The following is a 57,671-nucleotide window of genomic DNA, read 5'->3' as shown; positions in this document are numbered from 1 at the left end:
GGCACCCGCCTTGTTCACCTTGTCGGCGTACTCTTTGTAGAACCACTCCCCGCTCAGCGTGACGGCGAAAACAGGGCCGGTGTGATAGTGGGTGTTGACGCCAAAACCAGGCTTCATCCGATTTCTTGTGATCCACAGGTTCTGGTTCAGATCCACATGCAAGAGCTGGATCTTCGAGCCGTCCGGCAGGTTGATCCAGGGCAGATCAGACTCCAGAAGCAAAATCGCTTCACGGGCATGCTCACGAGGAACCAGAGGGGCTTCTGCCATGGCGGCAAAAATGCTCATGGCTGCAGCGGTAATCTCACTCATCGGATATCTCCTGCTTTTTGTTATTTGCTCGGTACGAGCGGAACCCAGGCGCAGCCTACGAAGGCGCTGCCCAGTGGAAACCGAGGCGGGTGCTTGAGAAGAGGCGTCGACCAGCTCTGTGCTGGTCCGCGTATTGAGCTGAGAGAAGTTGCCAGGACGATGCATGTCTTGACCCAACGCTATTTATTGGAATTGTTCTTTATTCCAATGTTGTAACCGACTCCACTGTTAGAGTAAATGCAAATTTTGTAGCGTTGGTGTAACCGGCGTGCCAGCTGACAGGCTATTGGCCAGCGAGATTCGGGGATATGAGAAGTCCAGACACAAGAACCCATCGTCCTAGAGCGCTTTTAGATGCTCGATGGCAGAGAAAGGATTCATGCTAGGAGGTGGCGGAGCCTGGGAGAGGATTGAGCCGCTTGTCGGCAACGCTGTCGCGTGAGTGGAAAGTCGAAGTTGTTAGGAAGAAAAGTAAGGCTCTACTCAGCGTTGCATCGTAAAAAAGGCTGGGTGCCTCCCACCATCGAGGCTCCCAGCAAAGAAACTCATGTCACTTGGCTGCGGCTTCTTGCTTCGCTGCCATGATCATCGCGGCCACCTCATGGTCTTTGTACTCCAGGCTCTCGACGACTTTCCGGAAGAAACGTGGAGCATGGGCTACCAAGGAATTGCTCTTGGGCACAAAGACCATGTCAGAGCGATTTTCAAGGCCGCCGATGATGCCGCTGACAACATCTTCCAGCGCCACCATCTTGAAGATGCCTGACTTGTTGCCCTTCCAGATTTTGTTCCCAGCGCCACTGTTGAAGGCCTGGTCCATCATCGGGGTATGGAAGAAGGTCGGGTGCACGCTACCCACGCCTACGTCCATATGCCGAAGCTCCAAGCGGATGCTGTTACAGATGGCCCATACAGCGGCCTTGCTGCCGGTGTATGACGCTTGAAGTGGTGACTGGCTGAAGGCTGCCATCGATGAGATCGCCATCAGGTAGCCCTTGCGTTTAACTACGTGTTCCACGCCTGCTCGGAAGGTGCGCCAGACCCCATTGACGTTGATGTCGATGACACGATCAAAAGTATTTGGATCACCACAAACGAGAGGCTCAAACGCGGTGATACCGGCACCGGCGATCACAATGTCGATGCCACCAAATAGCTTCGCGGCTTCGTCCATCGCGGTCTGAATGCTTTCCATGGAGCGGACGTTCACTTCCCAACCGTGGGCATTAGCACCCAGCTCCTTTGCCTGTTCCTGCACCGCGTTCAAATTCATATCGAACAGTGCAAGGTGAGCACCCTTAGCAATGAGCGCTCTGCAAACCGCAGATCCGAGCCCACCGGTAGATCCTGTGATAGCGACAACACGACCGTCGAGAGAGTAGCCAGACATTCAAAATTTCCTTAGTTCAACGGTACAACACGCTGGATGAATTCGATTTGGTCTTGAATGACCCGCTCGAAAGCAGAGCCCATGTAGATATCGAAGTGGCCTTCTGTGTAGATCTTGATCTCCCCGCGCGGAGCTTTTCGGGCGTGGTAGTAGCTGGCCTCATACGGGGCCACTGTGTCGGTCTCACAGAGACAGAAAAGGACGGGGCACGTAATCTTTGGAGTCTTTCGCCCTGGGGCGTAGGCCATGATCTTCAGAGCAATGCGAGCCGCCACGTAGTTGGGAAAACCCTTCGCGCTGTCGGTGGGCACCAGCTGGAGATAGCCACTCTCACAATCGTGTGCAGTCATCATTGCGACGGAGCCAGGCGGGCCGGCGGTAGGGATCATCACTGGGGCCAAGCCGAACCAGGAGCCGACCAAGTCCTTGATCGCTTTGCCGGAGATTTTGAGTGACGTTATCGGATCAACGCCCTTGCTGGAGGCCACACCATCGGTGAATGGGCATTGCGAAACCACCGCCGCGACTTGCATATCTTCCGCAGCAGTTGAAAGCACGTGTCCGCCGCTAAAGGACGTACCCCACAGGATCACCCGCCTACCATTCACCTCTTTCTGAGTCCGAACGAAGGCCACAGCAGCCTTCCAGTCCTGAAGCTGTTTTTTCACATCCAGGAGCTGGCGGGGCATACCCTCGCTATCGCCGAAATGCCGATAGTCGAATACCAGGCAGGCGTACCCTAGCTCGGAAAAGCGCTCGGCATAGGCATCAAGTCGCATCCTTCGGACGCTTCCCAAGCCGTGAGCCATGACGATAATCGGAGGTGGGTTTTCGGATTCCGGGAGATACAGCCAGGCGCTGCATTTGGAGTCCTCAGAAGGAAACTCGACGTCGAGACGTAGCATAGGATGTACCTAAATTCGTTTTTGTTATTTGATATCTTTTAAGTGACTCTAACGTTGGACTTAACTCTAATCGCAGGGCGTGTTACAGTCAACAAATGACGACGATTACCCTTACCCGTACCCAACGCCGCGCCGCAGATATGCGTCGAAACCTTATTGAAATCGCTGAAGAGCTCCTGATTGAAGGTGGAGCGGCGGCGGTTTCAGCTGACGAAGTCGCCAAGAGAGCGGATGTCTCTCTGCAGACGGTTTACAACCGCGTGGGTGGAAAACCTGCGCTGCTGGTAGCTATTGCAGAACGGGCAATGGAGGAAAATCGTCGGTATGTCGATCGCGCATACGACGGTAAGGGCACGCCCATGGAGCGCGCTTCGCGTATCTGTGAAGCATATGTGGGCTTCGCCTTCGAGCGCCCTTACCAGTTCCGGATCCTTGCCAATCCACCAGAAGAGCCTGAAGCAATCGCTCGCATCGGGGCTATGGCTCACGAGCAGGTCGCTCATCTGACCGCAATAATTCGGGATGGCATCGAGGGTGGTTGGGCCAACCCCAATCTGGAGCCCGAAAGTGCGGCCTACGCTACGTGGTCAATGATGAATGGCGTGCTGAGCCTGGCTCTGCGAGATGACGCACTGAAGCCCGCCAGCATTAGTCGAGAGTCTTTGGTCAAAGCCGCCTTGGTGATCATGGGTTCAGGAACCAACATTTCAGTCGCCTCGCCGGTCGGCTAATTCAAAGCAGAAGCTACGCATACCCCCTGACTTGGCGTATCAGCACTTTGAGTGCGCCGACACGCCAGTTCAGAAGCCCTCGATGAACTAGAAATTCACCCCAACACTCAGCGCGACGAAGTCTCGATCGCTGTTTATGTTGTAGTCCCCGCCGAAGAAGTTCGTGTAGCTAAGGCTCGCGGTGTACGCGTTCAGGTATTCCGCGTCGATACCCACACTAGCTGCCTTGGTTCCTTCCGTGAAGACCGGGCCGTTACCGTCCACATCATGAGACCAGGCCAAGTTCGGCTTGATGTTCACTCCTGCAATCACGTTGTTGAAGTCCCAGATAGCGCGTGCGCGATAGCCCCAGGAGTTGGTGGTATAGAAACCGTGGGAGCCATAGCGTTGAGCAGCCAGTGAGGTTTCTGGAACGCCATAGATAGAGTCCCGGCCGAATCGATTGTCGAAATCATCAGTCATGGCACCGATACGGGTAATGCCTACTTCGCCGATCAGAGTGAAGCGGTCAGCACCCATCGCTTGGTCGAAGAAGTGAATGAAGGTCGATTGAGCCTGCGTGACTTCCTTGCGCTGGTACCCGTGATAGTCCTTACCCGCTTGTGCCAGCGCCACAGCTGGATCGAAGCCGCTTGCTAGGAACGGGTTAACGACATCAGTTACCAGGTGAGCAGTCAGATCGACAGTGTTCACCTGCAGAGGCATGTTGGGGCGGTAGCTGATCTCACCACTCCAGGCGGTCCCGGTAGGGAGCGTGGTGTTGAAGCTCACTCCGTAGAGGCGGATGTCCTCCGGATACTCCAAGAAGTAATTCCCTCGCCCCAGCAACATGGGCTGGACAGCGTTCAGGCCCAAAGGACCTGCCGCCGCAGCTAGGGTATCCAGCACCCCCTGACGGTCTGCTGTCTGAGTGCTCACGATCGGCAAGCGGCTGTGATAGTTCATCACGTAGGCTGCGTACTCTGCTTCGTCACCCTGCCAGCGCAGCGAGACACCCCATTGGCCCGAGTCCCTGGCGTCTCGGTCCGAGCCGCGAGGAACGACAAGCCCTTCCTGCTCGACAGTAACGCCTGGAAGCAGCCCTGCTGCCGAAGCAGCTTGGATTTGCGCGATCGAGTCGGGATCGAGGATGTTGTAGTTGCCGTCACAGCCATCCTGTACCACGTCCGTGACGGAAAAGAACGTTCCACAGTTATCGAGAACGGTCTGGTCCCACTCCAGTTGCACGAAAGCTTCAGCGGAGAAGTTGTCGGTAATCCCTTGGGACATGAAGAACATGTTTACCGGGATCAGCCCCTCTTTGATCTCAGCGCCAGGGCGGCGAAAAGCAGATACGTCGATCGGGTTGATCGAGTTGATGGAGTTGCCGATGAACGTGCTCTCACCCCAGCTCACAACCTGCTTGCCCAGGCGTACGGTGCCTGGGTTACCGAACAGCAAATGGTTGTGATACACGAAGGCATCCAGCACTTCGGCCCCCGAAGACTTGGCGCCTTCCTTGCGGTTGTGATCGCTAATGTCTTTGAACTGGCGATCTTCATCTTTCAACTCGAAGTCGTACCAATATTTACCTCGCGCGAAGACACCAAAGTCGTTGTACTTCAGCTCCACATCGTGGATGCCTTTGAAGATTTTCGAGAAGGTTTCGCCCCGTTTGAAATTGAGCCGGCCATCATCGTTGGTCTGGGTAAAGCCGTTCCCACCGTTGGCCATGCCAATCAGGTCTTTATCAGGCTTGGCAGTTCCCCAGCTTGCGCCGATAGAGAGTGATGAGTCGAATTGCCCTTCGATTTCGCCAACATTGAAATTAACCGCTTTCGCGTCCAGGGAAATCATGATGCTGGCGGCAAAGCCGACTGGGACATAAATCAATTTAAAAGCGATGGGGCTGATTTTTTTTGTCATTATTAGCTCCGAATATGCTCTTCTGGTGCCTTACGACAACAGGTTTAAAGATCGGCAGAATATGGGTGCAGGCGTATTTAGCCTGCACCGTTTTATTTATCGGACGCCTGCGTTCCGCAGGGCATTTGGGGTGAATTCTTTGGCGGACATTTCGTCGCCAAATATCACACCATGCTTTTCCTCATTCTTCAGGCCGACGGCCACGTACCGTCCAGCAATGAGGTCGTTCAGCGTTTCGAACGCGTAAATGGGAACTTGGGCACGGTATTGCTGCGATAGCATTGCCTCACCGACACGCCACAGTTGGCCACGAGCGTCGTATTGCTCAGAAAGCGCAACTTGCCAGGAGTCCTCATCGATATAGAAACGTCTCTTCGCATAGACGTGACGTTCGGTGGGTTTAAGATCTGCTTCTACTTCCCACACTCGATGAAGTTCATATCGAGCCAAGTCTTGGTTTGGATGACCGGCCTTGATGATCTCGCTGTATTTGAGCGAAGGAGATTCAAGCTTGAAGTTGTTGTAAGGAATATAAAGCTCTTTCTTGCCAATGAGTTTCCAGTCGTAGCGATTAGGCGCCCCGTTATACATGTCGAAGTTATCGACGGTAGTGAGGCCATCAGTTGCCGTACCTGGACCGTCGTAGGCAACTTGTGGTGCACGACGTACGCGGCGCTGGCCCGCGTTGTACTGCCAAGCCATTCGGGGCTGACGAACTTGGTCAATGGACTCGTGAACCAGCAGAACGTTGCCGGCGAGCCGTGCCGGAGCTGTTACCTTCTGGGTGTAGTAAAGAAGCAGGTTATCCGCAGCATCCTTGTCGATGTCCTTGAGGCCATCAGGGAAGCCAACGGTGTCTTCAAAGCGAACGATTGAGAACTCACCGTTAGCCTGTGGCGCAACCTGCACTACGTTTCGGCGAATGGTGCCGCCGCGGTAGCGCGTAATGTGGTTCCAGATGACTTCGAGGCCGTTTTGCGGGATCGGGAACGCGTAGTAGCGCGTGTCGGAGAAGTTCTTCAACCCGTTGCCCCCCTCGATGGCTTCAGTTTTGGAGGCACTGGTCTTGATCAGGTCGTAGATGCGATCTGGCAGCGCGGTGGTTCGATGGCTGGTGTAAACCGGCATCCGGTACGTTTCGGGATAGCGCTGAAACATCGCTATCTGGCCGGCAGAGAGCTGTGCTTTGTACTGATCCAGATTCTGAGCGGTAATGGTGAACAGCGGCTTTTCGTTTTCGTACGGGTTATCCAGGAAGCCATCAGCGCTTTCCTTTCCCGCGTCCTTCGACAGGCCGCCTTGCCACTCGGGAATAGTGCCAGCCGCATTGCCGGCTCTCTCCGAACCCATTGGCGTCAGATCTTTTCCAAGCCTTGCAACCTGATCGGCGGGTACTGCCGCCCAACCTGTTTGTAGTGCTAGCCCCGCCGCTACACATAGCGTTGAGAGTATTACTTTATTCATCGATTTTGCCTTTTGTTGTTGTGTTATGAACAAGCGACTACTGGGCGCGTGGCAACTGGCACTGTTCCCTAGCTGTATTAATGTCGCGCCGCACTGGTAATTTTCTGGATTTAATTAATTCCGCAGAACGTAAGTCATGGCAGTAACTTATAGATTTTTGTGGCAGAGGTTTTAGAGGCCAGTGCTGTGTTCTGCTGCACTTGATAAAGAAGGTAAAAAGCTCGTACTGAATCGACGTTGTTCTTCATCGCCACGATCAATGATGGCTGCTCAACCGTCTGGGCACTCGATTGCTCAGCACCTGGTAGGTAGGTGGGTGATTTAGGGGGCAATGAGGTCAGGTTTTGAGCCGCAAGATGAATCGTTGCAGCCATCAAGAGGGCCCCGAACGGTAGCCACGTAGGGCCTGAAATGCCGGATACCTGAGCCGCGGCGATGCGGCCAGCCGTAGCTGATCCCATGAGGCATAGGCCTTTGGTACTCATTTGAAGATTCCAGCTAGACATGAGCTGACCCTCATTCTTGTTTTGTTGGAATCTATTACAACGTTGGAGTAAGGTCAAACGGTAGGGGGTACTCCAACGGATTTTGCCGCTAGCAAGGCCGGTTGGAAGCGGGCCTGATGCGTGGCTTCCTCCTGTGACCGAAGGGGCCAACCTATTGAAATGGATCGCCTTATGAGGGCGCGTCTCCCGCGCTCGGATCTGCATCGCGCAGGGCACTATTTTGAAGATGGTTAGTGGCTAATCACTTTTGATGATGGGATGAAGGAGGTGGTGAAACGTAAAAGCGGGGTATGCCGAGCAAGCAATTGCACGATCTCAACGGCCAAGGCCGGAAAACAATTCCAATCAGAGAAGAATGCGAGCTATGAGCAAGATAAAGTTGTTAGCGGACCAACCCGTGGTGATCCAGGTTATTGCCGTAGTAGTTATGCCAGTTATATTTGGTGTTATTACTGGTTATTCACTTTCATGGTCACTGTATTTGTACTTTGCCCTTATCTTGGCCAGTGTTGCGGGAGGGATCGCAGCAGGCTATGAGCACAAGAGGGCATTGAGCGGAATGCTTCGAGTTGTAGTCGGAGCCTCCCTGTTCGCATCGGGCATAGCCCTGGGTGATTGGCTGTCGGAAGCGCCGGCCTTGCTTCCCCTGCCAGAGTTGAGCGTGCTCCTCATCATCAACGTCATCGCCGGTGGCGTGCTTGGCTCGATCGGTGGCGCATTGCGTGGTCGTGCCCACCGAAAATCGCTTCTCCAAGTCCGATGAACCAAGCGCTGCTACCGACGCTGTGTCGGTAGCAGGAGCATGCTGCGGCCTGGTGGATGCGCCTGATTGAGCCGAGTACCAGGACTGCCTGGTTTAGGTGGTCTTCTGCATCGCTCCAACGAGCTCGCTGGTTTTGACGATCTCATGGGCATAAGTCGGCCCATTCAGCTCATGGGCCGCCGTCATCATTTCTCGTTTGAAGGCCGCGGTGGCATCGCGTACCAGGGTCACGTGATAACCCAGCTCCATGGCGTAACGTGCGGTCGACTCCACGCAAGTATTGGCAAGCAAGCCGACGACGATGACCTTGCTGATGCCTCGTTGCTTGAGCCGGAAATCGAGGTCGGTGTTGGCAAAACCACTCTGCGCCCAGTGTTCCTGGACCACGATGTCACCAGGTTTCGGAGCGAAGTCTGGATGCCACTCGCTACCCCATTCGCCGTTCACGAAAATGGGCCGCTTCATCATCATTTACTGAGTTGGGTTGGGGTGACACCAGCACTCGTAGTCCCCCGCCTGCCAGCGACGGTGTGGAACCACTACTACCTGGATCCCGACCTCACGGACGGCCGTGTCGATGGTGCGCAGGTTATTGAGCAGATCGACCTCTTCTGCGACCTCTCGAATGAAGGGCCAGACCTTCCCTTCCTCCGATAGAAAATCGTTGTAAGGATCGATCAGCAGCAATGCAGTCGTATGTTGATCGTAATACAAATTGGGCATGATTGGCTCCTTGGCGCTGTTGGCTAAGTTCGTTTGTATGTAGGGCGGTTGTAGCCTTTACCGCAGACACGGGCGATCCGGTCTGCGGCAAAAACTCGGTTTAAGAGGTGCTGAGCTTCAGGAAGTCTGGCGCTCGGCGCTCGGCAAATGCGCTGAATGCCTCACGCGCCTCGGCCGTTTGAAGGCGCCTGCTGAAGACTTCGTTCTCAACGAACATGCGCGCCGTGAGAGCAGCCGGATCACGCATCAGTCTTTTGGTTGCCATTAGCGATCCGGCTGGTTGTCTGGCGATCCGTTCGGCCACGGTGCGCGCCTCAGCATGCAGGCTGCTCAGTGCAACAACGCGGTTTGCCAGCCCCCATTCGACAGCCGTTCGAGCGTCCACTAATTCGCCCAGCGCAAACAGCTCGAAGGCCCGGACATAACCAACTCTGGCAGGCATCAGCAGGCTTGAGGCGGCCTCCGGTACGAGAGCGAGATTGACGAAGGGAGCAGAGAGCAGCGCGTTATCCGCGAGCAAGATAAAGTCGCAGTGCAGCAGCAAAGTAGTGCCCACCCCGACAGCCCTTCCTTGCACAGCAGCGACCAGGGGAAGACTGGAGTTGGCCAGCGCACGAAGGAAGCGCCCGACGTTCTGCTCATTCAGAGATGACCCCGGCTCCGCGGCAGCAAATTCACCGACATCGTTGCCGGCGGTGAACATGTCGCCCTCGCTTTGGAGGAGCACGACTCGAATACTCGGATCGTTCTCCGCTGCCTCAAGCGCATCCGCCATTGCCCCATACATGCTATCGATCAGCGCATTTTTCTTGTCGGAGCGTGCGAGCGTGACAGTTAAGATTCCGCCGCTCGAGTCGGTCTTAATAAGCTCATCAGGCATGATTGATTCCTTGGGTTTGTTGGGCTTTGCCTATCCCGGTTTCTTTGGCTAGTCGTTGTCTCTATCGCAGGCACAGGGTGTCCTGGCCTGCGGTGAGAGCTCGCCTGAAGTCGAGACGCCTGTGGTGATTAACCGAGCGTCACTTTGGTGGGTGCTCGTGATCACATGCGGTCAGCTGATCCACCAGGTTCTTCAGCTCCCCAAGGTGATGGTTGTAGAGATGCCGTGGAGTTGCCCCGTGCTGGTTGCATAGGTAGGCAGCTGCACCAACGGCAATGCCATGCTGAGAGCCGTTGCCCATGGTCTTGGTCGAAGATCCGGCGACGTGCGTGACGCTGATGTGCTTGCCGGCCATCAGCAGGTTGTCGATGTTGGCCGAGTACAGGCAACGGAATGGAATGCCATACGCCTGCTTGTCGCGCATGTCCCAGATCCAGTCTTTCAGGCGGAAATCGTATTTGCCCTCGCCTGGTCCCCACGCGCAGTGAATGCAGAAGGCTCCGTCATTAGGAACCAGTGCATCGGGGAAGCTGGTGTGGTTACGGATGTCATTTTCCGAGAGCACATAGTCGCCGCGGTAACGTCGGAACTCGCCTTGTGCTGCAACGAACGCCATCCATTCAAACTCAAGGTTGGCGTAGTTTTCCGGCTCGAGATTCTTGACGTTCGAGAACGTGCCGTAGAGTGCCCGCATCAGGTAATCGCGAATCAGCTCACCGTTGGTGTAGGGGTCAAGCCACTGGCCGTATTCCCAGAAGTGGGTGGCAGGGAAGACATCGGCTTTGCTACCGAAGCGGAACTCCGGTGTGCTCGGGTTCCCTCCGGCCTGGGGCCCCGGTGCATTCTCTACTCCGGCCTCCAACAGCTGGCCGCTCAAATTCGCGTAGTCCTTGGACACTTCGATTGCCCAAGGCACCTCGGGGAATGAAACCGGGTGATCAGCCATGCGCGTGCGGAAGAACAGCGTGTTGCCATGGTGCATCTCATCGCCGACTTCAGGCGCATAGGGCTCGTCGAATTCTGCGCGAGACTCCCGGCCAAACAGTGTCAGTGCGCCGGCCAGCACGCCGAGGATGGCTGTACCACTGGTATCGATGAAGACGGCGCCGGTGATTCTGCGCTCGTGGCCACCGCGAGCCTGGACGGCTTGCACGGCAGTGATGTTTGCGCCTTCCTTTTCCACACTGACGATCCGGTGACCGAGGAAGACTGTGGCCGTCGGCTCGGCTTCCAGGAGCGACAGCGCCGCGATGTCACCATTGGCCGAGCGTTGCGAAAGCTCCTTCAGCAGTGCGCCTTGTGAGCCTCGAGGCATCAGGCCGATTTCGTTACTGGCGTTACCTCCGAGCACAGGCCGATCATGGATCAGGGCAACGCGCTGACCGAGGCGAGCCGCAGTCAACGCGGCAGCACAGCCAGAGATCCCACCGCCCACCACGACGACATCGTAGTGGCCGACTTCCAGTGGCTGCTCCGGCAAGCCCCGAAGTACCTTGCGCCAGGCAAGACTGACAGCGTTGACCTCGTTGGGTGGAGCAATACCGTCGGCAGATAGGTAGATCGCATCACAGCGACCATCAAAACCAGTGAGGTCATGGAGCGCCAGTTTTGTCGGTCCCTTGCCCAATGCGACCTTGCCGGCTGATTGCCAAGACCAGTCCTGGTCATTGGCACCAAACTCGGTATCCAGCACTACATCGTTGATCGAGAGAGTGAAGCGGCCGGGGTGGTACGACGGCACCCAGTCTTTCGCTCGCACCCACACCTCGTATTCACCTTCGTGCTCGACGTTGATTGTCGTTGTGGCATCGCCGACAGGTCTGCCAAGGCCATGAGCCAGTAAATAGGGCGAGCCCATCACGGTCTCAAACTGGGAGTCGAGAACCCAGCCTCCATAGCTTTCGAAGTCCTCGGCTTCGATCAGGATGTTTATCGAGGCTTCGTTCGTGTTGGCTGTGTTGTTCACGTCTCTAACTCCCTACCGGTTTAGGACCAGGGCGGCCGCCTGCAGCCTTCCGCTCGATTGGGCGCAACCCTAGACTTCGCTCAACAACGCAACCGAATGCGGTTGCTGGCAGTGACTATATTTTTTATAGTCGAACAGGTAAAGCGCCGTGATAAAGGGCTATTCATGAAAAGAAGCACGTTGGCCGACCGGTATTGTTCGATAGCAAGATCCAGCTCCGAGCTCACAGACGCTTGGTCCTTTGTGATTATCAGAGAGCTATTCCTGGCAAACATGCGTTTCGACGGTCTGCAGGCGCAGACCGGGATGTCGCCGCGCTCGCTCACCTTGCGCCTAGCCGACCTGGCAGAGGCTGGAATTATCAAGCGCGTCGCTTATCAGCAATCACCCGCGCGTTACGAGTACCGGCTGACCAGCAAGGGCAAGGAGCTCTGGCCTGTAGTCATTGCTTTGAAGCAATGGGGAGATAAATGGAACGGACCTTGGAATGATGACCACCCACCACTCACCCTGCATCACAAAGACCATGGGCATGAGTTGGAGCTGGGGTTCATCTGCAAGGTCTGTGGTGAGCCGGTAGATGCTCACTCCACTGAAGGAACCATGTCTCCGGCAATGACGGCAGAACGTGAGCAACTCGCGTCCGACTATCAACAAGCCATACGTAATAAGCGCCAGGGCGTTTCCTAGATAGGATCCTAGTTGCCCTCCCAGTGCGGGAGGGCTCCAAATAAGCACACGAGATATCACCATGAAAGAAGCTGTAGTCCTCTCTACCGCCCGCACACCAATCGCTAAGGCGTTCCGCGGCGCCTTCAATAATCTCAAGTCGCCAAGTATGGCCAGCTACGCAATCCGTGCCGCCGTCGAGCGCGCCGGCATCGAAGCTGCCGAAATTGAGGATCTGGTGATTGGTACTGCCATGCCTGGCGGTACTGCTGGTTGGAACCTAGGGCGTATGGCCGCGCTGGCCTCTGGATTGCCACTATCAGTAAGCGGGCAAACCATGGATCGCCAATGTGCCTCCGGCCTGATGGCCATCGCCACCGCTGCAAAACAAATCATCGTCGATGGCATGGCTGTGACTATTGGTGCAGGTCAGGAGCAAATCAGCCTCGTGCAAAATCGCCACATGGAATGGTCTTTCGCGGAACGTGACGAACTGGTGACGCGCCATGCTGAGCACGCTTATATGCCGATGCTGCAGACGGCCGAGCTGGTCGCCAAGCGCTACAGCATCAGTCGTGAGGCCCAGGACGCTTATTCTCTGCAGTCCCAACAGCGAATCGCTGCAGCCCAGGCAGCCGGACTGTTTGCCAACGAAATTGTCCCGGTCACCGCGACCAAGCAGGTAGTAGACAAGACCTCCGGCGCAGTCAGCTACGAGGAGGTGGCGCTGCATCTCGACGAAGGCAACCGTCCGCAAACGGTACTAGAAGACCTGACAAGGCTCAAACCGGTCATCGAGGGCGGCTGCATCACCGCCGGTAACGCCAGCCAACTATCCGATGGAGCAAGCGCCTGTGTACTCATGGACGCTCGTTTGGCCGAGCAACGTAACCTAGAACCACTGGGAATCTACCGCGGAATCGCTGTGGCCGGCTTAGCCCCTGAGGAAATGGGCATTGGCCCTGTGTTAGCGGTACCGAAACTCCTCAAGCAGCACGGTCTCAGTGTTGATGACATCGGCCTGTGGGAACTCAACGAAGCCTTCGCCTGTCAGGTGCTCTACAGCGCAGAGAAACTCGGCATCGACCCGTGCAAGCTAAACGTCAATGGCGGCGCTATTGCTATCGGCCACCCCTATGGCATGAGCGGCGCTCGCATGGTCGGCCACGCCCTCCTGGAAGGTAAGCGGCGCGGTGTGAAGTACGTTGTCATCACCATGTGCGTCGGCGGCGGCATGGGCGCCGCTGGACTGTTCGAGGTGTTTCAATGAGCCCGTCGAATAAATTCTCTCTGGCTGGCAAGGTCGTTCTCGTTACAGGTGCTTCCAGCGGTATTGGTGCACATCTGGCGCGCGTAGCGGCACGTTCCGGCGCTCGTGTGGTCCTCGCTGCCAGGCGAATGGATCGACTTGCTGAGGTGCAAGCCGACATCGAATTTGATAACAACCAGGCGTTCAGCGTGGCGCTCGACGTCACCGACCGTTCTAGCGTCGAGGCAGCCTTCGATACCGCCGAAGCATCCTTCGGTGTGGTCGACGTAGTGCTCAATAACGCTGGTATCGGAAATGGCCAACGCGCTCTGGAAATCAGCGAAGAAGACTGGCGTTCGATGCTCTCGACCAACCTGGACGGAGTCTGGCGAGTGGCCCAATGTGCTGCTCAGCGCCTAGTTAAGGCAGGTAAGCCGGGCAGCATCATAAACATCGCCTCAATTCTCGGTTTGCGGGCCGGAAGTGGCTACAGCCACTACAGCGCAGCAAAGGCGGGGGTTGTGCAACTGACACAGTCGCTGGCTCTAGATCTTGCGCGTCACAATATTCGCGTTAATGCCATCGCCCCTGGCTATTTCAAGACCGAAATTAACGATGGCTACTTCGACAGCGAGAAAGGCCAGACCTACATCCGTCATGCGGTCCCCATGCGCCGCTTGGGCAATCTCACTGAGTTGGAAGGCCCATTCCTTCTATTGGCGAGCGAGGCGGGAGCATTTGTCACTGGCAGCACGATTGCGGTGGACGGAGGGCACCTGGTCAGCAGTCTGTAGGGGGTGGCGACGGCATCGTTTTCGCGTTGGGAAGCTTGCCAAGCTCATCAAATTGCCACGGCAGGTAATTGATTGAGCGTCTTCTATTGGCCGTTCTCTGCCGGTCGCCGCTTCGGCGTGACAGGTCAAGTCGGATGCAAACAGTGGTCAACACGGATGCAATTGACTGGTCAGCGGCAATGCAATTGGGTGGTCAAGTTAGATGCAGTTTCGCACCTGACAGCCAGCGTCTCCATGCCATCGGACCTATCTGTTCACACCGATGGCACGGGCCTCCCTTTTAGTCGTTTACGGCCAGTAATTCTTCCAGTTGATCAACGACCGCTTTGGCGTCGTCGTCGCTTCCGAGTTGGGCCACCCCGACGCCGTGCGCGAGCCAGAACTCCTTGCTTTGCAGCTTTTCTACGGCTCCTCCGCGTGGGATTAGCAGAAGAGCGCAAGCGGGTTGGTAATCGAACCAGCGCAAGCTGTCATGGTAGATATGGGCAGAAGCCATGCCGTCGAGAATCCCTTCGCGGCTGGTCCTGTACTTTGCATCGAGCATCACGAGCTTGCGTCGGTTCCCTGACTCCAGCGTAATCGCGATGTCAGGGAAGCGCCGTTTTGAAAGGCTGGAGAAGCCGGCATAGTTCTTTTTGTCGATCGCTGGGCATCGGACCTGAAGCCAGACTTCCAACGTGAAATCCGAACCCTTTCCGCTCCAGCAAATACAGTCGTCACTCTGTGTCGGATAGTGGCCATCCCACTTTAGAGTGGGATAGCGTGAACGCAGCTGCTCGACGATTTTGATATAGCACCAGCGCTCGTAGATCTCCCAGGATGGGCTGATCCACAGGCTCTCTTCGCCTGTCGTTCCCAAGACCCCGGGCCTTAGGCTATGCCAGCCGAAACGGTAAGCCCGCGCATAGATAGGGTGGGCGGAGATCGCATTGAGCCCGGCGGCAGTGATTCGCTGAGTACTCAGGTGGCAGAAGGGCTCCATTCGCTGCTGGCGCCGCAGTGCTCGGTACAGGCCATCGAGGAAGGTGATACGCCTCTTTAAGCGTGGTGCTAGCTCCGATCGGGTATCGGAGCGGCGCTCCGTTTCGGCAATACGTTCAAAGGCTCGAATCGTCTGGCGACAGCGAGACATTACCTTGACAAGTATCGCTCCAAGTACCTGATTTGCAGGATTGTCTTGATGCTCAAAAACCGCAGCGACTTCGAAGCTGGCTTGCGACGAGGGCAGTGTCACGCCCTCCGATCCCAGAGTTATCGTACGGCTCCTAAGAGATGCTCGGACCGCGGATGGCTCTAAGCGCCTCACCTGGTGCGCGCCTACTACAACGCGTTCTCGGCGAAGCCTGGTAAGGGGGCGCTCGGTCACCTGTCGGAGTGCGGCAACTAGTGACTCTCCATAGCGCCGAAGCCGCGCGTACTGTAGATGAGGGTTTGAATCCTCGCCGTCCGTGCCTATGGAGATCTGCGCGCTCTCTGTGCCGAACAGCAGTTTCGCGTCGAAGGCAACGATGTCTTCCAGCATCTTTGTAAAGATGTCTTTGCCGAGCTTATCGCTGCTGGGGGCGACATCCAGACGGTACTGGGCGATGATGTTGCCGCTCAGGTTCGTTAACTCAGCCGAGACCTCACCTGCAAAGAACCCCGGCTCCCAAAGCCAAACGACTTCACCTTCATGCAGCTGCTCGGGCAGCAGCGCATCGTCGATGTAAAGCCGATGCTCTGGCAGCGCTCGGAAACGGTACAAGCCCCGCTCATCAAATCCTGATGAGGGCTCGCCCGGGGTAACCGATATAGCTACGTTTTTTTCGTTGTAGCAGTGAAGGCTCGTCATGCTTAGCGCCAGAATCGGGCTGAGCCTAGGTGATGAAGGTCATCGAGCATCTCCGTCACCTTGGCTTTGGACGCTTCCAACTTGACGTTCGTCAGCACCTTAAGGACCTCTTGGAATACCTTCTGCAAACGCGGACTGTCTTCGCCGCGAAGCTTTGGAAGAACCTTCGCGTAAACAGCATGATCCAAAGCTTGGTTGAAGGAGATAACTTGTCCGTTGGCTGCCTCCTGGAGGTAGCCGATGACGTCGTGAAGAGTCCGCCAGCCGAAATGCAGGCGCATGGGCCTGAGTGCCTGGACGAGCTCTGTCAGTAGCGAGCGCACTATGGTGATCTGTTCTGTTGGTAGCGACGTTGTCGCCCAGCCTGGGAATGCTTCGACATCGATATCCCAGAATTCGATTACCGCCGCTCTGTCGAGCACTTTGTCACTCAAGCCATGAGTGGTCTCGTCCATGTTGACGGTGCCAATGATCAGCAGGTTGGCGGGGTAGGGGATGGATGTCGGTACGTCACTGATGCCGTCTCCCAGTGCATGGAGCTCGATGTGATCGCCTGTCTCCATCGCTGACAGAAGAGGAGCCAGATATTGCTCCGGATGCGACAGATTCATTTCGTCCAGGATCAGCGTGTAAGGGCTAGCGGGGTCAGCGCTGGCGCGTAGCAGGAAGTCCAGGCAGGCCGTACGCACATACGTGTCGGCCTCCAGTGGGTTCACATAGCCAAGTAGGGCCGAGGGATCGTGCCAGCCGGGCTGCACTGGCACGATGAGCAGTCCCTCATGAGGATCTTGGGTTTGCTGCCAGAGGCTCAGCGCGTATCCCCGAGCCAGTTGTGTTTTGCCCGCTCCACTGAGCCCAGTGAGGACGGCCAAATGGCGACGGAAATGGCTCCAAAGTCCCGCATCAAGCTGCGCGATGAGCTCCGGTGGAAATTGAATCTCTGGAGCAAAGCCCTTGATAATTTCCATCAGGGCCGGCCGGCTAGCTTTGACTGACGAAGCCGCACGGGGAGCCTCGAGATCACCGGGGCCTGCGGCAATTGGTATTGCTTTCAGGGCACCCGGAGTCCAGTGAATGCGTGCGACCCACTCTTCGCCCCTGTCAGTCAGACGAAGGAGCTTTGCCCCATCTAGTTCAACCAGGGCCAGGGAGCGAAGCCAACTTACCAGGGCGCTCGGCGCGAAATTGCTGGTCCAGCCGGGATTGACTTGGCGTAGCAGGTCATTCGCTTGCTGGGTGGATAGAGGTGTGTGTTTGAGCGTGAGCAGCAGATTGTCGAAGCCAAGGATGCGAGTGATCATCCAATCGATCACTTCATCTGGCTCGCCCGACTCCAGGAGGGCCTCGCCGCGGGGAGTAAGTTGTAGATCGGTTCCCTGTGCGCGCAGAACACCCCATTCGGCGATCAGTGCATTGAGCTGGGTACTCAACGAGGACTTCTTGAAGGCGGGGTTCAGTGATTGAAGGTGTTGCATGAAGTCTTCGCGCGTACATCCTTCTCGCGCAAATTCAATCATTGCCAGTATGGTGGCAATCCCTCCGCCAATCGAAAGCAGCCCACGGCGCCGACGTTCTGCAGGTAGAGGGTTGAGCAGCTCCTTGCCCGTTTCCGGGTCGGCCAGCTCTGTAGATTCTTGTTCCGGCCGTTGGACGTATGTCACGTACAGCAGCCAGGGCAGGGTCATGCGCTCCACGCCGGCGGTAGTGAAAATGTCGGCGGCGGGACCAAGCACGTCATCAAGACGGTCCAGCACCTTGCGATGAAGGAGCTGGCGTGACTCACCTCTTTGGGCGGCCCCCATTGCGCTCGCGAGCTCTCGAAGTTTTCGGGAGTGACCGATGGTGGTGAAAAATCCCGGGCAAAGCACTGCGAATACGCGGTACATCTTGAGCTTAGGAAAACGCTTCACCAGCGGTGTGATAGCGGTGATCAGAGCGTTCCAGGTTTCGGTGACAAGCAGCTCTTGTTGAGCTCTTTCAAGGCCCGGGAATCGGTTTTTAAGCCGCCACAGCTGCTCAATCACGCTGGTGTCTTGGGCGACCTTGGAGATATCGACCTGCCCCATCCCGGTAGACGTGACCTGCTCGCTATCCCACAGATTGCGTTGGAACCGCTCGCTGAAAAAGGTTGGCTCGTCGACGTCGCGAACTTCCTGCAGCAGTGTGAGCAGGCCTGCTACCCAATCTCGATTCCCTTTTTGCGTTAGGGTTTGCTGCAGGATTGTGTCGCATGCTTGTTTCAGTTGAGCGTCGTCTTTTAGATTCAGGACCATTGAGGAGCCATCTCCTTTGCTCAAAACGGCGGAGTCGTTACAGGTAATGGGTGGGGCTAGCCGACTGGGGGATCAGGCGAATTCCTGGAGCTTTTCGTGCTCCTCTAACACCTCGTCAGTCACGTGACGAGCTCGATTTCCGCGCCCGCTAGGTTGCATAACCACGCGAATGGACTCTTCCATTGTCATCGTGTTGTCATCGGTGTCTTCACCTATTACATAAGTACGCGAGAACGGGGCGAGGGCCTGGGCGAGTAGTTCGATCATGGTCGCGCGGTCTGAAAGCTCTTCTTCATCGAGCTCTAGCATTGAGGCCATGATCGAGCAGTCGATCATCGTGGCAGGGAGCCAATCGCAGCTGGACGAGTAGCCGACACACCACTTGACGTTCGTGCCCTGCATAAAGACCTCGATGGTATCGGTGTCCGTGCCGGCGAAGCAGGATCCCAGCATGATGCCGGTGATGTTCGTATTCTTGGAGTGATCTCCGATTGCGAACAGAATGTCCTCCAGCTTGACGCCGCCCACCTTGCCTTTGTTGCCATGCGCTGCGATGTAGATAACTGCGTTGTTGAAGCGAGCGCTGCAAAGAATTTCGAGGGCCCGGTCGAAGCTACGCTTGTCATAGAAGTTGGCGTGAAATACCTCGGTGTCGCCTGCTAGCTTGGCAATGCCTTCGACAAAGGGCAGTACGCTCGTGCGGTTGCAGTCACCGTCATCCAGCCCCCAAGGGTTTTCAAGAATCAGGATGGCTCGGTTGGAGTAGTGGTGTCTTGGCATCGTCTGGCTTCCTTGTCAGGGGCCTGAGGCATCAGGGAAATGTTCGATATGGGGAGGAGGTCAGGAAGAGGACCTGCCCTTTTCCTGACGGTGGCAGGGCGTGTTTGGGGCTCAGCCGAAGAGTGCTGCCTTGGTAAGGTCTGGGTCGGGATCGTTATCGTCGGCTAGGGAAACCAATTTCGTGAGGGTGCGAGCTAGCGCCTCGTACTTACCCCATAAGACGAGCATGTGTTCGAAAACCTGGCCGATGGCATCTTTCGCGTAGAGAGGAAGCCCTTCTACATCCACGTAGTCATAGATTTCGTGAAGATGCTGCCGCTCAAAATGCTCGTCAATATTCGACTGTTGCTCGAGGAGTAGGTTGTAGCCGTCGTAGCACTCGTCTCGTAGCTGATCCGCATACTCACGGAAGTCTTGGTCGTCTACACCGAAGTGCTCTCGCAAGTGCTCTGGGATCTCTTGCAGGCTACGAAAGCGCTTGCGTTGCCCATCGCGGCGGATTTGTGAGGTGAGCCAGTCTTGTTCGTCGAAGGTGTTACCTTCTGGGAGAAAGCCGCACAGAGTGTTGGCGCTTTCCGCCTCGTCTACGCACTCTGAAACCGCATCGATGATTTCGCCTATGAATGTGCCGGCGAAAAAGGGTTTGAGCTGGCTCTGAAGGTCGCAGAAGTCCCTGAGGTGCTTGTAGTAGCGAGCAGCAGTTTGGTTCGCGTGTTCTCGGTCCATGAAAAAAGCTCCCAGGGCTTTACAGGTGTTTGAGGGGAGTTGCGCATCCTTGGCTCAATACATTGGCACTGCGCCGCATTGAGCTCGATGCTACCCAAGTGGATGGCTCTGTGCCATCTCTCCTTGGGTCAAGCTCGACCAAAGATCAATGATGCCCGGAGTTCTTTAAGAACTGCTCTAGGCGTTCTTTGAGGATTTCCTTCCTGTTCGCGATGCGCACATCCAATGAAGGAGTCTGGCAGTTAGGGCAGCCAGTGAGCCACTCCGGGGGGCGTACCCTGCTGTCTCCGCTAGGAAGATAAGTCTTCTTCCAAGAGCAGTAACAGCAGGTAAGGGTGAAGGGGTGTGGCGGTGAAAACATGTCTGCATCCGTGGCCGTCAATCGATAACAGATTGGCTGCTTTGGGCGACAAGTTGTGTCGCTCACTGAAGGTGCTTCACAGCCAAAGCCCGTAATTGAGCTAGGGCGTTTGTTTGCGAGGACAAGGAGAGTGCAGGCGCTCTACTGAGAGAGCGCCTGATAACTGCAAGTATCGGTGCGGGTGGGATGCGGATTGTCAGCGGTACAACCAGGGCTGCAGCTCATCAAGGTTCGCCGCGACTATCTGCTGCGCAGTCGCTTTGGTGTGCAGCTTTGTAGGATCGATCTGATAGCGCTGGAGCACGTATTGAACCAGTGCGCCGCGGGCTTCAATCACCAGCTGGCCATCCTGCATGCCGTAGTCGGCCTCGATGATGCTTCGCTGCTCAGGCTTAAGTCGCGAATCGGGTTCGACGATGACCGGAACGAGCGTGTTCCATCCAAGGTCGTCTTCTCGGGCGTGTTCAGACGGGTCATCCATTAGCTCTGGGATACCACGGAAGCGGCTCAACACAAAGTCACGATAATCGCGGTTCTTCTCGCAGTAGGCCCGGACGTGCCAGCGTATGCCGGTGTAGATGAGTGTATGAGGTGCTATCAGCCTGGTTTCACCACTCGGGGTGGTAAAGGACACGTACTCGCACTCTAAACGTAAACCTTCCCGGCAGGCTCTGAGCAACGGGCGTAGCACTTCGGGGCGAACTGTACGATCGGGAACGCTCAGGACTTCTGTGTGGGCATAAGCGAGCGCTAACCCCTCGACGTGCGGGGCACGCTCGTGGTTTTGATTCAGCAGGTGTAGGTAGGCGCTGGCACTGTCGTCAATGAACAAGGGCCTGAACTGCTTACTCGGTACGTACCCTTTCAGATGCTTGTCGTATGTCAGATTTTTGGACGCATGCTCATTGATGTAGGTATTGATGTCCTTTGACGCCTGCTGTCGGCTGATGCCAAAGCTCTGCATCAGATGACCTGTGGTTAGCCGTCCCTCCCACCAGACCACGGTCTCTATTAGCTTATAGCGAAGGGCCAGATCCCAGCGGACTGACTCGATCGACTGCTTACGTTTCATTGGCTCTCCATGTGCTCGAATTGTTTACCTGTACATGTAAACATTCTAGATATAGCTTGGAAAGCTACATATCGTGAGGGTGTTATAGGCCGCTGCGGGAGACTGGCCCTCGATATGGATTTTCTTACCTTGCTCTGGGCTGTTGTGGCCACGTTGCTTTTCCTGGGCTTGCTGGGCACCGGCTTGGTCATGTCTTTCTGGGTGCGCTGTGACCAATTGGCGGAACAGAAAGCCAGCCTCCAGCGACAACTGGAGATTGAGCGCGCAGATAGAGCTGACTTGGTGAGCAACCTGATGGAGCTACAGGCCGCCCTGCGAGCGGAGAAGTTTCATGTCGAGCAGCTGCAGCGCAAGATCCAACTGTTGCAGTTGCCCTTTGGCCACGGTTGCTAACGTGTCGGAGGCGAGAGGGGCGCTGATGAACGTTGACGCGACTAGCAGTCACTTGAATAGAGAGCCGCGAGCCTTGAATCAATCGTGGCTTGAGGGCAAATTGACACTATTGGGATGTTGGGAGGGAGTTATGCAGCAACTGACTGCGGCGCAGGGAGCATTCGAGTTGACGTTGCTCAACGCCGAGTGCGCCAGAGATCAATTTGATGATCTGGTCATTGAGGGATTGAGCCTCGGTATTCCGGCAGAGATCATGACTCGCCTTGAGGCGATCTGGTCTACCACAAGGAAAATTGCTGGGGAGGTAATCACTGTCGGCAGGATCGTAGTGAGGCAGATTCTGGCATTTATCAAGGCTCATCCTGGAATTGCCATCGGCGTGGCCATAGGGGCTGCTATCGGAGGCATAACCGCAGCGATTCCTTTCATTGGTCCTCTGCTCGCGCCAATTACAACCAGCGCTGCAGTGCTGATGGGGGCAGCTGTTGGGGCGACCGTTGATTCGGGAAGTCCCTCTTCAGATCCTTTGGTAGCGGCGATCCAGCTCGCCCGCAAATTCTTTGAGTTCATCCAATCGGTCTTTCTGGCAGTCAGAGACCATTACTCCGAGGTTTGAAGCTCGTCATGGATGACTACATCAGGAAGGTTCATCGGCTACGGAAAGCTGTTAGGGAGTGGGTGCAAGTTGAAAGCGCCACTTCGGATCAAGATGCAACGGCCGTATCCGAAGAGCTAGCGGCCATTGCCTCTGAGGATCCTAAGGTTCGAGCGGCCCTCGATAAGCTTAAAGGTCGAGACCGAGTTGGCGTGATGGGAGAGGGGGCCGCACTTCTCGGCGGCGCTGGCGCGGGAGCAGCATTGGCCGGAAGTGCTGCTAGCATGGCAGGCGCGACCACATTGCTAGGCTCTACAAGCCTGGCGAGCCTGCTAGGAGGTGTGTTCGTTACGACCACTCCGATTGGCTGGGTGGTCGGGTCTGCTGCAGTGGCGGGAGCCGCTGGCTACGGCATTGCAAAACTCATTCGGTCAGGCAGTAAGCAGGATCAGCTAAGGGGTGAGCTGTCTGGTCGTCTAGCTACTAGGCTGATTGAGTCACCTCGGGATATTGCTGATAGCGAGCTTGAGGTGCTGCTAGCCAGCGCTCTCAGAGTAGGGGCGATCACGCCAGCTTCTGGTGAGAAGATGCGAGCTCTGATTCATGCCGGATCGCTAGCCCCTGATTTGGCATTGCAGCGTGTTAGGGACATTTTGAACTCCCACCACGAATGATCGAAGCTGCTAGTTGATTACCCCTCCAGAGCTCAACAAGGACGTATGCGAATGAATAAGCCGGCCACGGTTAAAGCGCTGGAAGATCTAGGGCGTATCAGGCTTTCCACCCACTTCTTTATGCGCGATTTCCTCTACTCGGAAATCAGTCAAATTGAGGGTATTCCAAACATCCCCGACTTTCCTGACCGTGCTATCGAAGCAGGTCGGGGGCTTTGTGAGCATCTGCTGGAGCCGTTGCAGAAAAAATTCGGCCGGATAGTCATTCGCTCGGCTTATCGATCGCCTTTGGTGAATGGCAAGGGGGCAGAGAATGGTAACCAATACAGCTGCGCCGCAAACGAGAAGAATTACGCCTCGCACATTTGGGATTATCCCGATACAGAGGGCTATCTAGGCGCCACGGCTTGCATTGTGGTGCCTGCCTTGCTGCCCTGGTACGAGCAAACAAGCGACTGGACTCCGCTGGCCTGGTGGATTCATGACAATCTGCCGTACGCCAGTCAATTTTGGTTTCCAAAGCTCGCTGCCTTCAATCTGCGCTGGAGCGCAAACCCGGCGACGCTCCCAAGCATCAATACCTATGTTCTCAATCCGCATACTGGGGACCGGACTGCGCTAGTCAAGGACGGTGTAGCTAGATGCAGCCTTGAAGAGCGCAAGCTCATCGTTGGTCCATGGTTGGCCAGCCTCAAATAAACGCGCTCTGGAAATTGACGGATATGTGGGGAAAGCATTAACAGACTGCGGCGGAGTGACTCCAAAACCATTCGAACCTGCCTGAATAGTTGACCTGTATGAACACCCAATATTGGTGTGTCTAGTAGGGCGACATATCCTGCTGCTGTACCCGCTGGATGCGGGTGAAGAAGCCCGCCGGTCAAGGATGACCAGCTCGACGGGCCTGAGATCGACTTCGGCAGAGGAGCTGGGCAATGGAGCTTACCGCACATGCCACGCAACGTTGCAGTCAGCGCGGAATCCGCATACAGCAGATTGATTGGTTAATTGCGTATGGACGCCACGTGTGGAATCGAGGCGCTCGTGTGTACTTCTTCGATAGGGCGCATTTCCGGCAGATGCTTTTCAGCCTGACGGCATCAGAACGTCAATTGGCGGAGAAAACGCGCAACAGCTATGTCGTGGTGAAGGGTGATCAGGTAATCACCGCGGGTCATCGTCAGCCGGTGTTTTGCGCCAACAAGCCAGGCAGTCATCATCATAGGCGTATTGACTGGCGGCATGGCGCATCTCGAGTGGCGTGAATCTGTATGCCGGCGACAGCGGGCTGGGTGAAAAGTTCTATTTAGGAGCTCCGCCGGTCTTTACCCACGAAAAGCAGGTGGATATTGTGAGCAGATTCATATTTTGCTCGGCCCTTAGCTATGTCGCGCGGTGAGAAAGCGAGCAAGCAGGATGCGCTGAAGGTCGCTGTGGTGAAGAGTTAGACCATCACAGGGAGCTTTGAGAGATGTGGTCGGAGCTTTATGCCTCGTGACAAAAATGGATTGCAGTTGAGAGGGCGTCATGGCGTTTAAGGACAAGGCGGAGCTGCGTGCGTTTCTGGAGATGGAGGCAGGATCAATATCTCACTTGCCGTCTTCGTCTCGGCGTGGGGAGCCCTCCGCCAGCGCTGAGGAGTACGCTCGAGCACTCAAAGAAATCGAGCCCCGCATCTCTGACGGCCAACGTCGCATGCTAACGGGCCACGCTATAGCCCCAGAGCAGACTCTGACCATGACGCAGCTGGCCGCACTGATGGGGCAGGTCAATTTTCAATCTGCCAATAGTCAGTACGGTCGCCTCGGTGGAATGCTAGTTGCGTCTCTTGGTGTTCCAAAACCTAAGTGGCTGGTCTATGCCATTGCGAGCTTCGATGACAATCCGGAGTCCGGGAAAAGGCGTGCGCGTATGCATCCTGAGCTGTCCCAAGCGCTTCTGCAGTTGGGGTGGATAACGCAGCAGGATTTCGGTGGCGCGATTACCGGCCAACCAGGCAAAGGGCAGGGGCCGGTTTCCGGAGTTCACCAAGTCTCGCTCAGGGCTCAGGATGTTATTGCAGCACTGGAGGGTGCAGGTTTTAGTCGGCCCGAACAGTCCGGTCTCAAGGTGGTGCGTCTGTCGCATCCAGCTCTGACTATGCCTGTGTTCGTCAAGCAGAGCGCCAGTGAGACGCCGCTCGTGCTACACCCGAAATATGAAGAGCATCTCTCTAGCTGGCTGAGCATCCAGGGTGTGGAGAAAGGCCAAGCGCCTTACTACCACAATAGCAATCTTCGCGGATTCCCTAAACGGAGAAATACGGGAGCCACGGATATCAGCTACGGCATTGATTTAGGGTTTCTGGGCTTAGGTGCGCTCGATGAGTTCATCAGGCAGCTTCTAGACCAGACGGGAGCTGTGGATGGCGCGCCAACAACGCCGAAGCCTTTATTGCCACAGTGCTTCTCAGAGGAATTGCCTCTGACCGACACTGAGCGGGAGGCTTTGATCAAGGCGCGAATTGGCCAAAACGGTTATCGCGAGGCGCTTTTGGCGTATTGGGGTGGCTGCGCGGTTACCGACTGTTGCGTACCTGAGCTACTACGCGCTTCGCATATAAAGCCTTGGCGTGCTGCCAGCTCTAGTGAGCGGCTGGATCCGTTCAACGGCCTTCTGCTGACTCCGAACCTCGACCTGGCATTCGATCAAGGCCTCATCAGTTTCGATGAGGACGGGCTCATCCTGCTTAGCAGCGATTTGGATCCTGCCAGCATTAAGGCACTTCACCTCACGCCCCAACTTTGCTTGCGCCAGCTCGAGACGCGTCATCGCGGCTATCTAGCTTGGCATCGTGAGCATTTATTCAGAGCCTGATGATGTTGCTCTCCCCTTCCGGCAGCGCCGCTCTCAGTTATCCGCGTTGGTTTGGGGGGGAGAAGGCGCTACCTGTTTTTGAGTATGGCAACGGGATGGAGCTCTGGGTATTACCTTTTGACTTGGAAAACGACTACCTGATGGGCGCAAGCTCTGCCTGTATCCCTCCTTGCTGCGCAAGCCTAGGTCGGACGAGTGTCTGTGCATCAAAATGACGATACTGGCAAAAAGCACTGAGCACGGCTTTACCCGTGTTCAGACGATGGATACGGTGACGGACATTGCATCATGGCAGGCTGTGGTATCTCAGGGACGGCCGATCCTCAGCGTTTCCGCGATCACGAACGCTGCAGTTTCAGCCCTCGCTCCACATCTGTACCCAACTAAATCAGTGCTTCGCGCTCTTGAGGTGCGCAGTGCATAAGTTTTTTCCCGCAATCAGCCAACTGATTGTTGCGGTGTTAAGGAGTTAGAAATGACTGCAACTGCGGAAGACAGCAACTACCGCAATATCCCGGAACCAGGCCAGCTAGTCGAAGTTAGACGCCGGCAGTGGGTAGTGGCTGAGGTGGACGCTTCCAAGTTGGGTAGCGTGCAACAGCATGCTGTCACGCTGGCTTCCATCGATGAGGATGCTCTCGGCGAAGAACTCCAGGTGATTTGGGAAATCGAGCCAGGCGCGCATGTCATCGAACGCGCTGGTTTGCCCGCCATCACTGGGCAGGACGATTCCGATACGCTGGAAGCTTTTCTCGATGCAGTACGCTGGGGTGCCGCTACCAATGCTGATCGTGGTTTCGTCCAGGCACCGTTTCGCAGTGGTGTGAGCCTGCAGGACTTCCAGTTGGATCCGCTGGTCCGTGCGATCGACATGGCGCGTGTCAACTTGCTGATCGCCGACGACGTAGGCCTCGGTAAGACCATCGAAGCCGGCCTAGTCATCCAGGAGATGCTACTGCGTCATCGAGTCCGCACTGTGCTGATCGTCTGCCCCGCGTCGCTACAAGAGAAGTGGCGTGTCGAGATGATGGAAAAGTTCGGACTGGAGTTCCGGATCGTCGACAGCACCTACATAAAGGGGATGCGGCGTGAACGTGGAATCCATGCCAATCCCTGGACCTCGTTCCCACGCCTGATCACGTCGATGGATTGGGCCAAGGCCGGCGATGGTTTGCGTGCCTTCCGCGATATCCTGCCGGCCAATGTCAGCTATCCACGCAAGTTCGACATGTTGGTCGTCGACGAGGCTCACAACGTTGCGCCGTCGGCGAGCGCTCAATACGCTATCGAAAGCCAGCGTACTCGTTTCATCCGCACCATCGCTCCGCATTTCCAGCACCATCTGTTCCTGACTGCGACGCCGCATAACGGCTACACCGAGTCCTTCACATCGCTGTTGGAGCTGCTCGATGATCAGCGCTTCGCCCGCAACATCATGCCGGAAGAGAAGCAGTTGTCTCAGGTGATGATCCGCCGCCTCAAGAGCGAAATCACCGACAAGGATGGGAACCTGATTTACGCACAGCGCAAGCTCGAAGCATTGCCCATCGACTACACCGCCAAAGAAAGAGAGATCCATCGCAAGCTGCAAGAGTTCTGTGCCAGCAGGGAATCTGCGGATGACGAGTTGGGCGGCGTGACCGGCGCATCTTTCGTCAACCAACTACTACGCAAGCGCTTGTTCTCTTCTCCGGCTGCCTTCGCGTCGACCTTAGAAAAGCATGTCGCGACCTTAGAAAGTGGCGGAACTAGCAAGGGGCGGACGGATTTGTCCGAGCGAATCTTGCTCAAGGCTATCCAGCGTGCCGAGGAGGATTACGCCAACGATGCAGACGTCGAGGTCGCGCAGCAAGAGGCCGTCGAGGAAGCCACACGCCACTCGCGCCCGTTGAGCGCAGAAGAGCGCATTCTGCTGGATGAGCTTAGGCACTGGGCCCAGCAAGCCATGAATCGAATCGACTCCAAGGCCGAAGCGCTGCTCGATTGGGTCGATCGGCACCTGAAGACTAATGGTGCGTGGAACGGTAAGCGCGTCATTCTCTTCACCGAGTACCGCACCACACTCGACTGGCTGCATCAGATTCTGGCGACTCATGACTTGGGTGGCGATCGCCTGATGATCTTGCACGGAGGTATGGATCACGACGATCGAGAGCAAGTGAAGGCAGCATTCCAGGCCACTCCGGACATCTCTCCCGTGCGCATCCTGCTCGCCACCGACGCTGCTTCCGAAGGTATCGACCTGCAGAACCACTGCAACTACCTCATCCACCTGGAGATTCCGTACAACCCCAACGTCATGGAGCAGCGCAACGGTCGTATCGACCGCCATGGCCAGCGCGAGAAAGAGGTGGTGATTTGGCACCCGGTCGATGCTCGCCAAGACCAGGATGCTGTCGGTGGCCACCAGGACGATATCCTGCGTGCCTTGCGCAAGCTCGACTCCATGCGTGCCGATATGGGAAGTGTGAACCCGGTGATCGCACCGCAAATGTCTGGGCTCATTGAAGGTGCGCTGCGTGATCTGGATACCCGACTGGCGGACGCGAAGATCCTCCAGGCCCGCGGCTTCGTTCGGGCAGAAAAAGACCTCGCCAACCGAATAGCCAAGCTGCATGAGAAGTTGGTCGAGACTCGGGAGGACTTCCACCTCTCTCCTGAGCACATCCTGAAGGCGGTCGAAACCGGCTTGGCGTTGGCCGAGAAACCGGCTCTCAAGCCGCTGACGTTGGCGGGGATCACGCCGGGTAGAGTCTTCGAGCTGCCGCCCTTGGGGGGCGCCTGGGAGCGTTGCCGTGAAGGGCTGGAGCATCCATTCACCGGCAAGATCCGCCCGGTGACATTCGATCATGAAGTCGCCAATGGGCGAGATGATCTGGTGCTCATCCATCTCAATCATCGCTTGGTGCAGATGTGTCTGCGTTTGCTGCGTGCCGAAGTTTGGGCGCAGGAGGACAACAAACGCTTGCATCGAGTGACGGTGCGAGCGCTGCCTGACGATCGTCTCGAGGCGCCTGCGGTCGTGGTCGTATCGCGTTTGGTGATCACTGGCGGTAATCACCATCGTCTACATGAGGAGCTGACCTTGGCTGGAGGCTATTTGCGCGAACAGGGCTTCAAGCGTGAAGAAGGCGTCTCCCGAGTACAGTCCTGGTTGGGCGACGCGCAGCCGTGTCGGCTAGATGAAACGGCGTTCGACATGTTGCGCTCTCGTTTCGCCACAGCTGAAGAAGCCATTCAGCAATCCGTCGGAGCACGCTCACGCAATCGTCTCGAGTATTTGGACAACACCCTGGAGACCCGTAAGAACAAAGAAAAAGCAGACATTCTCGCTGTGCTGGATGAGTTGGATAGCGCCATTCGCAAGGAGCTGGGTAAGGATGAGTTACCTGAGCAGTTCTCTTTGTTCAGTGAAGATGAGCGGACCCAGGTCCGCCGCGACAACTCTGCCCTGCAAGCACGTCTCGCGCGTATTCCTGTGGAGCGGGAAGAGGAGGCTGGGGCCATCGAAGTGCGCTATGCAGAACCACAGGATCGCACCTTCCCGGTAGCCGTAATTTTCATCGTACCTGCATCGCTAGCCCAGGGAGGCCGCGTATGAACCCCCTCGATATTCACGATGAATGGTTGTCGCTGATCGAGGTCTCCGGTCCTTTCCTCGCCACGCCGGTACTGAAACGAGTCTTCTCCACGGGGCTAGCTGCAGTCGAACCGCGTGTTCGAAAGTACCTGCGGCAGGCTTATGACGAGTGGTGCGAAGCTCGTGACAATGACGACCCCAGGTTCACCGAACTGCATCGCGCCTGGATTCACGAGGTGCTCGCTCGCGGCCTGGAGTACGACGAGTCCGATAGCGGTGAGCTTCTACTACGAGGTGAGCGCATTCCTTCGGAGCAGCGCGTCACTCTGCCGGAACACGGTGTCACCTTGTGGCCTGACTATGCGTTGGTCTCGGGCGGCAAAAGCCGGCTGCTCGTGCAAATTTATTCGGCGGGCACGGATCTCCAGGCCGCACTGAAATTGGATGGCTGGTCCGCCAGTCCAGCCGAGCGCATGGAGCGGCTTTGCCGGGCCAGCGGCTGTCGCCTTGGTTTGGTCACCGATGGTGAGCGCTGGATGCTGGTCGATGCTCCCGTTGGCGCTGTATCGACCTTCGCAAGTTGGTATGCACGCCTCTGGGGGCAGGAGCCGCTGACGCTGCAGGCCTTCCTCACCCTATTGGGTATCCGGCGCTTCTTCGGCCCAGACGATGAGACCTTGCCCTCGATGCTGGACGAGTCTCTTCAGCATCAGGAGGAGGTCACCGATGCCCTGGGTGAACAAGTCCGCCGGGCGGTCGAGGTGTTGATCCAGGCACTGGGTAAGGAAGACCGTGAACGGTCAGGGGCGCTGCTGCAAGGTGTCGAGCCGACCGAGCTCTACGAAGCGGGCCTGACCATCATGATGCGTCTGGTGTTCCTGCTGTCGGCCGAGGAGCGGGGGCTCTTGCTGATGGGAGAGGAGGCGTACGAAAGCAACTACGCCATTTCCACTCTGCGTATACAGCTGCGCCAGGAAACCGAGGAGGTGCTGGAGCGGCGCAACGATGCCTGGTCACGGTTACTAGCGACATTTCGCGCGGTGTACGGCGGCATCGAGCATGAAATGCTGCGCCTTCCGGCACTGGGCGGTTCGCTGTTCGACCCGGATCGTTTCCCTTTCCTCGAGGGGCGCGCTAAGGGCTCCTGCTGGAAAGAGGACTCCGCCCGCCCGCTACCGATCGATAACCGTACCGTGCTGCTCTTGCTGGAGGCGATCCAGCAGTACGAGGGGCGTACGCTTTCCTACCGAGCGCTAGACGTTGAGCAGATCGGTTATGTCTACGAAGGCTTGCTGGAGAGGACTGTTGGGCGAACCGAACGGGTGACGGTGGAGCTGACCGGTAGCAAGGGAGCGAAGAAGACCCTGTATGGATTGGAAGAACTCGAAGCTCTGCGCCGCCAGGGTAACGAGGAGTTGGTGGATGCGCTTTCTGGTATCGATGCGATCAAGCGTAGCGTAGGAGCTATCCGCAAAGATCTTGAACGCTCGGTCGATGCCGCCCTGGCCAGCCGTCTGCTCACAGCTTGCGCTGGAGACGAAGAACTGCGTGATCGTGCTTTGCCGTTCCTCAATCTACTACGCACTGATCCTTGGGATTATCCGCTTATCTACCCTGAGGGGGCCTTCATCGTCACCATGGGTAGCGATCGTCGCGAGACAGGTACGCATTACACCCCTAAATCGCTCACCGAAACGATTGTCACCGAAACCCTCACCCCCGTGGCCTATGCCGGTCCGGCGGAAGGCAAGCCTCGAGAGGTGTGGAAGCTCAAGTCTCCCACCGAGCTGCTCGAACTCAAGGTCTGCGACCCGGCTATGGGCTCAGGTGCTTTCCTAGTGCAGGCTTGTCGTTGGCTGGCAGACCGCCTCGTCGAAGCCTGGGGGCAAGTCGAGGCCTCTGGTGAAGCGGTAAGCGTGGACGGAGAGGTTCTGGAAACTCTAGCAGGGAAAGAGCCATTGCCGCGCGACTCCGAAGCCCGCACAGCGATCGCACGCCGTCTCATCGCCGAGCGCTGCCTCTATGGTGTGGACATCAATCCGCTCGCAGTCGAACTCGCCAAGCTCTCGATCTGGCTGGTCACTCTCTCCAAGGGCCGCCCCTTTGGTTTCCTGGACCACAACCTTCGCTGCGGTGACAGCCTCTTAGGCATCCATCGATTGAATCAGCTCACCGAGCTGTCGATGAACCCAACTGGAAAGGGGCAACATCGCCTTTTCGGGCAGAACATTGAGCGTGCGGTGCGCGATGCCATTGAATTACGGCAACAGCTGCGTGCGATGCCGATTCTGGACATACGCGACGTCGAGGCGATGGCAAGGCTGGATGCCGAGGCGCGGCAGAAGCTGGAAGTGCCGGAGCGCATTGCCGATGCTTTCGTCGGCATCGTGTTGGCTGTAGCCGATCAGAGATCCACCAATGTCAGGCTGAATGCCCTCGCCATTGAGGCCGATCGCATCGTAGACGGTGACGTGGCGGCTCGAAGCGCGTTAGGTCGCAGGGCGACACAAGATCTCGCTACGGACGCTCCGAACGGAAATACGCGAAAACCGTTCCATTGGCCGCTCGAGTTTCCAGAGGTGTTCGCACGCGAGTGCGGTGGTTTCGACGCCTTTGTCGGCAACCCGCCTTTCAGTGGAGGTCGTTTAGTAGGCCGGCGTTTCGGCTTGGCATATCAAGAATACTTGAAATATGTGCGTAACGACGTCGTCGGATCTCCTGATCTTTGCGCTTATTTCTTCCTTCGGGCATTTGGGCTGATCGGAAACCACGGGTACTTAGGGCTGCTCGCGACCAAATCAATCTCTGAGACTGGTTCCAGAGTAGTTTGCCTTGATCAGATACTTGAGAAAGGGGGCACCGTTTATCGCGCACTTCCCCGCTTCGTTTGGCCTGGAAATGCATCGGTAGTAGTCTCAATAATTTGGATTTCTCGCAATTTATGGAAAGGAGAAAAAATCCTCAACTCTCGTTCGGTGGCGGCCATCGATAGTGGGTTAGATGAGGACTTTCAACTCCAGCGACCCCAAAAACTTAAGGCACTTAAGGGGCGATTTTCTGAGGGGCAAAATGTCATGGGGCGGGGGTTTGAGCTCACCGCTGAAGAGCGTGACACTTTATTATTCGATGAGCCAAAGTCTGAGCGGGTAATTGTTCCAATGTTTATTGGTCAAGATCTTAATACCATGCCGGAGCTTAAGCCCTATCGATGGGTAATTTACTTTAGAAATTGGTCTGAGGCCGAATCGAGAAATTATAAAGCGGCTTTTGATAGGGTCGAAAGGCTAGTTAAACCTTATCGCGAGTCTTTGACCGGACAGATCCACCAAGACTGCTTCTGGAAATTTTGGGATTTGCGCCCTCAGCTTGTTGAGGAGCTTGAAGGAAGAGAGAAAATTTTGGCTTCTGCAATTACGTCAAAATTTATATCTTTTCGTTATGTCCCAACAGGTTACGTTTTTAATAAGCGTACAAAGCTTTACTACTTCGATTCATGGTGGGAGTTTGCGTGTCTGCAGTCGTCTCTCCACGCCGTGTGGTCTTATTGGACTTGTGGCATGATGGGGTCGTCGACAATTGCATACTCGACATCTGAGGCGCTTGAAACTTGGTCAATGCCAGACAGTGGCCGCAGTTCTGAGCTTGAAGACCTTGGCGAACGCTACCACGTGCTTCGGGAAGGACTAATGAATAGTGAGTCGATCGGGCTCACTCAACTCTACAATCGCTTCCATGATCCACTTGATTTGGAACCGCGTATTCAGGCTCTCCGTGCCCTACATCAAGATATCGACCTGGCTGTACTGAGAGCCTATGGGTGGGAAGATTTGGAACTTGGGCATGACTTTCATCCTGTTCCCTACCTGCCGGATAACGATCGCATCCGATTCACGCTTTCGGAACGCGCTCGCCTTGAAGTTTTGCGAAGACTGTCCGAACTGAACCACGAGCGCTATGCGCAGGAAGTCGCGCAGGGCTTGCATGGCCGAACGACCGGACGCATCGCCTCTCGCTCGTCGCAGGGCCCTCGTACCACCAGCTCCGAGCCCGTCCAGCCGGCGTTCGATTTCGATGCGAGTCCGTCGCCTACCTCCTGCGCTAATGGCCCAATCGCCGAAGTTTTTGGATTCCTCGAAGCGCATAGGGGCTGGCACGCCAGAGCTGACATCTTGGCTGGTACTAATATCAGCGACGCTCAATGGAAACTGGCCATTGATGATTTGATCACAAGTGGCAAGGTCGAGCGTCAAGGTGAAAGGCGCGGTGCCCGTTATCGGGTCAGGCGAGAGGGGGATAATGAGTAGCATCCCTCTCGTATCGAGAATAAGAGCTTTGCCGTATTCAGTGAAGAAGATCCGAACAAATAGGACTTGTATATGACCAAACCTACCGAAGATCGCGCACAGGCGAGCCCGACCAAACAGTTCTTCGTATCGATGCTGACGCGCGACATTAGCCTTGCCGACGCTATCCTGGATTTGCTCGACAATTGCTTGGATGGTGCATTGAGGCTTGTTCACGGCGACCAGGTCGACTATGCCAAGCATTTCGTGAAGATCGAGATCGCTGGAGATCATTTCTCCATTGCCGACAACTGTGGCGGAATCCCTCGTGATGTCGCCAAAAACTATGCGTTCAAGATGGGCCGTGAGCCTGACGACGACCGTGATTCAGATGCTGAAACTATCGGGATGTACGGGGTCGGTATGAAGCGCGCCATCTTCAAGATGGGACGTAACGCTTTGGTGCGGACGCGGCATGGCGAGGATACGTTCGAGGTGCCGATCACTTCGGAATGGCTTGACGCAAAGAACTGGGATCCCCTGCCGATAAATGAGCCGAGCGAGGCTAACGAAAAACTCGACGAGCCCGGTACTACCATTCTCGTTCAAGAGCTTCACGAAGGCGTCGCAAGACACTTTGGCAACGCGGCTTTCGAGAACGAGGTGCGTACCGCGATCGCTGAGCACTTCACGATGTTCCTCCAGTGGGGGCTCCAAGTGGAGCTCAACGGTGAGCCTGTTCTGCCCGTTCGGGTCGAAGTGCTCGTTACGGAGGATGAGGACAGTCCCGCCCCTTACGTTTTCCAGAAGACGATAGATGATGTGCTCGTTTCCATTACCGTCGGATTGAACACTTCCAAGAGTCTTAGCGATGACGATGAAGATGACGTCGGCTTCGAAGGGGATCGCTCATCTTCTACCTCTGGTTGGACGGTGCTCTGCAACGATCGTGCAGTCATTGTTGGTGATAAGAACCGTTTGACGGGATGGGGAGACGGTATTCCGCTCTACCACCCGCAGTTCTCCATAATCACGGGGATCATCGAGTTCAGGTCGCATCGTGCTGACAAGCTTCCTGTCACCACGACGAAGCGCGCCCTAGACACTTCATCGAACGTCTGGTTGGAGTCCCTCGTCAGGATGAAGGAGGGTATGCGGATATGGATCTCCTACACCAACCAGTGGAAGAACCACCCACGTGCCGATCAATCCCGCTACTGGGCAGATGCTCGGCCGATGCCACTTGGCAAGGTTATAGCGGCTATCGAATCACGCAAACTCGCCAAGAAGCCGGACGGCCACATTGAATTCAATCCCCTGAAGGCCAAAGTGCTGCCAGTGCCGGAAGAGAAGAAGCCTTCTTCCCGAAGAATAGTGTTCTCCCGGCCTATCGAGGAAGTGCGTCTTGTCTCGAAGATGTTGTTCGATGACCAGGAAGAAAAGCCAGGCATCGTTGGCGAAGCTTGCTTCGAGATGCAGCTGGTGAAGGCTAGGAAGCAGGGAGACTGAGCGATGAGTGCCGGTTCTTCTCTTCCTTATAAGTTGCGGCCCAACAAGGCTGTGGATCGAGAGCTCTTCCTGTCGCTGCTGATGCGGCTTGCTCCAAGATTCGGACTTGAAAAGTACCACTACGTTGGCCTGGGTGGCCCATTCCTCGAAGACTTTCGGCTGGTCCACGCACGATTGGGCATCGAAAGAATGACCTGCATCGAGACCGAAGAGGAGGTTCATAAGCGCCAGCTTTTCAACCGTCCGATAGCTTCAATCGAGTGCATTCATCGCGGCCTTGAAGACTATCTTGACGAGACTGATTTCGACTCGCCCGCCATCATCTGGTTCGATTACACGGAGCCTAGTGGCATCACTTCGCAGATTGAGCGCTTCGCGCGAACGATCGGAACTGTGCCGATAGGGAGCATTCTACGCGTTACCCTCAACGCCAATCCGGCATCGTTGGGCAGGCCAGATCCGAAGGATCTGTCCGTCGAGGTCGATGGTGAGGTTTCGGGGGATCGGGCACAGAAGCCAACGATCCAGGAGTGGCGGCTCGCGCGCTTCAAGTCGCGTTTGGGTGGGCTCTTTCCAAGTGGGCTGAGCGCTGACGGTATGAACTTCAAGAGCTATGGTTCGAGTCTGCTTCGGGTACTCAAGCTGGCGGTCGACAGAGAGGCTCTTAGCTTCAAGGACCGACAGATCGTCTGGGCGTTGGCTACTCACTACGCTGACGGTCAACCGATGGTGACGGCTTCACTCGTCGTTTGCCATCGTGATGACGAAGCAACCGAAGAGCTGATCAAGAACTGGGAGTTTTACTCCACGACCGATGTCCCGCACCGGCTGGATTTACCCGCTATCTCGACGCTTGAGCGCTTGACGATGGAGTCTGTGGAGGAGCCACAGAGGATAATGGGGTTCGACCTGCCGCGTTCCGATATGGGGGAGGATCCATTTGGTGTTTTCAGAAAGTTCTACAGGATCTATCCGCATTTCTCGCGGGTAGAGCTATAGGGCGGGAGTGGGTATGAAGATCACCCGCATCAAGCACTATGACGCGCTGATGCTCGGGGCTCAGGTGGCTTACTCGGCCTACATCGAGAAAACTAAGGCGTCCGATAAGCTGGAAGATATCGTGAATGGGGTTTGAAGAATGAGCATGGAAGAGATGCTGCAGAACAGCGCCCCAGAGGCTTGGATAGTCGTCGATCGTGGCTTGGTGCGTGACGCTCGTTTGGCCGATAAGGTTGTCTATCTGAAGGGGGGCCATACCGCGTTGCGCGAAGGGGCGTGGGTACTGGTTTTGAACCCGGCCGGCGGCATCGTACGTGTCGGTCATGTCTTGCGTATCCGAGTCGATACGGAAGGCACCGCGCTGTACTTCGACAAGGTCAAGACGATAGTGCCTGTGGTAGGGATCGGCAGCACCGGTTTGCTGCCTCCGACCGTTGGAAGCGTCACACGTGCTCCCTGGACCGAGTTCGCAGAGGCTATCCCTCGTGCATTGGGCGTCACGCTCGCCGACATTCCGCTGATCGAGAACGAAGCTTACATTCGAGAGCTTTTGCAGTACGCCATCATGGACGACCTTTTGGGGCCTGCCGGTGGCCCGGAGGAGCTCATCGTCGATATGAGCGTTCGCGATCGTTACCTCGTCGGCAAGCTCGCGCCGATGGAGAACTCAGAGCGCGGTGAGGATGTGGCTCCCCCCGAAGAGAATGAGGAGGGCGAGCCTGCGGATCTGGAGCCGAAGGTCCAGTCGAACAAGGTCGACTCTCCCCAAAAGACTGGTGGCGGTGATTCCGAAGCGGAGGAAGAGGTGGACACGGCCTCGAACCAGTCGCTCGCACCGTCGAGCTTGGGGTTCACTTTTTGCGTCGACGGCAATGCGGAAAGCCTCAAGGTGGTGGTGAGTTGGGGGCGCTATGAGCGCTTCGAGTCCGATGATCCTGCTCATGCCAAGGTGGTCAAGAAGGCGGTACGTGACGCCGAGGGGCGGGTGATCAATACCACCGAGCAGGTTCTCAAAGCCAAAGTCTGGCGGCGCAAGCCTTCCGGCGGGACGTTTCAATTGGCGCTGAAGGATGGAGTGATCTCTCCCGTAATTCCGGATTCGGCCTGCCCAGAGGTGCGGATCCAGGGCACGATACGTTCACCCAACGAGAAGGGTGAACGCCTGGTTACGCTGTTTCTGGTCAACAGCCAGATAGAGCCGCCAGAAAATCGTGATACCGCCTGGGTGTTCCAACCGGAAATCCTAGTGCGTGCCAGTGGCGAAAGCGCGGTGAAGGATATTTTCCGTCGCCGCCCCGCTCTGGAGGCGGATGCTGGCGCTGCGGACGATGACGATTTCCGCGAGCGCTTGGCGCTGGAGATGATCTATCGAGATCGGGTCGAGTTCGCAGTGGGCCATGGCGTCGCAGTGCATGCGGTGGCGGGCCCAGATGTGGCTAGGGCGGTAGAGCTAAGCACGGCGGTGATGCCGCAGTACGAAGTGCCCGTCACTGAAACGCCGGGCTTGGATCCGCAGGACCGGCCAGCGATGCGCAGATTGGTCGACGAAGGTCTGCTGGATATGAAGCGGCTGGCTGATCTGGAGAAAGGCGAGCTCGTCGCTGCACTCGGGATACTGACCGAGGACTATTCGGCATGGATCGACGATCAGCGCGCACGCATCGAAATCGATACGGCCGGCTATGTGCAGCAGGCCGATGAGGCGCTGAGCCACTGCGAGTCGATCCTGGTTCGTCTGCATGAGGGCGTGGGGTTGCTGGCGACGGATGACAAGGCCCTAGCAGCCTTCCGTTTCGCTAACCGAGCGATGGCGATCCAGCGGGTGCATAGCGCGTTCGCTTTGCAGCGTCGTCGAGGACGAACTGTCGAGCTAGGGGAGTTTGATGTGCCTAAGAACCGCTCCTGGCGTCCCTTCCAGCTGGCCTTCCTGTTGCTATCCGTTCCGGGGCTGACCGATCCGAAGCATACGGATCGCATTCAGCCTCTGCAGGCCTATGCGGATCTGCTCTGGTTCCCTACGGGCGGCGGCAAGACCGAGGCCTATTTGGGCGTGGCTGCATTCACCATGTCGATTCGCCGCCTGCAAGGGAACTTGGGGGGCTACGATTCATCTCGCGGGCTGGCAGTGATCATGCGCTACACCCTGCGTCTATTGACTTTGCAGCAGTTCCAGCGGGCTACCGCGTTGATCTGCGCAATGGAGCATATTCGTCGTGAGGCTCTCGCCACGGGCGATAAGTCACTTGGCGAGAGCGCATTCACCATCGGCCTTTGGGTCGGCAACAAGGTGACGCCAGGTACCACGGAGGATAGCCACAAGTTCATCGAGGCCATTCGTACCCCGGGGAGAAACCCTACCGGAATGGCTTCGCCGGCGCAGCTGACAGGTTGCCCGTGGTGCGGGACGGAGATCGACCCGAAGAGAGATATCGAGGTCGACAAGATAGCTGGGCGTACGACGATCTATTGCGGCGACAAGCTGAGTGCCTGTGACTTCTCTCGTGGCCGTTCGAGCAAGCAGGCACACCCTGGTTTGCCGGTGATGGTCGTGGACCAGGAGATGTATCACCGCCCACCGTCGATGATGATCGCCACGGTGGACAAGTTCGCCATGATGGCGTGGCGTGGTTCGGTACGGAACCTGTTCGGTCGGGTATCGAGGGAGTGCTCCAGGCACGGATTGCTCTGGCCTGGCTCGGAGTGCATTACCGGTCACAAGTCTGTCCCGGGTAGGGCGGCAGCTGCAACGGTCAAGGCAGTTTCTCCGGTGCGGCCTCCGGATCTGATCATCCAGGATGAGTTCCACCTGATCAGCGGTCCCTTGGGGACCATGGTCGGCCTCTATGAGAGCACGGTCGATGAACTGTGTACCTGGCAGTTGGATGGTGAATCGATCCGTCCGAAGGTGATCGCCTCCACCGCTACCGTGCGTAAGGCGCAGCAGCAGGTCAACAACGTCTTCATGCGCCAGGTCTCGGTGTTCCCGCCCCATGGCTTGGACGTCGAGGACAACTTCTTCTCGGTGCAGAGGCCTATCGAGCAGAAACCCGGCCGGCGCTATCTGGGAATCTGTGCTCCGGGCAGCTCACGGCCGGCTATGTTGATCCGTGTCTACACGGCAGCGCTGACCGCGGCTCAAGCACTGTTCGATCGATTTGGCAAAGCCGCCGACCCTTACATGACCATGGTGGGCTACTTCAACTCGTTGCGAGAGCTGGGTGGCATGAAGCGTCTGGCCGAGGACGACGTGCAGACTCGTGCGTACCGTGTACAAATGAGCATGGTGCAGCGACCTGGTCTGGCCCAGCGCAGCGTCATGAATATCCGAGAGCTGACTTCTCGGGTTTCGAACCAGGACATTCCAAAGTATCTAGATCAGCTCGAAGTGATGTTCAAGTCCGAATGGGATCCCGAGAAAGGTAGGTACGTGACCAAATGGGAGGAGGGCGATGCGCGTGCCATCGACATCGTGTTGGCGACCAACATGCTGTCGGTCGGTGTTGACGTCAACCGGCTGGGCATCATGGCCGTCAATGGTCAGCCGAAAGGGACGGCGGAGTACATCCAGGCGACCAGCCGTGTGGGGCGTCAATTCCCCGGTCTGGTCTGTACCGTCCTGACGTGGGCTCGCCCGCGTGATCTCTCGCATTACGAGACCTTCGAGCATTACCACGCGACCTTCTACAAGCACGTCGAAGCGCAATCGGTCACTCCGTTCTCGCCGCGTGCGATGGATCGAGGTCTGACCGGGGCGATGCTGTCGCTGATCCGCGCCAAGAGCGAGGAATTCGCGCCGAACGAGGGCGCACAGAGTCTCAAGCAGCCGAACCAGGCGGAAATGCTGGATGCCATGAGAGTGTTGGAAGCGCGAGCCGACAACATCGCGGAGGCTCCTGCGAAGAAGCTCGCTGGCGATATGCTCAAGCAGCGGGCGGATCAGTGGGTAAATGAGGTGATGCAGGGCAATCGCATCTTGGCATACGAGAAGCGTGGGCCAGAGAAGGATCTGACCTTTCCCTTGATCAGGGCGCCTGGAACGCACACTTGGGATAACTGGACGGTGCCCATGTCGATGCGTGAGGTCGAGCCTGGCGTTCGCTTGGTCATGAACTCGGCGAAGATCAAAGATGATATCCAATGGAAGCCTCGCCCCGCGGCGGCTGATAAGGACGAATGAAGATGGCGCACGAAAAGACTCCCGTTGGCTCGGTACGACCCAGCCAACTGCTGTGGACCTACGGTCCTGGTGCCCTCGTCGACTTGCCGAATCTGTCGGTCGTGACTTCCGGTATCGACGTCTGGGAAAAGGATCGTTGCCACCTGGTGATCGAGAATCGCCTGCTCGCCGCAGTGCAAAAAGCGCTCGGTCCTCAGGTCGAATCGTTACGAATGCCGCCGTTCACCAAGAGTGAGTCGGTGGATCCTTTCTCTGCCGAAGCCAGCGTCGGGGTTCCTGTTCGTCCTTTTCCTCGCTGGTTGCGCTGTGTGAAGTGCGGGCTTCTTTCTCCCTATGACAGTGGTTTGTTCGAGCTCAAGGAAAGCCGGTACCGCCCCGAGGCGACACGTTTCGTTCATCAGGGCTGCCGAGGCTCCAAAGGGGATCAACCCGCTAAGGATGCAGATGCCGTCCCGGCACGTTTTCTTTTGGCTTGTAAGAACGGACATCTGGACGACTTCCCTTGGCAGTGGTTCGTCCACAGTGGGCCCAGCGATTGCAAAGGCACGCTGCGATTCTTCGAAAGTGGTGCTTCCTTACAGACTGAGAACCTTTGGGTCAAATGCGACACGTGCGGTGCATCGCGCAATATGGCTCATGCCTTCGGGCAGCTCGGTAAGGAGAACCTGCCGGGCTGTCGTGGACGGCATCCTCATTTGGATCAGTTCGAGCCGGATTGCGATGCCGAGCCACGGGCCGTGCTGTTGGGGGCAACCAACAGCTGGTTTCCAGTCTCCTTGTCTGCGTTGGCGATACCTCAGGCAAAGGATGGTCTGGCGCAGCTGTTGGAGGATGGTTGGAGCTTCTTCAGCGATCTGGAGTCGCTCGATGAGGTTCCCCTGACCATCAAGCTGTTGAAGAAGACTGGCTCATTGCATGGAATCGAACAGTATTCCGCAGAAGACATTTGGGCAGGCATTGAGGCTCATCGTTCTGGAGATGGCGAGAGTGTCACCGAAGCTGACATCAAAGGCCCCGAGTGGCGGGTGCTGATCGAACCGGTGCCAGTGAATGACTATCCGCACTTCTTGTCCGAGGCAGTGGCCGTTCCTCAGGGTTTCCAAGGCAAGATCGCCAGGGTATTGCTGTTGAAGCGTCTGCGCGAGGTGAATGCCTTGCTAGGCTTCACGCGAGTCGAGGCGCCTGACGACTCGGGCGGCGGTGGGGCTGGACCCATCCAGGCACCGCTGTCACGTGCGAAGCCCGATTGGGTCCCCGCGAATCAGGTGCACGGGGAGGGCATCTTCCTTCAGTTCGACGAGCAGTCGATAGCTGAGTGGGAGCAGACAGCCGACGTTCAGGCTGCCGACATGAGGCTGCGTGGAGGGCACAAAGGTTGGAGAAACGCCCGCCATCTCTGTCCTCCGGATGACGGTTATCCAGGTGCCCGCTACGTGATGCTGCACACTCTGGCGCATCTGCTGATCCGAGAGTTGGCGTTGGAGTGTGGATACAACGCGGCCAGCATCAAAGAGCGGATCTATGCCGAGGTGAATGACGATGGCAGCCAGTGCGGCTTCATCATCTACACGGCCGCTGCGGATTCTGATGGTACCTTGGGTGGATTGGTCGAACTGGGCAAACCCGAGAACCTGGAGCGCCTACTGGTTCAGGCTTTGCGGCGTGCGCGCATTTGCTCCTCCGATCCCCTGTGCGCGGAGCATGATCCCCGGAAAGACCGTAGTTTGCATGCAGCAGCGTGCCATGCCTGCTCCTTCGTCGCGGAGACATCGTGCGAGTGTGGCAACCGTTATCTAGACCGGACGATGGTCGTGCCGACTTTCGAGAATGCCAAAGCGGCATTCTTCCCGGATGCTTGAGATGCGAGAGCTACTGGCAGCGGCGTCCGAGTTGGTTTCCATAGTCTCCTATGACCGCGTAGCGGCTTTGGCGGCGAAGGTCAGAGGAATGCAAGTCGCGAAGGCAGGCGATCTGAGGGCGGGACCACTGTCCGCGAAGGCCGACAACGTGCTCAAGGGGCTGGTCGGAGCCTGGAAGGCGTCGACCATTAGTGGCGAGACGCTCGCTGCAATGCTCTTGGCCGCTGCGCATGCGTTTCGTCATGCGGAGAGTCGACAGAGGGTCGAACTGGTGTGGACTGGGCCGACGACCGAGCTCGTTCCTGCTCGGCGAACCGAGCAGGCTTTGATACAGGTGATCAATACCGCTCAGCAACGGTTGTTCATCACCAGTTACGTCGCGTACGACATCGAGTCGATCGCCAGGGCTCTGAAGTCAGCGGCAGAGCGTGGCGTGAAGATCGAGTTTCTGATGGAGCTCTCGAGCGCTCAGGGTGGCAAGGTCAGCGTCGACCCTATCGGTAACCTGAAGAAGATCGTCCCCGATGCGCTTTTCTACGTCTGGAAAGACAAAGGTGCTGCGTTCGTCAATGGCAGCGTGCACGCGAAGGTCGCGGTGGCGGATGGAGTGTATTGCTTCATCACCAGTGCCAACCTGACTGGATACGCGATGGACCAGAACATGGAGGCTGGGGTATTGATATCTGGCACTTCTTTGCCCGAGCAGCTTCATCGACATCTGGAGGCGTTGGCGATTACAGGTGTGGTCATGCCTTTTGGTGGATGAGGGCTTGTCCAACTTGCGGGTCTGATGCTCTTGTAGTCACGGTTCTACTTACATTTATTAAAGGTCAGCCATGCCATGCGTGAAGAGCTTGTCGAGATGGCGTACTTTGAAACTTACTACTACGCGAACATTGTTCATAACGTTCTTGATAACCCGATGGGATATCTTCGTAACCTGAATAACTGGCACGAAGATCGGGAGATTGGATTATTTTTACAGCCTTTCCCTAAATGGAGCGTATTGCACGAGTTTGCGCAGTTCATTATTGAAGAGCTCATGTATGAGAGGATTGGCGACGTCGCTTCCACGGCTGCTCTGAGCAATTCAAGGAGCCAGTTGTGGGTCGATCAAGCACTTAAGCACCATGGTATCCAGATCCCTGGATTCCAAAATTGGTTAAAAGAAAAATCTGTTCTGCTGGAAGATGCAACGGAAGATCATATTTTCGATTACCACCAGGATCTTCATCTAACGGGGGAACTTGATGAGCTGCTCACCCAGCTTTCTAACGAGGTATTCTTTATTCTCTTCGGCAACAGGGCTCTGCTTGCCAAGCTAAATGCCTATGTGTCAGGCGTAGTTCAGGGTATAGAGAAGGCTGACTTGGAGCCTGAGCACTCTGCGCTATTGGTGAAGGATGGCGTACCAACCCGTGCTCATATCCCTGAGTGGGTAAGAAGAGCTGTATTTTTCCGTGATCGCGGAATGTGTGCGTCATGTAACAAAGACCTGAGCGGGTTGGTGACAATAGCTACCCCAAAACATTTCGACCATATCGTTCCCCTTGCGGAGGGAGGGATTAACGATGTAACGAACATGCAGCTTCTCTGTGATGCGTGCAACCTCGTCAAAGGCCGAAAGCTGGTTAAAACATCTAGTAGATACGAAGCGTGGTACACGTGAGTTTCAAATGAATTTAGGGCGGTTGATTTATTAAGAGGTGTGCTTGAAGTAAAGCTTGATTAGTTAACCAGAGAGGCTTGTGGTTAGCGGATACTTCGATAATGGGAGGTATGGCGTTGCGAGGTGACATCATGCGCGCGGTCAAGCGTGCCCACACTGGGCCGGAGATCATCGTTCGCCAAGCGTTGCATGCTCTGGGGCTCAGGTTCCGTCTGCATCGACGAGATCTCCCGGGTTCGCCGGACATAGTCCTGCCGCGATTTCGGACGGTGGTCTTCGTGCATGGGTGTTTCTGGCATCGACATCCTGGCTGCCGCTACGCGAGCACGCCGAAGACTAGGCAGGAATACTGGCTTCCCAAGTTTGGGGCAAACGTTCAGCGTGATGCAAAAAAAGAAGCCCAGCTACGAGAGCTGGGCTGGCGTGTATTGGTGATCTGGGAATGCGAAACTCGCAAGCCTGCAGAGCTTGAGGGGCGAATCAGGCGGGAATTTCCTGGCGCCGGTTCTGCTCGTACCTCTCGACATGGCGCATGAGACTTTCACCGATCACTTCACCCAGTCGGACCGGTACGGCATTGCCAATCATCCGACCCACTGCTTTGAACGTGATGTCTTTCGGCGGCATGAACTCATAATCCCTGGGGAAGGACTGCAAGATCGCCGCTTCTCGAAGAGACAATGCGCGGGCCTGCTCGTAATGACCAAATCGACCATTACCAAAGCCATAGCAGAGTGTGGTCATCGTGGGGCTCGGCTCATCTCTCTTCATTCGGCCATAGACGCTGGGGTAGGTTTTGCCGCTGGCCTTGCGGTGGCATTCTGCGACGAGGTGCGGTGGCCAATCCCGCCATGTACCTCCTTCACGAGAGTGCAGGATTCGCTGGAGATTGATCGGGGTCAGCGTAGCGGCGCGATGCATCGGATCATCCGGGTCGCAATCACCTGCTGCGATTCGGGGTAAATCACCGATCATTTCCATGACGCTGACAGGTGCATCACGGTGAGTGGGCTCAATGAGTTTGATCGGACCGAGCCTCGATGCCAGCAATACATGGCGACGCCGGTGCTGAGGTAGACCGTATTCAACGCAAGCCACACGGTTGGCCCACACTTTATAGCCCTGCCGCTCAAGGTTTTTCACGAAGTCGCCATAGACCTTGTGCTTGGTCACGTCTGGTACGTTTTCCATCGTGACCAGCTCCGGCTTGACCTGCCGGATCAGGCGCGCAAAATGATAGAGTAGTGGCCACTTGCTATCACTGCTGGTGTCCCGCCCTTGGTTGTAGGTGGAGAAGGGTTGGCAGGGCGCGCAGCCAGCAAGCAAGCGGTAACGGCCTTCGACTCTCGGGTACCAGGCGCTCAATTCCCTCTTGGTGAGTTTCTTGACGTCTTTGGCCACGAATACTGCATCATTGTTGACTTCGTAGGCGTGCTTGCACTGGGCCTCGATGTCGTAGCCGGCGTGGACGTCGATACCGGCATTACGCATGCCAGCGGTAAGGCCGCCAGCGCCACAAAAGAGGTCAACTGCATCAATCATAGGGTGAATCTTCTTCAAGCGAGGCGCATTTTAGTCACTCGAGGTTTCAAGTCGAGTGTCGGTTCTGTCGGGTAAGCCCATCCATCCTGGATGCGGAACATGACTTCGTCTTTTAGGAAGACATGAGCCGGATATTCGGTGATCTGATAACCCAATAGACTGACGACACCTAGCTCGAGGTACTCAATGAGCTGGACTTCCCAAACGAAAACACCGTGCTCGGTTTCAAGCTCGAACGGGGTGGAGTACTTCACCCAATCGTTGCCGGAACGCTCGCCGTCGTTGCTCTCAAGCTCTTCGATACCCTCGGACAGAAGGGGAAATTCTTGGCCATCCACCACGTAGCTGCCGTCGGTGCAGATCTCGATCCAGTACATTTCTAGTCATCCTTGGCATCGGTTGTGCGAGATCATCGATCACGTGACGCGTCACGTCAATTGTCAGGTTGCGATCGCTGCTTGGTGGCTAAGTGCCATTGAGGCCGCTAGGGTGCTAGTGAAGCCGTCCTCCATCGACAGGATGGTCTCTGCAGTGATAGCTGCAAGTGAGCGTGCCATGTTGTTCCCGAGAGAGAGATTCCAGGGCATCCGTCCAGATATTAGTCGTTTAGAGGCTGCGAGAGTTGCATTGGATCGGGCTGTCAATGCGGAGCGTTCGATGCGGTGGTGCTTGACTCTGTGGGGGCGCTTCGTCCGGATGCGAGATGGCTATCGATGCGTGCATTGCGAGTCTTCGCAAGGTATCCAGGCGCATCATATTTTTCGTCGTGCCACTTTTCCGGATGGGAAGTACGAGCTGGGCAACGGAATCACTCTTTGTCGAACATGCCATAAATCCTTGCACGTCCAGTTCAATGGGCGGCCTCTCGATAGAGAGCCGCTCAACGAACGCGGTGGTGACGACCAGGATGAAATGGCTTATCTCTACGGTCGCCTTGATGTCGATGCTGACGACCGAGGGCTCGATAAGGAGCGCTTCTATTTCATCAGCGACCGGATGTTGGAGTACTTCGTAGCGATGCAGGGATACGAGCCGCTTCTTCAGGCCGTACAGGCAGGGGAGACGAGTCGAATACATTTTGCGCACTCCATATGGCGGAGCATGTCTGAGCATTTCTATCAGACTGTCTATGGTCAGATCCTGGGTGCTGCATTCTCTACTGACCAGTAAATCCGACCTTTCGCCATTTGTTTATGCGACCAGTATGGATGATTTCATATGGAAGGGGACGCGCATGAGTTCTTTCATCCTGCTCGCGCTATAGGCAAGTAGACTCTTCCGATTGTCGGAGTGGATTCCGAGAGGCCGCTTTTAGCGGACATGGTGGAGCCGCTTGCTGTACTGAGGTACTGGAAAGATAGTCCTGGCGGCCTTCATTTTTAGAAATTTGGCTTCGGGCGTCGGAGTGCGATTGGAGGAGCTCAAGGCCCGCCACTTGGGGCGGTCTTTACGGCTACTTAGGTGGTCGAGGATGTACTTAGGATTGTTTCTAATTTCTCCCCGAGAGTCCGCCAAGCCTCCGTTTTCTCTTTCGCGTAGTCGTGATGCAAATAGTGCCGGCGTACCTTGGATCCACCCAGCAAGTGGTTTTGGCAACGATCAATGATCTCTAGAGTGATGCCTAGTTCCTGCATCATGGTTGCACCCGTGCGGCGCAAGTCGTGCGGGGTCCATTCACCTTTGGTGCCCTTGCTCAGCACCAGTGAATCGTCATGGTGACGGCCGGTAAGAGGTTTGCTGCGGTTCTTGAAGCGGCACTGTCGATCACCGATTAGTTTGCTGACTGTTTTGGTATCGACATGGCTATTGCCATCCTTGCTAGGGAAGCAGAACGGTGTATGGCTGGTTTCTTTATGCAGCCGCTTGAACTGCTCAAGGGCAAAGGCTGAAAGAAAGACGTGGTGATCCTGGCGCTTGCCTTTATGGCCCTTGGTTGCTTCGGCTGGGATGAACCAGGTGCCTTTTTCCAGATCCACATAGCGCCATTCTGATTTGAGCAGCTCGCCGATACGGCAGAGGGTGCTCAGGCAGATCCAGACGGCGCATTGTACGCGCGGATTGACCGGGCGGATGCCGGAGTATTTCTGGCCCGCAGGGAGGGCGCCGTAGTCGCGCTCAAGGCGGGCGAAGATGTCGCGTAGCTCGCAGATTTCGTCAGGAGAGAGCAGGCGATCACGCTGTTCCTCGTAGTCGTGGTCGAGCAGTTTGTCGACCTCTACCAGGTCGGCCGGGTTGCCGTCTGCCATGAGAGTGCGCCATGGCTTACGTTTCTCTCCCCAGCGCAGCATTTGGCCGATGTCCTTGCTGCGGATCACGACAGTGCGGTTCAAGCCGCGGGCTTTTACTGACCGTAGGACGTTGAGCAAGTCTTTCTCAGTCAGGGTGCGCAGAGGCTTCTTGCCAATGAGCGGCAGCACGTCCTTGGTGAAGCTGCGGCGCAGTTCGGCGTTACCGTCCTGGCGTGATACGCCATCACGCATCCACTCCTCAAAGAGGTCGGCGACTGTCTTGTTTTCTGCGGCCTGACGTTCAGCTTCGGCAATGGTCGCGGCGATGGCGGCCTGGGCTTCGATCTTGGCAGCCTTACGGGCAGCGGTGGGGTCGATCCCTTTGGCGGCTGTCGCTTTCACTTCGTCGCGTTCGGCCCGAATCTGCGCCAGCGACTTCTTGGGCCAGCTACCCAGGCGATGATCGCGCTTGGTGCCATCCAGTTTGAACTCGTAGCGAAACATGACAGTGATGCCGCGTACGCCAGCGCGAACCTTTGCGACCAGACCGCCGTCTTCACGCAGTGTCTTGCCGTCGTCGGCCGAGGTGAGCGCTTCCAGTTGCTTCGCCGTCAGTTTTGCCACCTTCTACCCCTTGCCCGTTTCGGTCGCTTTGGAATTTTGCCCCACTTTTGCCCCACCGAATCGCTTGGCTGTCGGTGGATGCTCATGGATCTTGATGGACGCTAATTTAGCCTGTATGCCCCGTATTTACTAGGGTGTAGGCGATCCATCGGTGTCCACTAGCGTCCATGTAAATCCATGAAATAAGCGCATGGGGTGCAAGGGGTCGAGTGTTCGAATCACTCCGTCCCGACCAAATTATCAATGAAAAAGGCCAGTCGGAAACGACTGGCCTTTTTCATTGGCCTTGTTAGGCGGGTTACATTCTAATTGCCATTGCTACACAGAGGTGGTGCTCGCTCAGGTCCACCAGCTTCATCTGCCGCACGCACGACCCTTCCCGCTAAGTACGTGGAAATTCATAATGGCCATGTTTTACTAAGGGCCAAATGAAGATTGCAGAGCATCCGCAATGAGTGAGCAAAAAATCGAGCAGGGCTTTATCGAGAAGCTAGTTGAGCTCAAGTACACCTACCGCGACGACATTACCGACCGCGCCTCGCTGGAACGCAACTTTCGCGAGAAATTCAACGCACTCAACCGCGTCACCCTGACCGATGGCGAGTTCGCCCGCCTGGTCGACGAGATCGTTACCCCCGATGTGTTCACGGCTGCACGCACCTTGCGCGAGCGTAATGCCTTCACCCGTGAAGATGGCACCCCGCTGAACTACGCCCTGGTCAACATCAAAGACTGGTGCAAGAACAGCTTCGAGGTGGTCAACCAGCTACGCATCAACACTGACAATAGCCACCACCGCTTCGATGTGCTCATCCTCATCAATGGCGTGCCGTGCGTTCAGGTCGAGCTGAAAACCCTGGGTGTCAACCCGCGTCGCGCCATGGAGCAAATCGTCGAATACAAGAACGACCCCGGTAACGGCTACAGCAGAACCCTGCTGTGCTTTCTGCAGATGTTCATTGTCAGCAACCGCGGCAACACCTACTACTTCGCCAACAACAACGCCCGGCATTTCTCGTTCAACGCCGATGAACGCTTCCTACCCATCTATCAGTTCGCCGACGAGGCGAACAAAAAGATCACTTATCTCGACCGCTTTGCCGAGACCTTCCTCGCCAAATGCACGCTTGGCCAGACGATCAGCCGCTACATGGTGCTGATCGCCAGCGAGCAGAAGCTCATGATGATGCGCCCGTATCAGGTCTATGCGGTCAAAGCCATCGTCGAGTGCATCGAGCAGAACTGCGGCAACGGCTACATCTGGCACACCACCGGCAGCGGCAAAACCCTCACGTCCTTCAAGGCTTCCACCCTGCTTAAGGACAACCCCGAGATCGAGAAATGCCTTTTCGTGGTCGATCGCAAAGACCTCGATCGCCAGACCCGTGAGGAATTCAACAAGTTCCAGGAAGGCTGTGTCGAGGAGAACACCAACACCGCTGCGCTGGTGCGCCGGCTGCTGTCCGATGACTACGCCGACAAGGTGATCGTCACCACCATCCAGAAACTCGGCCTCGCCCTGGATGAAAGCAGCAAGCGCAACAAGCAGCGCAAACGCAACGACCAGCCCACCTACAAAGAGCTGCTGGCACCGCTGCGCGACAAACGTATGGTGTTCATCTTCGATGAATGCCACCGTTCCCAGTTTGGCGACAACCACAAGGCCATCAAGGAGTTCTTCCCCAAGGCCCAGCTCTTTGGATTTACCGGCACGCCCATCTTCGAAGAGAACGCCACACGGGTAAAAGTGGAAGGCGAACAAGCGTCTTACCAAACCACCGATGAGCTGTTCGAGAAGCAGCTCCACGCCTACACCATCACTCACGCGATCGAAGACGCCAACGTGTTGCGTTTTCATATCGACTACTTCAAGCCAGAGGGCAAGAAAACGCCCAAGCCAGAGGAAGTCTTGGCCAAGCGCGCCGTGGTCGAAGCCATTCTGGCCAAACACGACATGGCCACCGCTCAGCGCCGTTTCAATGCCATTCTGGCCACGGCCAGCATCAACGACGCCATCGAATACCATGGACTGTTTGCCGAAGTGCAACAGGCCAAATGCCAAACCGACCCGGATTACCAGCCGCTGAATATCGTCTGCGTGTTCTCGCCGCCAGCCGAAGGCAATGCCGACGTCAAACAGATTCAGGAAGACCTGCCGCAAGAAAAGCAGGACAACGAAGAAGACCCGGAAGGCAAGAAAGCCGCGCTCAAAGCCATCCTGGCCGACTACAACCAGCGCTATGGCAGCAACCACAGCATCGGCGAGTTCGACTCCTACTATCAGGATGTGCAAAAGCGCATCAAGGACCAGCAATGGTCCAATGCCGACTACCCGTATGCGCAGAAAATCGACATTACCATTGTGGTCGACATGCTGCTCACCGGCTTCGACTCCAAGTACCTGAACACCCTGTACGTGGACAAGAACCTCAAGTACCACGGTTTGGTCCAGGCTTTTTCGCGTACTAACCGTGTACTGAACAGCACGAAGCCCTACGGAAACATTCTGGATTTCCGTCAGCAGCAGGAGGCGGTCGACACCGCCATTACCCGTTTCTCTGGTGAGCAGAGCGGCAAACCGGCCCGCGAAATCTGGCTGGTGGACAAAGCCCCTGTGGTGATTGAAAAACTCCAGGTTGCCGTGCAAAAGCTCGACGACCTCATGCGCTCCCAAGGCCTGGCCTGCACACCGGAAGACGTACACAACCTTAAAGGCGACGACGCTCGCGCCGCGTTTATCGGTCGCTTCAAAGAAGTGCAGCGCCTGAAAACCCAGCTCGACCAATACACCGATCTCACCGCCGACAACGCCGCTGCCATCGAACAGATTCTGCCGAAGGAAAGCCTGCTGGGCTTTCGCGGCGCCTATCTGGAAACGGCCCAGCGCCTCAAAGCCCAGCAGGAAAAGAACGACAAAGACGACGGCGGTAACAACGAGATCGTGGATCAGCTCGATTTCGAGTTTGTGCTCTTCGCCTCAGCCGTGATCGACTACGACTACATCATGGGGCTGATGTCGCGCTTCTCGCAGCAAGAGCCGAGCAAGCAGAAGATGAGCCGCGAACAATTGATCGGCCTGATCCAAGCCGATGCCAAGTTCATCAACGAGCGCGACGACATAGCCGCCTATATCGCCACCCTCAAGGCTGGCGAAGGCCTGAGCGAAAGCGCGATCCGCGACGGCTACAGCCACTTCAAGCAACTCAAGGACGCTGCCGAAATTGCGGATATTGCCAGCCGGCACCTGCTCGCCCCAGACGCCCTGCAAGCGTTCGTAGATTGCACTCTGCAACGCATGATCTTCGACGGCGACCAACTTAGCGACCTGATGGAGCCGCTCGATCTGGGCTGGAAAGCCCGTGCCCAGGCGGAAGAGGCGCTGATGAAAGAGTTGTACCCCCTTCTTAACAAACGTGCCCAAGGCCGCGAGATTTCAGGACTGAGCGCGTATGAGCAGTAAGCAACAAGCAAATGATGTGATGGAAGAGAACAAATCGGCATTAGTGCCGAAGCTGCGGTTTCCGGGTTTTGATGGATCGTGGTCTTATGACCCTCTTTCAAAAAACCTCAAGGAACACAGAATCAAAAATACTGCTGGCCGTGACGTTTTCTCGGTTTCGATGGAGTACGGCATTGTCAACCAGATCGAGCTTTTAGGTCGTAGTTTTGCTGCTGCTGATACTTCGCATTACACCATTGGGCGACAGTTTGATGTGGTTTACACAAAAAGTCCGTTGAAAGCTTTCCCATTTGGCATTGTGAAACAATGCAAGTTTAATGGTGAGGTGGCGCTCTCACCGCTATACGGAGTTTTCACCCCGAGCAACCCATATTTAGGTTTCTTGATCGAGGCCTATTTCGAATCGCCAAATCGATCAAAAGACTTCCTCGCCCCTCTTTGTCAAAAAGGGGCCAAAAATACACTTCAGATTACAAATACCACCTTTCTATCTGGCCGTTTGCCGCTTCCGACGCAATCAGCTGAACAGCAAAAAATCGCCGACTGCCTAAGTTCGCTGGACGAGCTGATCGCCGCGCAAGGCCGCAAAGTGGATGCACTCGAAATCCATAAAAAAAGTCTGATGCAGCAGCTTTTCCCCCGCGAAGGCGAAACCCAACCCCGCCTCCGCTTTCCTGAATTCCAAAACGCCGGGGAGTGGGAAGAAAAAAAGCTTGGCACCGTTTGTGAGATTCAACGCGGCAAGTTCTCTCATCGGCCACGCAACGATCCGAGGTTTTTCGGTGGGCAATATCCCTTCATCCAAACTGGTGACGTTGTTAAATCAGGAGGAGGGGCGGTTATTGCGAGCCAGTCATTGAACGAAGAAGGCTTGGCCGTTAGCAAGCTTTTCAAACCGACGATAGTATTGGTTACAATCGCCGCAAACATTGGAGACACAGGGTTACTTCAGACTGAAGGATGTTTCACCGACAGTGTTGTCGGGCTCATTCCAAAAAAGAACGTCACACCCGTGTTTCTCGAACTTATCATGCGGGGTCAGAAAGAGTATCTGAACAAAGTCGCGACTACTGGCGTGCAGAAGAATATAAACAACGAAATCCTGCGCGACGTCAGTGTTCTGTTGACTTCCGTTTCCGAACAACAGCGCATCGCTGACTGCCTCACCAGCCTCGACGAGTTAATCACCGCACAAACCCAAAAACTCGAAGCTCTCAAAACTCACAAAAAAGGACTAATTCAGCAGCTTTTCCCCACAACGGAGATGGTTGCGGCATGAGCGAGAAGGCAAAGATTCACCGCTATACCAGCCTGCGTGGGCTGGTCAACCGCCTGCGGGATGACCTGAACGGCGGTGGCCAGGATTTTGTGCTGCTTTACGCCTACAACGGCACAGGTAAAACGCGGCTGACGATGGAATTCAAAGACGCGGGTAAACGCAAGAACAAGGGCCAGCCCGACACTTTGTACTTCAACGCCTTCACCGAAGACTTGTTCCGCTGGGACAACGACTTGGAGCACGACCGCGAACGGCGGCTGCATATTAACCAAACGTCGAAGTTTTTCCGGGGCCTTAAAGACCTGGCACTGGATGAGCGCATCGCGTACTACCTGCGCCGCTATGCCGACTTCGGCTTCGACATTGACTACCAGAATTGGACTGTCAGCTTTAACAAGGGCGAGGATGACGCCGCGCCTCGGCATATCAAGGTGTCGCGAGGTGAAGAGAATATCTTTATCTGGTGCGTGTTCATGGCCATCTGTGAGCGGGTGATCGACGGGGCTGAGTCTTATCAATGGGTGGACTACCTCTATATCGACGACCCCATCACCTCGCTGGACGACAACAACGCGATTGCGGTGGCCAGCGACCTGGCCCGCTTGCTGCGCAAGGCCGAAGGCCGCTCCCGCGCCGAGCCTGACGCCGCAAATAGCCGTGGCGCGCCTGATGCTGCGCCACGGCTGATAGCAGCTTCGATCAAAGCAGTGGTGTCTTCACATCACGCGTTGTTCTACAACGTGGTGTGCAACGAACTGAAGACCGAAAAGCACAGAAAGTACCTCCTGCAGCGCCCCGAGCGCGGCAACGCCTACACCCTGCGGGCCACGGACGACACGCCGTTCTTCCACCACGTTTCCATTCTGGCGGAGCTGAAGAAGGCCAAAGACAGCGGCATGCTCTACACCTACCACTTCAACATGCTGCGCAGCATCTTGGAGAAGACCGCCACCTTCTTCGGGCGTGACGACTTTTCAGCCTGCATTCACGGCCTGGACGATGCCGAGCTGTTTGCCCGCGCCCTGAACCTGCTGAGCCACGGCAAGTACGACATTTACCAGCCCAGCGAGATGGTGGACGACAACAAGCGGCTATTCGGGGAAATTCTGGATGCTTTCTTGAGCCGCTATGAGTTCACCCTGCCCGAGGTTTTTGCACAGCCTGCCTCGAAACGACGTGGGGCTGCCCAAGCATGAGTGAACTGACCCGCTCCTATGCCGATATCAAATCCATCCTGACGCGAGCTCGCAGCCAAGCTAGATATCTGATGAACGCCGCCAAGCTTTGCGCCAATAGGCTGATTAGCTCGATTACCGGCGCATACTACCCACGATGAAGAATTGATTGCGGAGATCGAGCGCGAGAAACGCTTGATCGGCGGGCTCGACAGCGAGCTCCCAGCCGCCGAACCGGACGACGACAGGCCATGATCGAACAGAACCAAAAACAACTTGGTAATACTCTCTGGGCCATTGCCGACCATTTGCGTGGGGCGATGGATGCGGACGATTTCCGCGACTACATGCTGTCTTTCCTCTTCTTGCGCTACCTCTCTGATAACTATGAAGCGGTGGCCAAGAAGGAGTTAGGCAAGGATTACCCCAGTGTCGAAGGCGAAGACCTCCGTGTGCCGCTGGCGCTCTGGTATGCCAACAACCCGGATGACATCACCGAATTTGAAAAACAGATGCGCCGCAAGGTGCATTACGTCATCCAGCCACAGCACCTGTGGAACAGCATCGCCAATATGGCTCGTACCCAGCACGGAGAGTTGCTCACGACGCTGCAAGCGGGTTTCAAATACATCGAAACTGAGTCGTTCGAAAGCACCTTCCAGGGCCTGTTCTCTGAAATCGATCTGGGCTCTCCCAAACTGGGCAGAACCTATGTCGACCGCAATGCCAAGCTCTGCACTATCATCCAGAAAATCGCCGAGGGCCTGGCCGAGTTCTCCAGAGACATTGATGCCCTGGGCGATGCCTACGAATACCTGATCGGCCAGTTTGCCGCTGGCTCGGGCAAGAAAGCGGGCGAGTTCTACACCCCGCAACAGGTGTCCGACATCCTGTCCGCCATCGTCACACTCGACAGCCAAGACCCCAAGACCGGCACCAAGAAACACCTGGAAAGCGTGCTGGACTTTGCCTGTGGTTCGGGCTCATTGCTGCTCAACGTACGCAAGCGCATGGGTGCCCATGGCATCGGCAAGATTTACGGCCAGGAAAAGAACATCACCACCTACAACCTGGCCCGCATGAACATGTTGCTGCATGGAGTCAAGGACACCGAGTTCGAGATTTACCACGGTGACACCCTGAGCAACGACTGGGACATTCTGCGTGAGCTGAACCCGGCGAAAAAACCTGCGTTCGACGCTGTGGTCGCCAACCCGCCTTTCAGTTACCGCTGGGATCCCAGCGAAGCCATGGCCGATGACGTGCGCTTCAAGAATCACGGTTTGGCGCCTAAATCTGCGGCGGACTTCGCCTTCCTACTGCACGGCTTTCACTTTTTGAAAGACGAAGGCGTGATGGCCATTATCCTGCCCCACGGTGTGCTCTTCCGCGGCGGCGCCGAGGAGCGCATCCGCACCAAACTGCTGAAGGACGGCCATGTCGACACAGTTATCGGCCTGCCCTCCAACCTGTTCTATTCCACGGCCATTCCGGTATGCATTTTGGTGCTCAAAAAGTGCAAACAGCCGGACGATGTGTTGTTCATCAACGCGGCGGAGCTTTTCGACAAAGGTAAACGCCAGAACCAACTGACCGAAGAGCACATCGCCAAGATCATCGAGGCCTACCAGTTCCGCAAGGAAGAGCCCCGCTATGCACGCCGGGTGGGAATGGTGGAGATCGAGAAGAATGGCTACAACCTGAATATTTCCCGGTACATCAGCACTGCCAGCGTTGAGGTGGAGATCGACTTAAATGTGGTCAATGCCGAGTTGGTGGAGCTGGACGACCGCATTCGCAAGGCGCGTGATAAACATAACGCCTTCCTCAAAGAGCTGGGTTTGCCGCCTATAGTCTGAATTCCGCGCTGTAAAGCTGCACAAAGTTTGTGTCCATAGGCTAGTGGTTTTTGCGGAAAATCGCTGAAAACCGTCGGATGGCTTAGAGCAACAGCACCTGTGAGTGCTAAAAATTATCCTAATAAAATCAGATACTTATAAGTTCGACCTCCGCATGGGGCATGGGGTAGAGTGTTCGAATCACTCCGTTCCGACCAAGTCTAAAAGGCCGATTCAGCAATGAACCGGCCTTTTGCATTTCTCTTCCCGCAAAAATTCCCTATATCGACCGCCAGCTCGGCGCGTCTCTCAGCGCCCAATCATCCTGTGTCGCCAGGAAAGTCGGCAGATCCCGTCGTGCGATCCAGATTTCTCCTTGCCACTTGATGACGCCGATAGGTTGGTCGGCCCAGGTCATGAAGGCGCGGCGGGGGTTGGTGTCGGGGATGTGCTGGGAGTCGTGGAGGGTGGGGAGGACTTCGTCGCTGAGCCATTTGGCGATGTTGCGGTGTTCGGGGTGCCAGAAGCGGTAGAGGGCTTTGTAGGCGCCGGATTCGCTGATGACTTCCACTTCTTCGCGGAAGCCGCTGAGGTATTCCAGGATGACGGCGCGTTTTTGTTCCGGGTCCATGCGCTTTGGCAGGCGATAGGGGCGGCGGGCGTTGATCAGGAGCGCGAAGTCGTGGGCGACGAACCAGGGTTGGCGGTCGATCAGGACGGTGCGCAGTTGATAGGTGTGGCGTTGGAAGATGACAGGCTTGTAGGCGTCTTGCATGGTGAAGCTCCATCTACGAGGTTGAGGAGCCGCCACGCTTCGTCGTCAAACGAAGGGTGGCGGACCGCGCAGGGTTGACGAACCGGGAGATGGAACCGGCAGACCCGAGGGTCTCCCCGCGCGATCCGCCATAGAGCCAGTAGTGAATACTACAGGCATGAAAGGGCCTACAGGAAACTGTTGCTGTTTCCCGCATGCGCTTCCAGCGCTTTCGCGCCATCTCAGTTCAGGTCGTCAAACCAGGCCACGGGATGACCGTGACGGGCGGAGGATGGATGAGGGCTTTCCGAGGCGGCAACCTGCAAAGCGCGTAGGAATCTGGGAAGCCTGCCTTGAGATGGGCGGTTCAGCGGCGTCGTCTCTATATGGGGCGCGATTCAGTTGCATGGTCGGTGCTGATGCGCCAGGGTAGTGCGGCTGCAGGACGGAGCTCCTTCTATATAGAAGGAGGAGGGGAGAAGCCTTTTGTCATCTTTCTGCAAAAAGTCGTTGACGGCCAATTTAAACTCCCTATAATGCGCACCACTCCCAGCGACGAAGCGCTGAAAGAACTTGAAAATCAAGTACTTACAGAGATTCGAAGGTGAGAGTGGTGATCAGGCAGGTGATTCACTTGTCGCTCTTCATTAGCTGCTCCGGCAGTGAGCTGAAAAGAAGGTCGCCGAGGTGCTTGACAGTGAGTTTGATCGCTGTAGAATGCGCCTCCCGCTGATGAGAGGTTTGGCTTCTCGGAAGTCCAAGCGATTGAGTAGAAAAGAAATTTTCGAAAAATAAAGCTTGACGAAAGATGAGGTTAGCGTAGGATGCGCGCCTCGGTTGAGACGAAAGCCTTAACCAACTGCTCTTTAACAAGTTG

43 protein-coding genes and 1 pseudogene (1 of these 44 running past the window's edge) are annotated in these 57,671 nt (G+C 56.2%); 24 read left to right on the top strand and 20 right to left on the bottom strand.

What is annotated here, in order from left to right; translation table 11 throughout:
• The 3 genes from N5C91_RS29500 to N5C91_RS29490 all read right to left on the bottom strand — a co-directional run.
• Window positions 1-312, bottom strand: partial view of a 2,4'-dihydroxyacetophenone dioxygenase family protein gene (locus N5C91_RS29500; RefSeq protein WP_279833934.1) — the 5' portion only. The gene continues 222 nt to the left of window position 1, outside the view; the window shows 312 of its 534 coding nt (coding positions 1-312); its start codon is at window positions 310-312; the stop codon falls past the left edge of the window.
• 550 nt (window positions 313-862) lie between these two features.
• The gene (locus tag N5C91_RS29495; protein ID WP_279833933.1) at window positions 863-1,702 is read right to left on the bottom strand and encodes an SDR family NAD(P)-dependent oxidoreductase; all 840 of its coding nucleotides are present in this window, start codon (window positions 1,700-1,702) and stop codon (window positions 863-865) included.
• Between the two features lie 11 nt (window positions 1,703-1,713).
• A complete protein-coding gene (locus N5C91_RS29490) occupies window positions 1,714-2,607 on the bottom strand; it encodes an alpha/beta fold hydrolase (protein WP_279833932.1) in 894 nt (297 codons plus the stop codon).
• 95 nt (window positions 2,608-2,702) lie between these two features.
• On the opposite strand from N5C91_RS29490, the gene N5C91_RS29485 reads away from it, so the two are divergent.
• Complete coding sequence (locus tag N5C91_RS29485; protein WP_279833930.1) at window positions 2,703-3,338, top strand: TetR/AcrR family transcriptional regulator; 636 nt, start codon at window positions 2,703-2,705, stop codon at window positions 3,336-3,338.
• Window positions 3,339-3,425: 87 nt separating this feature from the next.
• Here N5C91_RS29485 and N5C91_RS29480 read toward each other — a convergent pair whose 3' ends face one another.
• The 3 genes from N5C91_RS29480 to N5C91_RS29470 form a co-directional block, all read right to left on the bottom strand.
• The gene (locus N5C91_RS29480; RefSeq protein ID WP_347815398.1) at window positions 3,426-5,243 is read right to left on the bottom strand and encodes a DUF1302 domain-containing protein; all 1,818 of its coding nucleotides are present in this window, start codon (window positions 5,241-5,243) and stop codon (window positions 3,426-3,428) included.
• 96 nt (window positions 5,244-5,339) lie between these two features.
• On the bottom strand, window positions 5,340-6,593 hold the full coding sequence (locus N5C91_RS29475; protein WP_279833943.1) for a DUF1329 domain-containing protein: 1,254 nt from the start codon (window positions 6,591-6,593) through the stop codon (window positions 5,340-5,342).
• A gap of 248 nt (window positions 6,594-6,841) precedes the next feature.
• Window positions 6,842-7,192 (bottom strand): hypothetical protein, encoded by a 351-nt coding sequence (locus tag N5C91_RS29470; RefSeq protein WP_279833928.1) that lies wholly within the window; start codon window positions 7,190-7,192, stop codon window positions 6,842-6,844.
• 385 nt (window positions 7,193-7,577) lie between these two features.
• On the opposite strand from N5C91_RS29470, the gene N5C91_RS29465 reads away from it, so the two are divergent.
• Entirely contained in the window at window positions 7,578-7,976 is a 399-nt protein-coding gene (locus N5C91_RS29465; RefSeq protein WP_279833927.1) for a hypothetical protein, read from the top strand.
• A gap of 93 nt (window positions 7,977-8,069) precedes the next feature.
• On the opposite strand, the pseudogene N5C91_RS29460 reads toward N5C91_RS29465, so the two are convergent.
• The 3 genes and pseudogenes from N5C91_RS29460 to N5C91_RS29450 all read right to left on the bottom strand — a co-directional run bounded on the left by N5C91_RS29460 (window position 8,070) and on the right by N5C91_RS29450 (window position 11,545).
• Window positions 8,070-8,699, bottom strand: a pseudogene (locus tag N5C91_RS29460) (isochorismatase family cysteine hydrolase).
• Between the two features lie 100 nt (window positions 8,700-8,799).
• Window positions 8,800-9,579, bottom strand: a complete 780-nt coding sequence (locus N5C91_RS29455; RefSeq protein ID WP_279833924.1) for an enoyl-CoA hydratase — start codon at window positions 9,577-9,579, stop codon at window positions 8,800-8,802.
• Window positions 9,580-9,718: 139 nt separating this feature from the next.
• Window positions 9,719-11,545 (bottom strand): FAD-dependent oxidoreductase, encoded by a 1,827-nt coding sequence (locus N5C91_RS29450; RefSeq protein ID WP_279833923.1) that lies wholly within the window; start codon window positions 11,543-11,545, stop codon window positions 9,719-9,721.
• 165 nt (window positions 11,546-11,710) lie between these two features.
• On the opposite strand from N5C91_RS29450, the gene N5C91_RS29445 reads away from it, so the two are divergent.
• From N5C91_RS29445 to N5C91_RS29435, 3 genes are all read left to right on the top strand, one after another.
• Window positions 11,711-12,235: a winged helix-turn-helix transcriptional regulator gene (locus N5C91_RS29445; RefSeq protein WP_279833921.1), complete on the top strand. Its 525-nt coding sequence runs from the start codon at window positions 11,711-11,713 to the stop codon at window positions 12,233-12,235.
• Between the two features lie 61 nt (window positions 12,236-12,296).
• Window positions 12,297-13,484, top strand: coding sequence for an acetyl-CoA C-acyltransferase (locus N5C91_RS29440; RefSeq protein ID WP_279833919.1), 1,188 nt, complete (start codon window positions 12,297-12,299; stop codon window positions 13,482-13,484).
• Entirely contained in the window at window positions 13,481-14,257 is a 777-nt protein-coding gene (locus N5C91_RS29435) for an SDR family NAD(P)-dependent oxidoreductase (protein WP_279833917.1), read from the top strand. Before N5C91_RS29440 ends, N5C91_RS29435 begins: the two co-directional genes overlap by 4 nt.
• Before the next feature lie 280 nt (window positions 14,258-14,537).
• Here N5C91_RS29435 and N5C91_RS29430 read toward each other — a convergent pair whose 3' ends face one another.
• The 5 genes from N5C91_RS29430 to N5C91_RS29410 form a co-directional block, all read right to left on the bottom strand.
• Window positions 14,538-16,088, bottom strand: a complete 1,551-nt coding sequence (locus N5C91_RS29430) for a nuclease domain-containing protein (protein WP_279833914.1) — start codon at window positions 16,086-16,088, stop codon at window positions 14,538-14,540.
• Window positions 16,089-16,090: 2 nt separating this feature from the next.
• Window positions 16,091-18,361 carry a hypothetical protein gene (locus tag N5C91_RS29425; protein WP_279833912.1) on the bottom strand — a complete coding sequence of 757 codons (2,271 nt, stop codon included), beginning with the start codon at window positions 18,359-18,361 and terminating at the stop codon, window positions 16,091-16,093.
• 72 nt (window positions 18,362-18,433) lie between these two features.
• On the bottom strand, window positions 18,434-19,141 hold the full coding sequence (locus tag N5C91_RS29420) for a hypothetical protein (protein WP_279833909.1): 708 nt from the start codon (window positions 19,139-19,141) through the stop codon (window positions 18,434-18,436).
• A 111-nt stretch (window positions 19,142-19,252) separates the two neighbouring features.
• The gene (locus N5C91_RS29415) at window positions 19,253-19,867 is read right to left on the bottom strand and encodes a hypothetical protein (RefSeq protein WP_279833907.1); all 615 of its coding nucleotides are present in this window, start codon (window positions 19,865-19,867) and stop codon (window positions 19,253-19,255) included.
• Window positions 19,868-20,424: 557 nt separating this feature from the next.
• A complete protein-coding gene (locus N5C91_RS29410) occupies window positions 20,425-21,300 on the bottom strand; it encodes a WYL domain-containing protein (RefSeq protein ID WP_043157634.1) in 876 nt (291 codons plus the stop codon).
• 114 nt (window positions 21,301-21,414) lie between these two features.
• Between N5C91_RS29410 and N5C91_RS29405 the strand changes: the two genes are divergently transcribed.
• From N5C91_RS29405 to N5C91_RS29335, 15 genes are all read left to right on the top strand, one after another.
• Window positions 21,415-21,693, top strand: a complete 279-nt coding sequence (locus N5C91_RS29405; protein ID WP_043157636.1) for a hypothetical protein — start codon at window positions 21,415-21,417, stop codon at window positions 21,691-21,693.
• 130 nt (window positions 21,694-21,823) lie between these two features.
• Window positions 21,824-22,309: a hypothetical protein gene (locus tag N5C91_RS29400; RefSeq protein WP_279833904.1), complete on the top strand. Its 486-nt coding sequence runs from the start codon at window positions 21,824-21,826 to the stop codon at window positions 22,307-22,309.
• Window positions 22,310-23,013: 704 nt separating this feature from the next.
• On the top strand, window positions 23,014-23,661 hold the full coding sequence (locus N5C91_RS29395; protein WP_043157640.1) for a hypothetical protein: 648 nt from the start codon (window positions 23,014-23,016) through the stop codon (window positions 23,659-23,661).
• Window positions 23,662-23,897: 236 nt separating this feature from the next.
• A complete protein-coding gene (locus N5C91_RS29390) occupies window positions 23,898-24,227 on the top strand; it encodes a hypothetical protein (protein ID WP_134303927.1) in 330 nt (109 codons plus the stop codon).
• A gap of 472 nt (window positions 24,228-24,699) precedes the next feature.
• Entirely contained in the window at window positions 24,700-25,818 is a 1,119-nt protein-coding gene (locus tag N5C91_RS29385) for an HNH endonuclease (protein ID WP_238174937.1), read from the top strand.
• A 475-nt stretch (window positions 25,819-26,293) separates the two neighbouring features.
• Complete coding sequence (drmD, locus tag N5C91_RS29380) at window positions 26,294-29,419, top strand: DISARM system SNF2-like helicase DrmD (protein WP_279833901.1); 3,126 nt, start codon at window positions 26,294-26,296, stop codon at window positions 29,417-29,419.
• A complete protein-coding gene (locus tag N5C91_RS29375) occupies window positions 29,416-33,702 on the top strand; it encodes a type IIL restriction-modification enzyme MmeI (RefSeq protein ID WP_279833899.1) in 4,287 nt (1,428 codons plus the stop codon). The genes drmD and N5C91_RS29375 overlap by 4 nt, the downstream gene beginning before the upstream one ends.
• A 72-nt stretch (window positions 33,703-33,774) precedes the next feature.
• Window positions 33,775-35,190, top strand: coding sequence for an ATP-binding protein (locus tag N5C91_RS29370; RefSeq protein ID WP_279833897.1), 1,416 nt, complete (start codon window positions 33,775-33,777; stop codon window positions 35,188-35,190).
• A gap of 3 nt (window positions 35,191-35,193) precedes the next feature.
• Window positions 35,194-36,189: an O-methyltransferase gene (locus tag N5C91_RS29365; protein WP_279833896.1), complete on the top strand. Its 996-nt coding sequence runs from the start codon at window positions 35,194-35,196 to the stop codon at window positions 36,187-36,189.
• A gap of 13 nt (window positions 36,190-36,202) precedes the next feature.
• Window positions 36,203-36,325, top strand: a complete 123-nt coding sequence (locus N5C91_RS29360) for a hypothetical protein (protein ID WP_279833895.1) — start codon at window positions 36,203-36,205, stop codon at window positions 36,323-36,325.
• Window positions 36,326-36,334: 9 nt separating this feature from the next.
• The gene (gene drmA / locus N5C91_RS29355) at window positions 36,335-40,366 is read left to right on the top strand and encodes a DISARM system helicase DrmA (RefSeq protein WP_279833894.1); all 4,032 of its coding nucleotides are present in this window, start codon (window positions 36,335-36,337) and stop codon (window positions 40,364-40,366) included.
• A 2-nt stretch (window positions 40,367-40,368) separates the two neighbouring features.
• Window positions 40,369-42,225 carry a DUF1998 domain-containing protein gene (locus N5C91_RS29350; RefSeq protein WP_279833893.1) on the top strand — a complete coding sequence of 619 codons (1,857 nt, stop codon included), beginning with the start codon at window positions 40,369-40,371 and terminating at the stop codon, window positions 42,223-42,225.
• A 1-nt stretch (window position 42,226) separates the two neighbouring features.
• Complete coding sequence (gene drmC, locus N5C91_RS29345; RefSeq protein WP_279833891.1) at window positions 42,227-42,991, top strand: DISARM system phospholipase D-like protein DrmC; 765 nt, start codon at window positions 42,227-42,229, stop codon at window positions 42,989-42,991.
• Window positions 42,992-43,066: 75 nt separating this feature from the next.
• The gene (locus N5C91_RS29340) at window positions 43,067-43,894 is read left to right on the top strand and encodes an HNH endonuclease (RefSeq protein WP_279833889.1); all 828 of its coding nucleotides are present in this window, start codon (window positions 43,067-43,069) and stop codon (window positions 43,892-43,894) included.
• Window positions 43,895-43,995: 101 nt separating this feature from the next.
• On the top strand, window positions 43,996-44,430 hold the full coding sequence (locus N5C91_RS29335) for a very short patch repair endonuclease (RefSeq protein ID WP_079392153.1): 435 nt from the start codon (window positions 43,996-43,998) through the stop codon (window positions 44,428-44,430).
• Here N5C91_RS29335 and N5C91_RS29330 read toward each other — a convergent pair.
• The 4 genes from N5C91_RS29330 to N5C91_RS29315 form a co-directional block, all read right to left on the bottom strand.
• A complete protein-coding gene (locus N5C91_RS29330) occupies window positions 44,375-45,445 on the bottom strand; it encodes a DNA cytosine methyltransferase (protein WP_079392154.1) in 1,071 nt (356 codons plus the stop codon). The two genes, N5C91_RS29335 and N5C91_RS29330, sit on opposite strands and share 56 nt — an antisense overlap.
• A 5-nt stretch (window positions 45,446-45,450) precedes the next feature.
• A complete protein-coding gene (locus tag N5C91_RS29325; protein ID WP_279833888.1) occupies window positions 45,451-45,813 on the bottom strand; it encodes a hypothetical protein in 363 nt (120 codons plus the stop codon).
• Between the two features lie 229 nt (window positions 45,814-46,042).
• On the bottom strand, window positions 46,043-46,513 hold the full coding sequence (locus tag N5C91_RS29320; protein ID WP_279833887.1) for a hypothetical protein: 471 nt from the start codon (window positions 46,511-46,513) through the stop codon (window positions 46,043-46,045).
• A gap of 380 nt (window positions 46,514-46,893) precedes the next feature.
• The gene (locus N5C91_RS29315) at window positions 46,894-48,288 is read right to left on the bottom strand and encodes a site-specific integrase (RefSeq protein WP_279833886.1); all 1,395 of its coding nucleotides are present in this window, start codon (window positions 48,286-48,288) and stop codon (window positions 46,894-46,896) included.
• Between the two features lie 451 nt (window positions 48,289-48,739).
• Between N5C91_RS29315 and N5C91_RS29310 the strand changes: the two genes are divergently transcribed.
• From N5C91_RS29310 to N5C91_RS29295, 4 genes are all read left to right on the top strand, one after another.
• A complete protein-coding gene (locus N5C91_RS29310) occupies window positions 48,740-51,748 on the top strand; it encodes a type I restriction endonuclease subunit R (protein ID WP_279833884.1) in 3,009 nt (1,002 codons plus the stop codon).
• Complete coding sequence (locus N5C91_RS29305; protein WP_279833882.1) at window positions 51,738-53,027, top strand: restriction endonuclease subunit S; 1,290 nt, start codon at window positions 51,738-51,740, stop codon at window positions 53,025-53,027. The genes N5C91_RS29310 and N5C91_RS29305 overlap by 11 nt, the downstream gene beginning before the upstream one ends.
• Window positions 53,024-54,223: an anticodon nuclease gene (locus N5C91_RS29300; RefSeq protein WP_279833880.1), complete on the top strand. Its 1,200-nt coding sequence runs from the start codon at window positions 53,024-53,026 to the stop codon at window positions 54,221-54,223. The genes N5C91_RS29305 and N5C91_RS29300 overlap by 4 nt, the downstream gene beginning before the upstream one ends.
• A gap of 230 nt (window positions 54,224-54,453) precedes the next feature.
• Window positions 54,454-56,061, top strand: coding sequence for a type I restriction-modification system subunit M (locus N5C91_RS29295; protein ID WP_279833878.1), 1,608 nt, complete (start codon window positions 54,454-54,456; stop codon window positions 56,059-56,061).
• A gap of 259 nt (window positions 56,062-56,320) precedes the next feature.
• Here N5C91_RS29295 and N5C91_RS29290 read toward each other — a convergent pair whose 3' ends face one another.
• Window positions 56,321-56,815 (bottom strand): BRO family protein, encoded by a 495-nt coding sequence (locus N5C91_RS29290; RefSeq protein WP_279833876.1) that lies wholly within the window; start codon window positions 56,813-56,815, stop codon window positions 56,321-56,323.
• A 609-nt stretch (window positions 56,816-57,424) separates the two neighbouring features.
• The coding region (locus N5C91_RS29285; protein ID WP_279833875.1) for a hypothetical protein at window positions 57,425-57,671 on the bottom strand (247 nt) is incomplete at its 5' end.

Source organism: Pseudomonas sp. GD03903, from assembly GCF_029840045.1.
GTDB classification, from domain to species: Bacteria; Pseudomonadota; Gammaproteobacteria; order Pseudomonadales; family Pseudomonadaceae; genus Pseudomonas; species Pseudomonas pseudonitroreducens.
This window is presented reverse-complemented; position numbering and strand designations above follow the sequence as displayed.

Coding starts and splice junctions, on each gene's coding strand:
- N5C91_RS29495 (WP_279833933.1), bottom strand. CDS start 1,702: ATGTCTGGCTACTCTCTCGACGGTCGTGTTGTCGCTATCACAGGATCT.
- N5C91_RS29490 (WP_279833932.1), bottom strand. CDS start 2,607: ATGCTACGTCTCGACGTCGAGTTTCCTTCTGAGGACTCCAAATGCAGC.
- N5C91_RS29485 (WP_279833930.1), top strand. CDS start 2,703: ATGACGACGATTACCCTTACCCGTACCCAACGCCGCGCCGCAGATATG.
- N5C91_RS29480 (WP_347815398.1), bottom strand. CDS start 5,243: ATGACAAAAAAAATCAGCCCCATCGCTTTTAAATTGATTTATGTCCCA.
- N5C91_RS29475 (WP_279833943.1), bottom strand. CDS start 6,593: ATGGGTTCGGAGAGAGCCGGCAATGCGGCTGGCACTATTCCCGAGTGG.
- N5C91_RS29470 (WP_279833928.1), bottom strand. CDS start 7,192: ATGAGTACCAAAGGCCTATGCCTCATGGGATCAGCTACGGCTGGCCGC.
- N5C91_RS29465 (WP_279833927.1), top strand. CDS start 7,578: ATGAGCAAGATAAAGTTGTTAGCGGACCAACCCGTGGTGATCCAGGTT.
- N5C91_RS29455 (WP_279833924.1), bottom strand. CDS start 9,579: ATGCCTGATGAGCTTATTAAGACCGACTCGAGCGGCGGAATCTTAACT.
- N5C91_RS29445 (WP_279833921.1), top strand. CDS start 11,711: ATGAAAAGAAGCACGTTGGCCGACCGGTATTGTTCGATAGCAAGATCC.
- N5C91_RS29440 (WP_279833919.1), top strand. CDS start 12,297: ATGAAAGAAGCTGTAGTCCTCTCTACCGCCCGCACACCAATCGCTAAG.
- N5C91_RS29435 (WP_279833917.1), top strand. CDS start 13,481: ATGAGCCCGTCGAATAAATTCTCTCTGGCTGGCAAGGTCGTTCTCGTT.
- N5C91_RS29430 (WP_279833914.1), bottom strand. CDS start 16,088: ATGACGAGCCTTCACTGCTACAACGAAAAAAACGTAGCTATATCGGTT.
- N5C91_RS29425 (WP_279833912.1), bottom strand. CDS start 18,361: ATGGTCCTGAATCTAAAAGACGACGCTCAACTGAAACAAGCATGCGAC.
- N5C91_RS29420 (WP_279833909.1), bottom strand. CDS start 19,141: ATGCCAAGACACCACTACTCCAACCGAGCCATCCTGATTCTTGAAAAC.
- N5C91_RS29415 (WP_279833907.1), bottom strand. CDS start 19,867: ATGGACCGAGAACACGCGAACCAAACTGCTGCTCGCTACTACAAGCAC.
- N5C91_RS29410 (WP_043157634.1), bottom strand. CDS start 21,300: ATGAAACGTAAGCAGTCGATCGAGTCAGTCCGCTGGGATCTGGCCCTT.
- N5C91_RS29405 (WP_043157636.1), top strand. CDS start 21,415: ATGGATTTTCTTACCTTGCTCTGGGCTGTTGTGGCCACGTTGCTTTTC.
- N5C91_RS29400 (WP_279833904.1), top strand. CDS start 21,824: ATGCAGCAACTGACTGCGGCGCAGGGAGCATTCGAGTTGACGTTGCTC.
- N5C91_RS29395 (WP_043157640.1), top strand. CDS start 23,014: ATGAATAAGCCGGCCACGGTTAAAGCGCTGGAAGATCTAGGGCGTATC.
- N5C91_RS29390 (WP_134303927.1), top strand. CDS start 23,898: ATGGAGCTTACCGCACATGCCACGCAACGTTGCAGTCAGCGCGGAATC.
- N5C91_RS29385 (WP_238174937.1), top strand. CDS start 24,700: ATGACGCAGCTGGCCGCACTGATGGGGCAGGTCAATTTTCAATCTGCC.
- drmD (WP_279833901.1), top strand. CDS start 26,294: ATGACTGCAACTGCGGAAGACAGCAACTACCGCAATATCCCGGAACCA.
- N5C91_RS29375 (WP_279833899.1), top strand. CDS start 29,416: ATGAACCCCCTCGATATTCACGATGAATGGTTGTCGCTGATCGAGGTC.
- N5C91_RS29370 (WP_279833897.1), top strand. CDS start 33,775: ATGACCAAACCTACCGAAGATCGCGCACAGGCGAGCCCGACCAAACAG.
- N5C91_RS29365 (WP_279833896.1), top strand. CDS start 35,194: ATGAGTGCCGGTTCTTCTCTTCCTTATAAGTTGCGGCCCAACAAGGCT.
- N5C91_RS29360 (WP_279833895.1), top strand. CDS start 36,203: ATGAAGATCACCCGCATCAAGCACTATGACGCGCTGATGCTCGGGGCT.
- drmA (WP_279833894.1), top strand. CDS start 36,335: ATGGAAGAGATGCTGCAGAACAGCGCCCCAGAGGCTTGGATAGTCGTC.
- N5C91_RS29350 (WP_279833893.1), top strand. CDS start 40,369: ATGGCGCACGAAAAGACTCCCGTTGGCTCGGTACGACCCAGCCAACTG.
- drmC (WP_279833891.1), top strand. CDS start 42,227: ATGCGAGAGCTACTGGCAGCGGCGTCCGAGTTGGTTTCCATAGTCTCC.
- N5C91_RS29340 (WP_279833889.1), top strand. CDS start 43,067: ATGCGTGAAGAGCTTGTCGAGATGGCGTACTTTGAAACTTACTACTAC.
- N5C91_RS29335 (WP_079392153.1), top strand. CDS start 43,996: ATGGGAGGTATGGCGTTGCGAGGTGACATCATGCGCGCGGTCAAGCGT.
- N5C91_RS29325 (WP_279833888.1), bottom strand. CDS start 45,813: ATGTACTGGATCGAGATCTGCACCGACGGCAGCTACGTGGTGGATGGC.
- N5C91_RS29320 (WP_279833887.1), bottom strand. CDS start 46,513: ATGTATTCGACTCGTCTCCCCTGCCTGTACGGCCTGAAGAAGCGGCTC.
- N5C91_RS29310 (WP_279833884.1), top strand. CDS start 48,740: ATGAGTGAGCAAAAAATCGAGCAGGGCTTTATCGAGAAGCTAGTTGAG.
- N5C91_RS29305 (WP_279833882.1), top strand. CDS start 51,738: ATGAGCAGTAAGCAACAAGCAAATGATGTGATGGAAGAGAACAAATCG.
- N5C91_RS29300 (WP_279833880.1), top strand. CDS start 53,024: ATGAGCGAGAAGGCAAAGATTCACCGCTATACCAGCCTGCGTGGGCTG.
- N5C91_RS29295 (WP_279833878.1), top strand. CDS start 54,454: ATGATCGAACAGAACCAAAAACAACTTGGTAATACTCTCTGGGCCATT.
- N5C91_RS29290 (WP_279833876.1), bottom strand. CDS start 56,815: ATGCAAGACGCCTACAAGCCTGTCATCTTCCAACGCCACACCTATCAA.